This window comes from Martinezella lusitana, from assembly GCF_010668395.1.
GTDB lineage: Bacteria > Pseudomonadota > Alphaproteobacteria > Rhizobiales > Rhizobiaceae > Rhizobium > Rhizobium lusitanum_A.
The window spans coordinates 1-57,671 of record NZ_WUEY01000029.1 but is presented as its reverse complement, the minus strand read 5'-3'; the positions used below and the strand labels follow the sequence as shown (position 1 = coordinate 57,671).

Annotated in this window: 52 protein-coding genes and 3 pseudogenes (1 of these 55 running past the window's edge); 29 read left to right on the top strand and 26 right to left on the bottom strand. The window is 60.0% G+C overall.

The genetic code is table 11. From position 1 onward, the window contains the following. The 9 genes from GR212_RS32985 to GR212_RS32945 form a co-directional block, all read right to left on the bottom strand. On the bottom strand, window positions 1-374 hold the beginning of the coding sequence (locus GR212_RS32985; RefSeq protein WP_163993554.1) for a Na/Pi cotransporter family protein. The gene continues 1,273 nt to the left of window position 1, outside the view; 374 of the gene's 1,647 nt are visible here — the first part of the coding sequence; the start codon lies at window positions 372-374; its stop codon lies off the left edge, out of view. An 88-nt stretch (window positions 375-462) separates the two neighbouring features. Continuing rightward, complete coding sequence (locus tag GR212_RS32980) at window positions 463-1,230, bottom strand: inositol monophosphatase family protein (protein ID WP_246726165.1); 768 nt, start codon at window positions 1,228-1,230, stop codon at window positions 463-465. Window positions 1,231-1,242: 12 nt separating this feature from the next. Continuing rightward, the gene (locus tag GR212_RS32975) at window positions 1,243-2,028 is read right to left on the bottom strand and encodes a metallophosphoesterase (protein ID WP_163993552.1); all 786 of its coding nucleotides are present in this window, start codon (window positions 2,026-2,028) and stop codon (window positions 1,243-1,245) included. Window positions 2,029-2,064: 36 nt separating this feature from the next. Next, window positions 2,065-2,886, bottom strand: coding sequence for a carbohydrate ABC transporter permease (locus GR212_RS32970; protein WP_163993550.1), 822 nt, complete (start codon window positions 2,884-2,886; stop codon window positions 2,065-2,067). Beyond that, the gene (locus GR212_RS32965) at window positions 2,883-3,758 is read right to left on the bottom strand and encodes a carbohydrate ABC transporter permease (RefSeq protein ID WP_163993548.1); all 876 of its coding nucleotides are present in this window, start codon (window positions 3,756-3,758) and stop codon (window positions 2,883-2,885) included. The genes GR212_RS32970 and GR212_RS32965 overlap by 4 nt, the downstream gene beginning before the upstream one ends. 81 nt (window positions 3,759-3,839) lie before the next feature. After that, window positions 3,840-5,141 (bottom strand): ABC transporter substrate-binding protein, encoded by a 1,302-nt coding sequence (locus GR212_RS32960; protein WP_163993546.1) that lies wholly within the window; start codon window positions 5,139-5,141, stop codon window positions 3,840-3,842. A gap of 12 nt (window positions 5,142-5,153) precedes the next feature. Continuing rightward, entirely contained in the window at window positions 5,154-6,218 is a 1,065-nt protein-coding gene (locus GR212_RS32955) for an ABC transporter ATP-binding protein (RefSeq protein ID WP_163993544.1), read from the bottom strand. Between the two features lie 34 nt (window positions 6,219-6,252). After that, window positions 6,253-7,047, bottom strand: coding sequence for a DeoR/GlpR family DNA-binding transcription regulator (locus GR212_RS32950; RefSeq protein WP_163993542.1), 795 nt, complete (start codon window positions 7,045-7,047; stop codon window positions 6,253-6,255). 519 nt (window positions 7,048-7,566) lie between these two features. Continuing rightward, window positions 7,567-8,142: a tyrosine-type recombinase/integrase gene (locus GR212_RS32945; protein ID WP_163993540.1), complete on the bottom strand. Its 576-nt coding sequence runs from the start codon at window positions 8,140-8,142 to the stop codon at window positions 7,567-7,569. A 195-nt stretch (window positions 8,143-8,337) separates the two neighbouring features. Between GR212_RS32945 and GR212_RS37360 the strand changes: the two genes are divergently transcribed. Then, window positions 8,338-8,628 (top strand): transposase family protein, encoded by a 291-nt coding sequence (locus GR212_RS37360; RefSeq protein ID WP_246726163.1) that lies wholly within the window; start codon window positions 8,338-8,340, stop codon window positions 8,626-8,628. Between the two features lie 54 nt (window positions 8,629-8,682). Here GR212_RS37360 and GR212_RS32935 read toward each other — a convergent pair. Further along, a pseudogene (locus GR212_RS32935) lies at window positions 8,683-8,811 on the bottom strand (RNA-binding protein); the annotation flags it as partial. A gap of 107 nt (window positions 8,812-8,918) precedes the next feature. Between GR212_RS32935 and GR212_RS37880 the strand changes: the two are divergent. Both GR212_RS37880 and GR212_RS32930 read left to right on the top strand, forming a co-directional pair. Next, window positions 8,919-9,023 (top strand): annotated as a pseudogene (locus tag GR212_RS37880) (hypothetical protein); the annotation flags it as partial. Window positions 9,024-9,032: 9 nt separating this feature from the next. Then, complete coding sequence (locus GR212_RS32930; RefSeq protein ID WP_246726161.1) at window positions 9,033-9,386, top strand: TetR/AcrR family transcriptional regulator; 354 nt, start codon at window positions 9,033-9,035, stop codon at window positions 9,384-9,386. Between the two features lie 328 nt (window positions 9,387-9,714). On the opposite strand, the gene GR212_RS32925 is transcribed toward GR212_RS32930, so the two are convergent. Next, window positions 9,715-9,861, bottom strand: coding sequence for a hypothetical protein (locus GR212_RS32925; RefSeq protein ID WP_163993537.1), 147 nt, complete (start codon window positions 9,859-9,861; stop codon window positions 9,715-9,717). A 318-nt stretch (window positions 9,862-10,179) separates the two neighbouring features. On the opposite strand from GR212_RS32925, the gene hflK (GR212_RS32920) reads away from it, so the two are divergent. From hflK (GR212_RS32920) to GR212_RS32855, 14 genes are all read left to right on the top strand, one after another. Beyond that, window positions 10,180-12,204 (top strand): protease modulator HflK, encoded by a 2,025-nt coding sequence (hflK, locus tag GR212_RS32920; RefSeq protein ID WP_163993535.1) that lies wholly within the window; start codon window positions 10,180-10,182, stop codon window positions 12,202-12,204. Further along, on the top strand, window positions 12,201-13,211 hold the full coding sequence (hflC, locus tag GR212_RS32915) for a protease modulator HflC (protein WP_163993533.1): 1,011 nt from the start codon (window positions 12,201-12,203) through the stop codon (window positions 13,209-13,211). Before hflK (GR212_RS32920) ends, hflC begins: the two co-directional genes overlap by 4 nt. 2 nt (window positions 13,212-13,213) lie before the next feature. Continuing rightward, window positions 13,214-14,254, top strand: a complete 1,041-nt coding sequence (hflK, locus tag GR212_RS32910; protein ID WP_163993531.1) for a protease modulator HflK — start codon at window positions 13,214-13,216, stop codon at window positions 14,252-14,254. After that, entirely contained in the window at window positions 14,251-16,194 is a 1,944-nt protein-coding gene (locus tag GR212_RS32905) for a heavy metal translocating P-type ATPase (protein ID WP_163993529.1), read from the top strand. The genes hflK (GR212_RS32910) and GR212_RS32905 overlap by 4 nt, the downstream gene beginning before the upstream one ends. A 1,171-nt stretch (window positions 16,195-17,365) precedes the next feature. After that, window positions 17,366-18,724 (top strand): hypothetical protein, encoded by a 1,359-nt coding sequence (locus GR212_RS32900; RefSeq protein ID WP_163993527.1) that lies wholly within the window; start codon window positions 17,366-17,368, stop codon window positions 18,722-18,724. A 393-nt stretch (window positions 18,725-19,117) separates the two neighbouring features. Further along, the gene (locus GR212_RS32895) at window positions 19,118-20,560 is read left to right on the top strand and encodes a M81 family metallopeptidase (RefSeq protein ID WP_163993525.1); all 1,443 of its coding nucleotides are present in this window, start codon (window positions 19,118-19,120) and stop codon (window positions 20,558-20,560) included. Window positions 20,561-20,751: 191 nt separating this feature from the next. Further along, window positions 20,752-21,489, top strand: coding sequence for a FadR/GntR family transcriptional regulator (locus GR212_RS32890; protein ID WP_163993523.1), 738 nt, complete (start codon window positions 20,752-20,754; stop codon window positions 21,487-21,489). Between the two features lie 88 nt (window positions 21,490-21,577). Then, window positions 21,578-23,086 carry an ABC transporter substrate-binding protein gene (locus GR212_RS32885; RefSeq protein WP_163993521.1) on the top strand — a complete coding sequence of 503 codons (1,509 nt, stop codon included), beginning with the start codon at window positions 21,578-21,580 and terminating at the stop codon, window positions 23,084-23,086. Window positions 23,087-23,157: 71 nt separating this feature from the next. Then, window positions 23,158-24,105 (top strand): ABC transporter permease, encoded by a 948-nt coding sequence (locus tag GR212_RS32880; RefSeq protein ID WP_163993519.1) that lies wholly within the window; start codon window positions 23,158-23,160, stop codon window positions 24,103-24,105. Beyond that, window positions 24,102-24,980, top strand: a complete 879-nt coding sequence (locus GR212_RS32875) for an ABC transporter permease (protein WP_204326861.1) — start codon at window positions 24,102-24,104, stop codon at window positions 24,978-24,980. The genes GR212_RS32880 and GR212_RS32875 overlap by 4 nt, the downstream gene beginning before the upstream one ends. Before the next feature lie 22 nt (window positions 24,981-25,002). Then, window positions 25,003-26,790, top strand: coding sequence for a gamma-glutamyltransferase family protein (locus GR212_RS32870; RefSeq protein ID WP_163993517.1), 1,788 nt, complete (start codon window positions 25,003-25,005; stop codon window positions 26,788-26,790). Window positions 26,791-26,860: 70 nt separating this feature from the next. After that, a complete protein-coding gene (locus tag GR212_RS32865; RefSeq protein WP_163993515.1) occupies window positions 26,861-28,711 on the top strand; it encodes an ABC transporter ATP-binding protein in 1,851 nt (616 codons plus the stop codon). 79 nt (window positions 28,712-28,790) lie between these two features. After that, window positions 28,791-29,342 (top strand): glutathione peroxidase, encoded by a 552-nt coding sequence (locus GR212_RS32860; RefSeq protein ID WP_163993609.1) that lies wholly within the window; start codon window positions 28,791-28,793, stop codon window positions 29,340-29,342. Window positions 29,343-29,527: 185 nt separating this feature from the next. Beyond that, complete coding sequence (locus GR212_RS32855; protein ID WP_163993513.1) at window positions 29,528-30,589, top strand: class I SAM-dependent methyltransferase; 1,062 nt, start codon at window positions 29,528-29,530, stop codon at window positions 30,587-30,589. A gap of 41 nt (window positions 30,590-30,630) precedes the next feature. Here the strand turns inward: GR212_RS32855 and GR212_RS32850 are convergent, their stop codons facing one another. The 7 genes from GR212_RS32850 to GR212_RS32820 all read right to left on the bottom strand — a co-directional run bounded on the left by GR212_RS32850 (window position 30,631) and on the right by GR212_RS32820 (window position 38,463). Next, window positions 30,631-31,716 carry an ABC transporter ATP-binding protein gene (locus GR212_RS32850; RefSeq protein WP_163993511.1) on the bottom strand — a complete coding sequence of 362 codons (1,086 nt, stop codon included), beginning with the start codon at window positions 31,714-31,716 and terminating at the stop codon, window positions 30,631-30,633. Between the two features lie 3 nt (window positions 31,717-31,719). Next, on the bottom strand, window positions 31,720-32,628 hold the full coding sequence (locus GR212_RS32845) for a carbohydrate ABC transporter permease (protein WP_163993509.1): 909 nt from the start codon (window positions 32,626-32,628) through the stop codon (window positions 31,720-31,722). Beyond that, the gene (locus GR212_RS32840; RefSeq protein ID WP_163993508.1) at window positions 32,628-33,566 is read right to left on the bottom strand and encodes a carbohydrate ABC transporter permease; all 939 of its coding nucleotides are present in this window, start codon (window positions 33,564-33,566) and stop codon (window positions 32,628-32,630) included. Before GR212_RS32840 ends, GR212_RS32845 begins: the two co-directional genes overlap by 1 nt. A 73-nt stretch (window positions 33,567-33,639) precedes the next feature. Continuing rightward, window positions 33,640-34,887 carry an ABC transporter substrate-binding protein gene (locus tag GR212_RS32835; RefSeq protein WP_246726160.1) on the bottom strand — a complete coding sequence of 416 codons (1,248 nt, stop codon included), beginning with the start codon at window positions 34,885-34,887 and terminating at the stop codon, window positions 33,640-33,642. Between the two features lie 209 nt (window positions 34,888-35,096). Beyond that, the gene (locus GR212_RS32830; protein WP_163993506.1) at window positions 35,097-36,218 is read right to left on the bottom strand and encodes a Gfo/Idh/MocA family protein; all 1,122 of its coding nucleotides are present in this window, start codon (window positions 36,216-36,218) and stop codon (window positions 35,097-35,099) included. Window positions 36,219-36,228: 10 nt separating this feature from the next. Beyond that, window positions 36,229-37,197, bottom strand: a complete 969-nt coding sequence (locus GR212_RS32825; RefSeq protein ID WP_163993504.1) for a sugar phosphate isomerase/epimerase family protein — start codon at window positions 37,195-37,197, stop codon at window positions 36,229-36,231. Window positions 37,198-37,401: 204 nt separating this feature from the next. Next, entirely contained in the window at window positions 37,402-38,463 is a 1,062-nt protein-coding gene (locus tag GR212_RS32820) for a LacI family transcriptional regulator (protein ID WP_348643587.1), read from the bottom strand. 232 nt (window positions 38,464-38,695) lie between these two features. Between GR212_RS32820 and GR212_RS36990 the strand changes: the two genes are divergently transcribed. Continuing rightward, a complete protein-coding gene (locus GR212_RS36990) occupies window positions 38,696-38,842 on the top strand; it encodes a hypothetical protein (RefSeq protein ID WP_204326860.1) in 147 nt (48 codons plus the stop codon). Window positions 38,843-38,981: 139 nt separating this feature from the next. Here the strand turns inward: GR212_RS36990 and GR212_RS32815 are convergent, their stop codons facing one another. Both GR212_RS32815 and GR212_RS32810 read right to left on the bottom strand, forming a co-directional pair. Then, window positions 38,982-39,779: an HpcH/HpaI aldolase family protein gene (locus tag GR212_RS32815; protein WP_163993500.1), complete on the bottom strand. Its 798-nt coding sequence runs from the start codon at window positions 39,777-39,779 to the stop codon at window positions 38,982-38,984. A gap of 445 nt (window positions 39,780-40,224) precedes the next feature. Further along, a complete protein-coding gene (locus GR212_RS32810; protein ID WP_163993498.1) occupies window positions 40,225-40,623 on the bottom strand; it encodes a VOC family protein in 399 nt (132 codons plus the stop codon). Window positions 40,624-40,725: 102 nt separating this feature from the next. Here GR212_RS32810 and GR212_RS32805 point away from each other — a divergent pair, with 102 nt between their 5' ends. Further along, window positions 40,726-41,442, top strand: a complete 717-nt coding sequence (locus tag GR212_RS32805; protein ID WP_163993496.1) for a helix-turn-helix transcriptional regulator — start codon at window positions 40,726-40,728, stop codon at window positions 41,440-41,442. A 122-nt stretch (window positions 41,443-41,564) separates the two neighbouring features. After that, window positions 41,565-42,002 (top strand): VOC family protein, encoded by a 438-nt coding sequence (locus GR212_RS32800; RefSeq protein WP_163993494.1) that lies wholly within the window; start codon window positions 41,565-41,567, stop codon window positions 42,000-42,002. Between the two features lie 74 nt (window positions 42,003-42,076). On the opposite strand, the gene rhaI is transcribed toward GR212_RS32800, so the two are convergent. Together rhaI and GR212_RS32790 are read right to left on the bottom strand one after the other, a co-directional pair. After that, the gene (rhaI, locus tag GR212_RS32795) at window positions 42,077-43,369 is read right to left on the bottom strand and encodes an L-rhamnose catabolism isomerase (RefSeq protein ID WP_163993492.1); all 1,293 of its coding nucleotides are present in this window, start codon (window positions 43,367-43,369) and stop codon (window positions 42,077-42,079) included. A gap of 220 nt (window positions 43,370-43,589) precedes the next feature. Further along, a complete protein-coding gene (locus GR212_RS32790; RefSeq protein WP_163993490.1) occupies window positions 43,590-45,686 on the bottom strand; it encodes a bifunctional rhamnulose-1-phosphate aldolase/short-chain dehydrogenase in 2,097 nt (698 codons plus the stop codon). Between the two features lie 208 nt (window positions 45,687-45,894). Between GR212_RS32790 and GR212_RS32785 the strand changes: the two genes are divergently transcribed. The 7 genes from GR212_RS32785 to GR212_RS32755 all read left to right on the top strand — a co-directional run bounded on the left by GR212_RS32785 (window position 45,895) and on the right by GR212_RS32755 (window position 53,095). Further along, window positions 45,895-46,707 carry a DeoR/GlpR family DNA-binding transcription regulator gene (locus tag GR212_RS32785; RefSeq protein ID WP_163993488.1) on the top strand — a complete coding sequence of 271 codons (813 nt, stop codon included), beginning with the start codon at window positions 45,895-45,897 and terminating at the stop codon, window positions 46,705-46,707. Between the two features lie 53 nt (window positions 46,708-46,760). Further along, on the top strand, window positions 46,761-47,756 hold the full coding sequence (gene rhaS / locus GR212_RS32780) for a rhamnose ABC transporter substrate-binding protein (RefSeq protein ID WP_163993486.1): 996 nt from the start codon (window positions 46,761-46,763) through the stop codon (window positions 47,754-47,756). A gap of 73 nt (window positions 47,757-47,829) precedes the next feature. Continuing rightward, window positions 47,830-49,365: a sugar ABC transporter ATP-binding protein gene (locus tag GR212_RS32775; RefSeq protein WP_163993484.1), complete on the top strand. Its 1,536-nt coding sequence runs from the start codon at window positions 47,830-47,832 to the stop codon at window positions 49,363-49,365. A 10-nt stretch (window positions 49,366-49,375) separates the two neighbouring features. Continuing rightward, window positions 49,376-50,380 (top strand): ABC transporter permease, encoded by a 1,005-nt coding sequence (locus GR212_RS32770; protein ID WP_163993482.1) that lies wholly within the window; start codon window positions 49,376-49,378, stop codon window positions 50,378-50,380. Further along, on the top strand, window positions 50,377-51,390 hold the full coding sequence (locus GR212_RS32765) for an ABC transporter permease (RefSeq protein ID WP_163993480.1): 1,014 nt from the start codon (window positions 50,377-50,379) through the stop codon (window positions 51,388-51,390). Before GR212_RS32770 ends, GR212_RS32765 begins: the two co-directional genes overlap by 4 nt. After that, window positions 51,387-51,713 (top strand): L-rhamnose mutarotase, encoded by a 327-nt coding sequence (gene rhaM / locus GR212_RS32760; RefSeq protein ID WP_163993478.1) that lies wholly within the window; start codon window positions 51,387-51,389, stop codon window positions 51,711-51,713. The genes GR212_RS32765 and rhaM overlap by 4 nt, the downstream gene beginning before the upstream one ends. Further along, window positions 51,710-53,095: an FGGY-family carbohydrate kinase gene (locus GR212_RS32755; protein WP_163993476.1), complete on the top strand. Its 1,386-nt coding sequence runs from the start codon at window positions 51,710-51,712 to the stop codon at window positions 53,093-53,095. Before rhaM ends, GR212_RS32755 begins: the two co-directional genes overlap by 4 nt. Here the strand turns inward: GR212_RS32755 and GR212_RS32750 are convergent. Then, entirely contained in the window at window positions 53,092-53,916 is an 825-nt protein-coding gene (locus tag GR212_RS32750; RefSeq protein WP_163993474.1) for an aminoglycoside phosphotransferase family protein, read from the bottom strand. The genes GR212_RS32755 and GR212_RS32750 overlap by 4 nt on opposite strands. A gap of 32 nt (window positions 53,917-53,948) precedes the next feature. On the opposite strand from GR212_RS32750, the gene GR212_RS32745 reads away from it, so the two are divergent. Together GR212_RS32745 and GR212_RS32740 are read left to right on the top strand one after the other, a co-directional pair. Next, on the top strand, window positions 53,949-54,314 hold the full coding sequence (locus GR212_RS32745) for a hypothetical protein (protein ID WP_163993472.1): 366 nt from the start codon (window positions 53,949-53,951) through the stop codon (window positions 54,312-54,314). Window position 54,315: 1 nt separating this feature from the next. Further along, window positions 54,316-55,422, top strand: a complete 1,107-nt coding sequence (locus GR212_RS32740) for a branched-chain amino acid ABC transporter substrate-binding protein (RefSeq protein ID WP_163993470.1) — start codon at window positions 54,316-54,318, stop codon at window positions 55,420-55,422. An 85-nt stretch (window positions 55,423-55,507) separates the two neighbouring features. On the opposite strand, the gene GR212_RS32735 is transcribed toward GR212_RS32740, so the two are convergent. The 3 genes and pseudogenes from GR212_RS32735 to GR212_RS32725 all read right to left on the bottom strand — a co-directional run. Further along, the gene (locus GR212_RS32735; protein WP_163993468.1) at window positions 55,508-56,332 is read right to left on the bottom strand and encodes a sugar phosphate isomerase/epimerase family protein; all 825 of its coding nucleotides are present in this window, start codon (window positions 56,330-56,332) and stop codon (window positions 55,508-55,510) included. Between the two features lie 31 nt (window positions 56,333-56,363). Continuing rightward, window positions 56,364-57,539 carry a dihydrodipicolinate synthase family protein gene (locus GR212_RS32730; RefSeq protein WP_163993466.1) on the bottom strand — a complete coding sequence of 392 codons (1,176 nt, stop codon included), beginning with the start codon at window positions 57,537-57,539 and terminating at the stop codon, window positions 56,364-56,366. Between the two features lie 12 nt (window positions 57,540-57,551). After that, window positions 57,552-57,671, bottom strand: a pseudogene (locus tag GR212_RS32725) (Gfo/Idh/MocA family protein); the annotation flags it as partial.

Sequence of the window (57,671 nt, the reverse complement as noted above, 5' to 3'; positions counted from 1 at the left end):
CCTCCCTTGTAGAGCACGATACCGATGAGGATCACCAGTGGCGACAACCAATCGATGCCCGTTGCAACGATCCATGCGGTTACCGCGGTTCCCACATTGGCGCCAAGCAACACGATCTGGGCCATGCGCGGCTCGATCAGTTGACGTTCCACGAAGGAGGACGTCATCAGAGCGGTGGCTGTCGAACTCTGGAGGGCGACCGTAGCCACGAAACCGGACGCAAAGGAACGCGGACCGCTGCGGGTCCCGGTTGCAAGGCCGGTTCGCAACTTTGCTCCGAAAGCCCGCGATGCTCCTTCCTTGACCTGAGTAAGCCCGAACAGCAGCAAAGCGATCGCGCCAAAGAGATTGATCATGACGATCGTGGAGGCCATCTTCTTTCCTTAATCTCACTACCCCTCCTCGCACGGAGAGAAGACAGGAGACGTCGCCATCCACGAACAGAGATGAACCACGCGCCGATCAATCCAGTGCTTTCGCCATCTCTATGATCTCTGGCGTCCCGCAAACGAAGTCGAGCTCCGTCGCGAGCCCCTCTGCCTGCCAGTTGATCGTGGTCTGGATGCCGAGTTGATGGAGACAGGGCAGCATCCCAAGAATGTCCCAACTTGGAATTCCGCGGCCGATGTAGCCATCAACGGAGCCTTTGGCGATGTCGATCAGAGAAATGACGGATGAGCCCGTAACGCGGAAGGCGATCTTGAGGTCGCTTGTGACCTGCCGCAGCAAATCCAGCCCTTCTTCGGTCGGAACCTTGGGATGAATGCCGAGGCCGACGGCGGCGCAGCCGCGGTTGAACGGGCGCAGCGCGGCCAAAGCGTTGCCGTTCAGGGAGGGCGGATGCCCCTGTCCGCCGGCGAAGAGCTCGCGTCTTGCCGGCGTGTTCACCACACCGAACGTCGGGACGCCCTGCTCAAGGAGACCAATCGATATACCCCAGCCGTCGCTGCCGCGCACGAAGTTGAACGTCCCGTCGATCGGGTCGATGACCCACACGCGACCGGACTTGCTCTTTATCGTGCTGCCTTCCTCCCCGAATACGCCGTCTTCCGGAAAAGCCAGGGACAACTGATCGCAAATGAAGCGCTCGACGTCCCGATCCGCGGCTGTGACGAGATCGAGTGGACCCTTGGCTTCCACATCGAACAGCGACAGGCCCTTGAAATGCCCCATCGCGACTTCACCCGCCTCGATGGCAATTGTTTTTACGCGTTCATAGTCTTTATTCAATGCTTCAATCCTTTAGCGATCAAGAGAGACAAAACGGGTGTGAACAGCGAACTCGCCCTCTCGGTCGATGCGATAAACGTAATAGGCATAGGGTTGGGAGATGCAGGGGGGCTCATGGCGATCCGCTTCCAGGTCAAGTTCGACCTGGAAGGCCGGACTGCCGCCGACCGAGCAATAGGCACCATTCCAGATCGACTGGTAGGGCCGGTGGATATGACCAGCCAGGATGATCAGCCGTTCGGGATATTCCCGCACCATCGCTGCTAACTCGTCACGCCCTTCCGTGAGCGCGGCATTGTCGAGCGATGCCATGCCCGACGGAAATGGCGGATGATGGAGCAAAACCAGCGTCGGCTCGGGTGTGGCTCGCGTGAGCCGTCCGGCGAGCCACGCAAGGCTTTCCGGCGCGAGAGCCCCCTCGCCCCGCCCCTCGATCAGCGTGTCGAGCGCCAGCACTCTCAGACCTGCGGTCCGCGTCTCGTAGTTGAGAAACGGCCCGTCTTCGAACGGAAGCGTGTCGGCGAAGGCTGCGCGCAGCGTCCGGCGCTTGTCGTGATTGCCGGGCACCATGAAGACTGGAACCTGCAGCCGCGACAATATCTCCTTCAACAGCGCGTAGTCTTCCTGCGAGCCGCCATCCGTCAGATCTCCGGTAAAGGCGATTGCATCGAGCGCGGGCGTGAAGTTTGCGAGGTCCTGGACCACACGGCGCGCGACGTCGGCTATATCCAGCCTGACCTGACGGGTTTCAGGCTGACTGGAGAAGACGTGGAAATCGGAAATGTGAGCTATCAGCATGATGTAAATCTCCTTCTGCGGCCTCGCCACCTCTGCTCAACGGATGCCGGCACGCATGAAGCTCTGGACGAACTGCCTTTGGAAGATGATGAAGGCGACCAGAAGCGGCGCGACGGACACGAGGGTGGCAGCGCTCACACGACTCCAGTCCACGCCCTGTTCGACCGTTGCGAAGACCTGCAAGCCCACGGTGATCGGCCGCGTCTCCACAGAATTCGTCACTACGAGGGGCCAAAGGAAATTGTTCCAGTGATAACTGACCGTCACCAGGCCGAAGGCGACATAGGTCGGCTTGGCAAGCGGCACAAAGACACGCAGCAGCACCTGCAACGCATTCGCGCCTTCAAGGAGGGCAGCTTCTTCCAGCTCTTTCGGCACGCTCTTGAAAGTCTGCCGAAACAGAAAGATGCCAAATGCGGACGCAAGATAGGGCATCCCCATGCCGAGAATGGTATCCCGCAGGCCAAGGCTTGCGAGCGTGCGATAATTTTCAACTAGAAGGATCTCAGGCATAATCATAAGTTGAATCAGCACCAGCATGAACAGCACGCCAGACCCGCGGAACGGAAAACACACAAACGCGTAGGCCGCTAATGTGCACACTACAATCTGGCAGGCGAGAATGAGTGTCACGAGCAGAAACGTATTCAGGAAATAGCGCGGAAACGGTGCAGCGGAGAGGACCCGGCTGAAGTTGTCCAAGGTCAACGGTGCAGTCAGATCGAAGCTGCTGGAGCCTGTGGAGGAATGAAAGGCTGCCCAAAGCGCGAATATCATCGGAGATATCCAGACAATGGCAAGCAGCCAAGCGCCGAACGTCGTCACATGGGAAGCGTGGGTGGGTGTGGTGTCGTTCATCGATAATGAACCTTCTTGTCGAGATAGCCGAATTGGAAGAGCGCAATAATCGTAAGAAGGAAAAGCAGGAACGCCGTGAGCGCAGCCGCATAACCGGTATCCCAATACTGAAACCCGACCTCATAGATGTAATAGAGGAGCAGCGTCGTCGCATTGTCCGGTCCACCCTTGGTGAGGGCAATCACATGATCGACCAGACGGAATGCGCCGATCATCGCATTGACGAGCACGAAGAGCGTCGTCGGCATGATCAGAGGCACAGTCACGCGACGAAAGATCTGCGATGCCGATGCGCCTTCCAACCGGGCCGCCTCGATAAGCGTCGGTGATATCTGCTGTAGAGCTGCCAGGTAGAAAATCATGAAGAAGCCAGCCTCCTTCCAGATCGTAATGACGATTAGCGCCCATAGGGCGGTGCCCGGCATGCCCAGCAGATTGTTATGACCGAAGCCGAAGAACCCGAGCAGTTGGTCGATCGGTCCATAGCCCGGTGCATAAAAGAATAGCCAGATATTGGCGACGGCGACCATGGGGAGCACCGTCGGCGTGAAGTAAGCCATCCGGACAGCGCCTTGGCCGGCTATGCGGCTGTTGACGAAGAGAGACATGGCAAGCGCCAGCGCCATCGACACAGGGATCGTTACCGCTGCGTAGATGAGATTGTTCAGTAGGGCCTGCCAGAATACCGGGTCCTGGAACATCCGTGCGTACTGATCGGTTCCAACGAAGATGGCGGCCCGTCTGCCTTTCGGTGTCGAAAAGAAGCTATGATAGAGCGTCGCCAAAATCGGCTGGTACGTAAATACCCACAGAAGAACCGCGGCCGGCAACAGCAGCAAGCTCCCAAAGAGGACATTGCGAGATTTATTCATCGTGAATCCTGTCGGCCTTGTCTTCGCCATAGCTGAAGGAGGACGGCACGCAGCGCGATAGCTGCGTGCCCTCTCCACGGATCAGCGATAGGGTTTGAGGATGAGGTCGATTTCCTTCTGAGCGTCGGCCATTGCGGCCTCCGCCGTCTTGCTGCCTGTCAATGCGGCGGCCAGCGCATCATTCAGGATCTTGGTCGTTCGCGCGTTCTCATGTGTGGAGAACTCCGGCACGGAGGCCGGGATCTGCTTGAGCGCGACCAGAGCCTGGGGCGTCTCGGCAACGTACTTCTTCATCGTGTCGGTTTCCCAGGAGCCATCCCTTGGAGCGACATAGCCCGTCTGGACAGCCCAATCGGCAAGAATCTCGTCCGAGGTCAGGAACTTGACCAATTTGAACGCGGCTGCCTTTTGTTCGTCGGACGCGTCCTTGAAGATGTAAAGGTTGCCGCCACCCAGCACCGAGGCCGGGGTCGGATGACCCGGGAAAGGAGCGACGCCGAAATCGAAGGTGGCGTTCTTGCGGATATTGGTGAGATTGCCGGTGGTATGCCAGATCATAGCCACGCGACCAGCAAGGAAATCGGCAGGAGCAGTGCCCCATTCGAAGATGCCCGGGGGATGGATGGCATCCTTCTTCGACAGGTCGACCCAGAACTGCAGCGCTTCAACGACCTTCGGATCCGTCAGATAGGTTTCCGTCCCCTCCTCATTGACGAGTTTGGCGCCGTTTTCGGCGACGAGGGCACCGAACAGCCACTGCGCGGAACCGATGTTGCCGGCTATGCCGACGCCCCAGCGGTTGACCTGACCGGACGAATCCGTGGTGGTGACGGCCTTGCCCGCAGCGACCATGTCTTCCCAGGTGGCAGGGTATTTCTGCGGATCAAGCCCGGCGTCCTTGAAGGCCTGCTTGTTGTAGTACATGACGGCCGTGGAGCGCTGGAACGGTATCGACCAGAGATGACCCTCGGTTTGGGCGCTCTTCAGAAACGCGGGCATGAAGCCTTTCACCCAGGCTTTGTCGTCGTCGGATTTGACCAAGTCGTCGATCGGCTCGATGACGTCTTCGTCGATGAGAGTGAAGACGTCGGTGGCAAGCAGCACGGCAACCGCCGGCGGCGTGCCGGCCTTGGCGGCGGTCAGCGCCTTGGTGGTCGTGTCATTGTAGTTGCCGGCATAGATGGGGGCTACGACGATATCCGGGTTTTCAGCCATGAACTTCTGCACATAGCCGTCGATGATCTTGGTGACAGGACCGCCGACCTGGACCGGATAATAGAAATCGAGTTTTGTCTGCGCCAGCGCAATTCCAGTACCGAGAGCAAGATAGGAAAGCCCGGCAGCCGCCAGCTTGAAGGCATTTCGTTTGTTGAGATGTATCATTTCCATCCTCCACTAAAAGTTGCTTGCGGGGGTAACGTCTTCGCGCCTTAGCCCGCTTGATTTGTCAAAGAAATGCATGGCGTCCGGATCCCAGCCGAGTTCCACCACAGTTCCTTCCGGAAGCCCGGGCCTGCCGGTCACCCTCATCTGGAGCGCCTGGCTGCCGATACGGCAGGCCAGGATCGTATCCGCGCCGAAATATTCGCTGGACAGCACCGTCGCCGGCTCCCCCTTGTCCACAACGCGCAGATGCTCCGGCCGTATTCCGAAGCACAAACCGCCCGCAGCCGCATGCGTCAGGGGTCGCGAACCGCCGGCAATGACCGAACCGTTCGCCCCGGTCGCCATATCGAGAATGTTCATGGGCGGCGTGCCGATGAACTGCGCGACGAAGACGGAGGCCGGCTTTTCGTAAAGCTCAGCCGGGGGGCCGGCATGTTCGACATGCCCCTTGTTGAGCAGGATGACACGATCCGCCATGCTCATGGCTTCGGTCTGATCATGCGTCACATAAAGCATCGTAATACCGAGCCGCTTTTGCAAAGCCCGGATTTCACTGCGCATGCCCGCTCGCAGCTTGGCATCGAGGTTGGAAAGCGGCTCATCGAGCAGGCAAACTGGAGTTTCCGAAATCAGGGCACGCCCCAGGGCGACGCGCTGCTGCTGACCGCCGGACATCTGGCTCGGTCGGCGGTCGAGAAGATGTCCGAGCCCGAGAAGATCGACGATCCGCTTGAGACGCTCCTGCTGCTGAGCCTTCGATACGCCGCGCACGGACAGGCCGAACAGGATATTGTCGGCAACGTTGAGATGCGGGAACAACGCGTAGGATTGGAAGACCATGGAGAGGTTACGCTTTGCGGGCGCAAGGCCGGTTACATCGCGATCCGCAATCGCAATACTGCCCGACGTCACGCTATCAAGGCCGGCAATGAGCCTGAGCGTCGTCGACTTGCCGCAGCCGGACGGGCCGAGGAGCGCGACAAACTCAGCCCTTTCCGTTTGAAAACTCACATCGTCGACGGCTTTGAAACCACCCCAATGCTTCACCAGATTAGTGACTGATATTCCTACCAAGACTTCCTCCCGTCCGGCAAACCTGACCGCACGGTCAGACAAAGATGAATTTTGAACGCAGATCACCCGGCAGCGAGCGCGTAAGAGGACGCGTCTCTTCATTGGTGACGATGTGATCGATGTCGCGCAGCGGCGCGATGACCGAAAGGGCGCTGCGCTGGAATTTGGAGTGATCGGCAACGACGATAACGGTCCTTGCGACTTCGATCATAGCTTGCTGCACAGCACCAATCTGCGGACTCAACGTCGCGATCAGGCCGCGGTCGAGATCGACGGCCGTAACGCTGAGAATCGCTTTGTCAACGCTAAAGCGCCGCACCGCGTCGACAGCCATAGGACCGCCCAGCGAATGGTTGAGATCGATATATTCGCCGCCGATGAAATGGAGGCTGCGAGCTCCGCCAGCGACCAACTGGGCAAGCGTGTCGGTTCCGTTCGTGACGAACGTCAGCGATTGGCGCCCGGCGAGACGTTTGGCAGCCTGCAGGGAGGTCGTGCCGCTATCGATCATGACGGCATCGCCCTCGACGACAAGCTCGGACGCAGCAGCACCAATGAGAGCTTTCTCCTCCGCATTGGTCACCTCGCGAATGGGCGTGGTGTAATCGCGGGTCGTTTGATTGATGAGCGCCGCGCCGCCATGCATGCGCTTCAGCAGACCACGGGTCTCCAGTTCGTTGAGGTCGCGCCTGACGGTGGCGATCGACACACCGAGCACATCCTTGAGTTTTTGCGCATCCGCGAAAACTTCGTCACGCAGGTGGTCGAGCAGGCGGGCCTGGCGGACAGCAGCGGACTTGAATTCATTTTCGGACAAGATCTCGCTCATCGGGAGGCCTCCTCCAGCCCCAAGGTTTGATCGAATTCGATCTTTCTATGATCTTTTACGATCTTGTCAAGATAAGATTCAGCTAATGCGCTTCATCTTTTTAGACCTCTATAGTTAGAATCTGAGGCGATGGCAGGAATCTTACTCGTCACATCCGATTCGAACGAGATTTTGATCGCTTTCGATCAAATAGATTTTGCGGAATTATTTTATGCTGATGCGACCCCATCAGATCGGGCGGTACGTTTACCCCGGGGCGCGTTGCACGGAACCTCGCTACCAATTCGATCAGCCAGATGGTCTGTTGATCGTGCTAATGACGGGTTGGGGCTCTTCTCGCCGGCATCGCATTGGGCCAAGATGGTGATGCGCTACGTCGCCAACACAGGAGGCGGCATCCACGGAGGAAATTAGCATCATCGGCTGAGGCAATGTCTTCTGTTGGCGCAAAGAAGCAAACTTCAAGCGTCCGGAGGGCGGGTGTAATAACGCCGCAGGAGAGCTTGCGGCGTTAAACTGCTACAGGGCGTCGAGAAACAACAACAGCTTATCGTCGGCTTTAAAACGACGGAATGGCTGCTCATTCAATGGTTCCACCTTCGCGAGCGCCGCCTCTTTTATCGCGAGATAGGCATGAAGATAGGCTTGGGTGGAGCGTGTGGATTCATGGCCCAGCCATAACGAAATGACGGTGCTGTCTACACCCCCAACCAGCAATTCCATTGCCGCACTGTGACGAAGAACGTGCGGTGAAATTCGCTTTGCTCGCAGAGAGCGGCATCGCTGTGCCGCCTGCTTCACATACTTCGCCACCAGATAATGAACCGCGTCCAGACTCATCCGACATCCATGCATGGTTGGGAAGAGGATATTGGAGTGACCCGGTCTTGGCTCATCCAGCCATCGTTTGAGTACAGCGCTTAGGATTTTGGTGAGCGGCGTGACACGCTCCTTCCGTCCCTTTCCGAAACATCGAATATCGATCTTCAGAAGCGCGCCAGGCAACGCGGAGAACAGAAAGTCGTGAAGGCGACAACGGCCATTCCCGGAGCGTTCGGGGTGTCGCGTCCCTTGGAGGTCGTCCAGATTGATCATACCAAGGCCGATGTCTTCGTTGTTGACAAGGAAACTCGGCAGCCGATCGGCCGCTGACCTTGGCGATGGACATCTGCGGCCGGATGGTGACCGGGTTCTATCTCACCATGGAGCCGCCATCCCGGTTATCGACCAGCCTGTGCCTGTTGCACTCCGTCTTCGACAAATCGGCGTGGTTGAGGGAGCGTCAGATGAATGAGCGAGCCGTGGCCTGTCGCCGGCCTGCCAGACATGGTGCACGTCGACAATGATGCCGATTTCCGCAGCCGGGCGTTCAAGAGAGGATGTGAGGACGCGGGAATCGCCATCGATTGGAGACCGCCGGGTGAGCCGCGCTTTGGCGGGCACATTGAGCACCTGATCGGCACACAAATGGGGAGATTGCATCTGCTGCCCGGCACAACGTTCAGCAATGAAAGGGAGCTTGGCGACTACAATTCCAATGCAATTAATTTGAGAATCTCGAAACCAATATTCTCAAATTAACTGCCAACCCCGAAACAAACTGCCGCATTCTTACAATTAACGGCCAAACGACAGCGGCTTCTCGTAGACCGAAGCCGAAGAGATGAAGATGTGCGGACCACAATTGCCCGCAAACACCTCGATGTCTCGTGCAATCTGATCCGGTGTGAACGCGATAAACTGGCATATGACGTTATAGCTGGCGGCGGTCGAGAAACTCGATAGAACGATCGGTCTATATTGTCCATATGGAAACCGTTAGACAAACGGATCTAACAATGCCTAATACGGGACTTAACTTGGCCTGAGATATCAATGAGCTCGAAAAAGAGCAGCTTATCAAAGTCGCAACCGACCTGTTTTCAAGGCACGGCTTTCATCCCGTCGGCGTCGACCGAATTCTTGTCGAAGCCGGTGTCGCCGGTATGACGCTCTACAACCATTTCCCGGGCAAGGACGATCTAATCAGCGCGGTGCTCGACCGTCGCTATCAAGATATCGTGGCCAGTCTTCGTGCATCCGTTAAGCCCGCGGCTTCGGCAAAGGAACAGTTGAGAGCTATTTTCGCCTGGCACGAGGCATGGTTTGCCACCCCCGAATTTTCCGGCTGCCTTTTCGAGTGCGCACTCGCGGAATTTGGAACCGAATATCCGAAGATTTCGACGATCGCCATTCAGTACAAGACGAACAATGACATCATGGATGGGCGACATACTGAAGACCGTTTTGCCGGACGGCCCTGCGGTACGGATTGCTTCGATCCTGATAATTCTGCTTGATGGCGCGACGATCGATGTTCGTGCTTTTCATGACCCGACAGTGGCGACAAAGGCGTGGCACGCGGCGGAAGTTCTGATTGAGCAGACAAACGCTCGACAAGCTTGACAAAACAACGAATGTGGTTGCTTGAAAGCAACCCAATCTTCGTTCTCTCGATGCTGATTGCGCAATGGGATTTCGTGATTGCTGATGGCTTTCCACGCCGTGCAACGACTTCAGACCTTAAGGCTTTAAGGCCATTGGATGTGCTGCACCTCGCTTTGGGTAGGTCTTGAAAGGGTATCGAACCTGCGACCCTTTTCGAATTATTATGACATTATCGTTGGATTATAGAACATTGAAATCGATCGTCAGGTTTTGGCCAGTAACCGCCTGATCCAGATGCTCTCCAAGCCCTTCCCCGGCTTTCAAAACGATAGCTTCAATAATGTAACCAGCGAGCCGGAGAATGTGGTGACGATCGATGCCGCTCACGACCTCCGTCGTACTTCAACATTCATAAATTATCTCAAGGGGCTAGATGCGAATGACCACGGGGCATCCCGTTGGCGCTGTTTAAAATGCGTGCATCGACTTCAGGACGGCGACTAAGCTCGGCCTCGCTAAACTGTATCTGTTTCCAAGGCTACGCGGCATAAATGATGCTGATCAGCCGGTTTTGCTTGATCAAGGCCAAGCCTTGCAGATAAGACAATGATACGTAATAACGTATCCTTCCAGCCAAATGATCGCGGTGCTGGCGAAATAGATAGAAAACCTTTCTCTAATGCGGCGCGGAAGAGCGCATGAAGTATGGGAATGCCGAAAACGAGTTCCGACGATACGCAGCAGCTTACCGAGATCAAAAACCGAGCAGACTTCCAGCTTGCCGCGGTCCAAGCCCATGATCTTGCAAGCCAGGGCTTCAGCGTTTCAATCTTTGCGGCCCTGCTTTTGCTCTTTGCCATGATTGCAAATACATTCGGCCTAAGCCCAATTTGGGTGGCTCTCTTTTGCAATAACGCCGCCGCACTGATCCTGTATGGCGCCGGGCTTCGATCTGCCTACGACGTTGCAGAGTGGCGTCGAAAGAAAGCCGGTCTCGCGGATATTCGGCTCGGGAAACCCGCGCAATCGCTCATTGCTTTCGTGACGTCGCCGTGGTCGCAGCAGCCGACGGAAGGGCCGGATCGGATCGATCGATGGACGGGAAGCGCTTTCTTCGCCGGGCGATCACTCCTGTTGCGGATCGGAGCTCGCCCGCTCTGGGTCGCCAGTCTATCCATGCTCGCATGCTTGATCGTCTACGCAGGCTGGACATTGAGGGCGGATAGCACAGTAATCGGAACGCCGTTCCTCCTCATCATTGCGGCCTGTCTGGCTTTCGCCTTTCTTTTGCTTGTGACGGAACGACGGCTGGCCGCGATTGATGCGGCGGAATGGCCCGAGGCAAAAGCGATTTCGCAATTGGCGCGCGTGCCGATTTTCGTGCTCGTCCTGTCTTGCTTCTGCCTGTTCCTGAGCACGCGCGGATCCGGGCTGTCCATCAAGCTCCTGGCGGCGCTCGGAGGCTTTGTCGCACTTGTCGGGCTTGAGTTCCTGTTGCGCGCGCTCGCCTCCATGTTTCGCCCGCAAAACGACGGGCGCGAGCCGGCGCTGATCGCCACAAGCCTTGTCGCCGGCGCTCTTCAGTGGCCGCCCCAGCCATTGGTCAGCATTCAATTGGAGCTGCGGACCAGGCATGGCATTGATCTCCGCCAGATCTGGGCCTTTTCGTTCATTCGAAAGACCGCTCCGGCCATCATTCTCGGAACGCTCTTTCTGGGCTGGCTGTTGAGTGGCGTGCGCGAAATTCCAATGACCGGCCGGGGCGTATACGAGCAGTTCGGCAGGGCCCAAGCTATTTTGCATTCCGGTCTGCACATCGGCCTTCCTTGGCCGTTTGGCCGCGTCATTCCCATTGAGAACGGCAGTGTGCACGAGCTGGCAACCGCCGTCAGCACAAACGACAGTGACGAACCGCTAGCCGATGCCGAGGGCCCCGCGCCCGAAAGTGCAAACCGACTGTGGGATGCCTCGCACATCAGCGAGAAATCACAGCTTATTGCCAGTGGCACCGGCGGTGGGCAGAGCTTTCAGATCGTCAACATGGACGTGCGCTTCGTCTACCGCATCGGCCTTTCGGACCAGGCGGCGATGAAGGCGGCCTATCGGGTCGCCGATCTGCCAGCCTTGATCGAAAGCACGGCAAACCGCGTCTTGGTGCATGATTTTGCCAGAAGAACACTGACTGATGTCTTGAGCGAAGGCCGTTTGTCGCTGGCGAACGATATCGCCTCGGCACTCCAGAAAAACATGGATGAGCAAAACAGCGGCGTCGAAATCCTGGCTGTCGTCGTCGAAGCCATCCACCCACCCGCCGGCGCGGCCAATGCCTTTCACGGGGTCCAGGCGGCACAGATCAACGCGGAGGCGCTGGTTGCGCGCGAGCGGGGAACGGCCGCCGAACAGACGAATGAGGCGCAATTGAATGCCAGCCTCGCACAGAACAATGCGACGGCAACCGCAAGGGAAGGTGTCGCAGCCTCGGAGGTCGCAGAGTTGCGTTTTCAGGCCGAGCAATCGGCCTTCCACGAAGCGGGGCAAGCGTTTCTGACCGAGGAATACTTCAGTAAGCTGATGATGGGGCTCTCCCACTCGAAGGCTCTCGTCCTCGATCACCGTATCGGCGGAAGCATCGCTCCGACCCTCGATCTCCGCAGCATGATGCCACTGGTGGATCCGGACACAAGTGCCAAGCCTAACACCCCATACCAAAGCGAAGAAACCGGCCCATGACTGACACGCACGCCCATTCAGGATCGGATCATCACGAGCACGATCATCATCATGATCACGACGATGATCACAAGGAAGCAATGCCCTTTCGGTGGTCCCGTCTGGTCGTTGCGATGATCGTCGTCGCTATCATTCTGGTCGCCGCCTGTCTCGTCCAGGTAAGGTCGGGGGCAGCGACCATCATCACCAGGTTTGGCAATCCGGCGCGCGTTCTGATCGACCCCGGTCTCGCCTTCCGGCTTCCCATTCCCCTGGAAAAGACCATCGACGTCGATCTGCGTGCCAAATCGACCTCCAGCGGCCTGCAGGATGTCGGAACCAAGGATGGGCTGCGGATCATCGCACAGGCCTACGCGATCTGGCAGGTTCCGCCGGATCCGGAGGCGATCAAGCGCTTCGTGCGGTCGGTTCAGAACCAGCCGGACCAGGCGGCAGCGCAAATCCGCACATTCCTCGGCTCGTCGCTGGAGACCACGGCCAGCAATTTCGACCTGTCGTCACTGATCAATCCCGATCCGACCAAACTGCAGATCGATGCCCTCGAAGCCCAGCTCAAAGTGCAGATCGCACAGCAATTGTTCGATACCTACGGCTTGCAGGTTGTTGATGTCGGCATCGAGCGCCTGACCCTGCCTTCGGTGACGCTGAACGCCACCGTCGACCGCATGCGGGCCGAGCGTGAGACGATCGCCACCGAACGTGCAGCGATCGGCAAACGCCAGGCGGCGGAAATCCGCTCGGCAGCGGAACGCGACGCGAGAGTGCTGCAGGCGGACGCGACCGTGAAGGCCGCCGATATAGAGGCGAAATCCCGCGTCGAGGCGGCGAAGATCTATGGAACGGCTTATAAAAGCGCGCCTGAGCTTTACGAACTGCTCCGCTCCCTCGACACGCTCGGCACCATCGTCAATTCCAACACGCGCCTCATCCTGCGCACCGATGCAGCACCTTTCCGGGCCTTGATCGATGGTCCGCCCAGCGCCGCGTCGGTAGGCGGAGCACACTAGAGATGGGTGCGGTCGGGGATAGGAATTCGACAGCGCAGCATCAGGCTGTTCGTCTGGTGTCCATGCTGCTGTCTGGGATCATGGTGTTTGCGGCCGTGGGCTGGGCAGCATCGAATATCAGGGAGATCGCACCGCAAAATCGGGCCGTCGTCTTTCGTCTGGGAGCCTTGAACCGAGTGCAGGAGTCCGGCCTGCTGTGGGCCCTACCCGCGCCTTTCGAAAAGGTCCTGCTTCTGCCCGCCGCCGCGACGGTTCTGGAACGCCGGATCGATGGATTGCTTCGCTCTCCAGCGGCTCAGAGCGGTGAGGTCAACGCGGCAACGGAGAGCGACACACTGGCGGGATCGGGATATCTGCTGACCGCCGACGCGAGTGTCGTTCAACTCGACATCCGTGTCTTCTACAGGGTGACCGATCCCCTCGCCTATGCCCTGCAAGAGGACCATGTTCTGCCGGCGCTCGACCGCCTCGTCACCCGCAACGCTGTTGTGATCTGCGCCTCGCGAGACCTGGACAGCATTCTGGTCGCCCGCCCGGAACTGGTTTCCGCCGACAGCGATGTCGCCGAGCGCCGCGAGCGATTGCGGGCCGACCTGGTAAACAGCATCAACACCAGCCTGATCTCGTTGAAATCGAAGGGCATGGGTCTCGGGGTCGAGATCGACCGTGCCGACGTTCAATCCGCACTTCCGACAGCAGCCGTTAGCGCTTTCGACGGAGTGCTGACGGCAAGCCAGCAGGCAGAGCAGGCGATTGCGTCAGCACAAAACGATGCGGAGAAGGACAAGCAAGCTGCCGATCAGGAAGCCGACCGGATCGTGCAGGTGGCGGAAGCTCAATCCAGCGAACGTCTGGCAAAGGCGCGCGCCGACACGGCCACCGTCACCGGCTTTGCAAGCGCACAAGGTCCCGATAACGACCCCGGCCTTCTCTGGCGCCTCTATCGCGATCGCGTTGCCAAAATCCTGTCGCAAGCAGGCTCGGTGGTCACGGTCGACCCCAGGGACGATGCACGCCTCATCCTGCAGGGAACCGACAAATGAGCGTCGCAACCGATCATTCCCACGGCTCCCAGGGCCACGCGCATCATCATGGCCATCTACTCAGTGCTGGCCTGCTGACGGCCAACGAAAAGCAGGCGGCGGCCGTTCAGCTGACCCTCGCCATGATCGCCTTGAGCCTGCTCGCGCTCGGCATTGCCTGGCGCTGGCTTGCGCCGGACGAAGAGGGTGTGAGCCAGCTTCTGCTGGCGGCGGCCTCGCTGATCGTTGCCATTCCGGTCATTCGCTCCGGTTGGCATAGCCTGCGCCATCCAAGCCTGCATGGCATCACCGATCAGTTGATCGCCCTGGCGATGTTAGCCGCCTGGGCGACGGGCGATCTGCTGACCGCCGCCCTCCTCCCGATCATCATGATTTTCGGCCATGTGCTGGAGGAGCGTAGCGTCATCGGATCGAAAGAAGCGATGGAGGCGCTGGCGCGTCTGACCCGTAGCCACGCACGGCTGATCACGCCGGATGGCGAGATCCATGAAGTCGACAATGTCACGCTGGAGCCAGGCGATCTGGTGGAGGTGAGAGCTGGAGACTGTATTCCCGCCGATGGTCGTGTCAGGCAGGGACAAGCAAGCCTCGACACCGCGCCGATCACTGGCGAATCCGTGCCTCTCGAAGTTACCGCCGGCATGGAGGTCTTCGGTGGCGCGATCAATCTGGACGGCCGTCTCGAGATCGAGGTGACCCGAACCGGCGAGGATTCGACGCTTGGAAAAGTCATCGCGCTGATGCAGCGTGCGGAAAACTCGAAGCCACCGATCACCCGGCTGCTGGAGCGCTACGCCCAACAATATCTGGGCTTCGTGCTGACGATCGCGGCCATCGCCTGGTTCCTCACCTACAATGACCAGATCATGCTTGCGATCCTGGTCGCGGCCTGCCCCTGCGCCCTGGTACTGTCCGCACCGGCAACGGCGATTGCCGGTATCGCGGTCGCCGCGCGCCACGGCATTCTCATCCGCAGCTCGGCATTTCTCGAGGAACTGGCTGATTTGAGCTCCCTGGTCATCGACAAGACCGGCACCCTCACCTTCGGCCGGCTTCGGCTGCAGGAAATCAGGCTGACGGGCTATACGGACCGGGAAATCGTTCTGGCCCTGGCGGCCTCCCTGGGCGCTGCCAGCAGCCATCCGGTCAGCCGGGCGCTGGCTTCGCTCGTCGCCCATGACGCTTATCATCCGCTGGCAAACGTCAGGGAACTGCAAGGACTGGGTGTCGTTGCCAGTGCGGCAACGGGCGAAGTGGCCCTTGGGCGCCCCGAACTGTTCGAACGCCTGTCGGTCGTCGCTCCCCCGGTTCCCTCGCATGACGGTCCGCTCGCAGGGCTTTCCATCGGCGAGGAGTTTGTCGCCTGGCTGCTCCTGTCGGACACGGTCAAGCCGGAGGCGGCGGTTGCGATGACGGAGCTGCGGACGCTCGGGCTCAACCGTCAGCTTCTGCTCACCGGCGACCGTCAATCGGTCGCGCAAGCCCTGGCGCGGGAGATCGGCATACCCGATGTCGCGGCCGAGGCCCTGCCCGCAGACAAGCTGAAACGCGTGCTGAGCGAAACGAAAAGCGGCTTCAAACCTCTGGTCGTCGGCGACGGGATCAACGACTCGCTCGCCCTCAAGGCAGGGGCCGTCGGGATTGCCATGGGCGCGGGCGGCGCCGATATCGCGCTCGCCTCCTCGGACATCATCCTGATCAGCAGCGATCTGCGGCGACTCGGCACATGCATCCGCCTCAGCAGGCTTTGCCGCCGGACATTGAAAACCAACATCATCATCGGCCTCGGCTGGACCGTGGCCATCGTCGTATTGGCGGGTTTCGGTTTTCTTGGAGCGGCGGGAGCCGTTGTCGCCGCCCTCCTTCATAATTTCAGCACCCTGCTGGTGCTGGCGAACGCCGGGCGGCTGATGCGATATGACGAACCATTGACGGCATAGGGCAAGATCAACTTACGCTATCGCCGAGCCAATGGATTATTTCGTATTCGCCTATCCGCGCCAAGACATTGATAGATATTGATTTACATCGGTATTGGTACGAGCGGTAGGATTTAGATCACGACCTCAAGAAAACATATTGAGCCGAAGAGGCGGTTAACGAGATAGTAAAGGCTAAGCCAGGGCTGGACTTTCGATCAAATCGGAAAAGACGCAAGAGACGTGTGCACCGTAGCGCGCACCATCATGATCCATCGTGACTGAACGCGATATACAATGATCCGTTAGGTCTTGAAGGGATCAGAACCCACGACCCCGTGGTCACAAAAAGGCCGTTGCCTCGAATTTTTAATAGCATACTCGGCTGGACCTCGATGGAATGACCGATTTGGGGTCGAGGACGGTCCCGCAGGTTTAGGTCGCCGGAAGGGAGAACCCGCCCTTCGCCCTTCTCCAGCATTGCTGATGTCAACGGCTTAAAAATCGGCTGGTCGGAGACCGCTACTCATTCATGATCCGGGTAAACTGTACCGATACTGGCATTCCGTCAAATTCGCGCGGAGGCATTCAAGTCAACAACGCCGGTCTCAGCTCATGAGGTTGCCATTTCCATCAATGGCAACGGTTTCGGTGAACTTGGCAGCGGTTCTGTATCGTCTGGAAGTTATGTCGATATTGAAGCCGGGGACACGCACTATCGTACTTCGGAGGGTGGCAACATGTATATGACGTCAGCCTACTACCCCAATTTCTCTTGGGTTTATGCCGACAGCGAAATTGCTAGACCTATAGCAGTCGGGTTCATCACGGCCATACGCGTCCTTGACCGCGATCAAATCAACGTCGCACCGGTGATGAACAAAGTCGGGACCTGACTCTATGTCACTTTCTCAACGCCTTTTGCCGGCAGAAAATTCGTTGTCGGCAATGGAATTGAAGGACACGTCATCTCCCAGCAAAATTACGACGACACCAGTCGCCAAATGACGTCATAAACCCCTTAGGCGACGCGAATATCGACGGTGAAATCGGCCTTCTGATTGACGAGGTCATCAAACGATAGCCTTGTTGTTTTCCACAATGTGGTTGTTACTTTAAGACGCACACCCTAGACTTGTTGATCTGACTGTGGTGTGAGGGAGCATAGCAACTACTTTAGGACGCAATGAGAATGAGAATCATCGCGCTATTGGTGAGCATTTCTGCCTTGTTTTGCGTGGGCTGCGACAGGAGTGATCAATCACCAGATGTGCACATCGTGGGCTTCTTCACCCCGCGCGGAACACCTCCCGAACTAGTTCGGCGTGTAGATTTCGCGATAGTTAACGCGGCAGATCCAAATCAAGTAGAATCCAGCTTGAAGACCGCCACGGGAACGTCCTTTAAAGTATCTTTCAATTTTACCGGAATAGCGACCGATCGCAAACCGTCTAATGCGATCTCGATGCAATACCAGGATCGCACCGGTTCCAAGCACACCAAACATTTTGACCCAATTTTACCGGCACCGAAACTGAAGCAGTTCCCCGACGACGCTACTATTCGGAAGCGCCTATCGCCGTACTTTGACCTACTCGCCAAATATTCCGAGAATGCCGGAACGATATATCTCGCGGATGAACCCTATCTAAATGGCTTAGCGAAATCAGAGATGGAACGCGCCGGCGCTGTCGCCCGCCAAGAACTAGATAAGCGTGGACTCCAGTCTGTGAAGCTCGGTGTCATCTTTTCCGGCGGAATGTTCGACCGGCGTTATGCATACGAGATGGACAAGGAATCCGGCGAATACGCGAAGAAATGGGACTGGTGGTATGAGCACGGCAACGCTGTGCTGCGCGGTTTGGAGACCGATCCCACCGTAGATCCGTCGGCTTTCAAGCAGTGGGTGACACATTTCAGTCGCGTAAGGCTAACAACCTACGACCTTGCGGGGAATATGTACATTGAGGGCGGCATTCCGGAGGGATACGATGTCGTCGGCTACGATTTGTATCTCGGCACCGTATTGCTAGACGCCACTTATGAAAACTCTCTGTCCTGGTTTGCCTCAAATTTCCCGAATACGGGATGCGCGCAGTTTGCAGGACAGAAGATGAGCCAAATCAGGGCCAAGTTGTCATTTTTTCAAGACGGCCCGCCGCTCGTTGGTCAAAAGTACATTGAGAGTGATAGAAAATTACTGGATTCCATCTTTGAATGTCGAATGAAAGCAACGACTACAATGCTACGCCGCACCCTTGCAGGCCGCAAAGCTGATATTCTTTTGATTTCAGGATCAAGTGCCAACGATGTGCGAGAATATGATTCAGCCGGAAATCCCGAGAAGCAGCAGCCCGAGGAGATCATCGAGCAAAGGGTTCTGGATGAGGTGAAACGCGCGCTTGCCTACTATCGAGAGGAGGACTTTGCCGCCGGAGTAGCCTTCCTTCCATATGAGCACGAATATGATGATTCGATAGATTTGTGGATCGGCGGTGTTTCAGACATGCCAAGCGTCATGGCAGAAATATACAAGATCACACTCCCGTAAGCCGCTAAGCGCGGCTGCCATCCCAGGCATACGCGAGACGAGCTTTGGGCGGTTTGCGCAATAAAATACTGACCTTACATGGTCGACCGTTCCTGCTATAAGGCACGATATCTTGACTTTAGAGGGAATTGGTGACTCAAGGGCTTCCGTTGGATATTCTCGCAAAGGGTGCAGCAGATCTCATATCTGAGGCTTTCTCGATACCGCCGTCGTCGCTCCGGCCTTCGTGATCATCTAAGGGTGCGAAAGGAATTCCCGAGGCCGCAAACCGCGCTTTACAACTATAAACGACGACCCACGGTATCGAACTGCGATACTAAAATTGAAAAAATAGAAATTATGATTTAAAATCAACATACTGAGAGATCAGTATGATTCCCTATTGAGGTTCCCATGCGCATCGCAGTCGGAGGCATTCACATCGAATGCAGCACCTATAATCCCGTCCTGAATGAAGAGAAGGACTTTCGTGTCTTGCGCGGCGCGGATTTGACCGCCGCACCCTACTTCGCCTTCCTCGGGGATTACGATGGTGAGTTCCTGCCGACCATTCATGCCAGAGCCATCGCCGGCGGCCCGGTCGCCCGCCATACATATGAGGCCTTCAAGGCTGAATTCCTGGAGCGTCTGAAGCCGTTGCTGCCGCTGGACGGGCTCTATCTCGCCATGCACGGCGCGATGTATGTCGAAGGCATGGAGGACGCCGAAGGCGACTGGATCAGCGCTGCGCGCGCCATGGTCGGCGAAAACTGCATGGTCTCGGCCAGCTACGACCTGCACGGCAACGTCACCCAACGCATCATCGATGCGCTCGACATGTACTCCACCTATCGCACCGCGCCGCATATCGACGTCGAGGAGACCATGCGCCGCGCCGTCAGGATGCTGACGGAAAGCCTGAAGACCGGCGTGAAACCGATCCTGCTCTGGGCGCCGATCCCGGTGGTCCTGCCGGGCGAGCGCACCAGCACCGTCGACGAGCCGGCCAAGAGCCTCTACGATATGCTACCTGGAATGGATGCCATCGACGGCGTCTGGGATGCGTCGCTCATGGTCGGTTACGTCTGGGCCGACGAGCCCCGCACCACGGCAGCCGCCATCATGACCGGCACGGATCGCGCCGTGCTCGAGCGTGAGGCAAAGCGTCTGGCACGAGCTTATTGGGATGTGCGCAAGGATTTCGTTTTCGGCTGCGAGACCGGCTCGATCGGGGAATGCGTCGCAAGAGCAATTGCGAGCGAGACCGCGCCCGTGGTGCTGGCCGAATCCGGCGACAACCCGACGGGTGGCGGCGTCGGCGACCGCGCCGATGTGCTGGCGGAACTGATTGCCAAGGGCGCCGCAGGCGTCATCTTCGCCGGTATCGCCGACAGGGCTGCGACGGAAGCCTGCTATGCGGCAGGCGTCGGCGCCACACTCGATCTCTCCGTCGGCGCATCGCTCGACACGAAAGGAAGCCAGCCGGTCAAGGGCAATTTTACCGTCAAGTATCTGCTCGATGTCACCGAACCGAGCGATGCGCAGGCCGTGGTTTCGATCGGCGGTATCGACCTGGTGCTGTCGGCCAAGCGCCGCCCCTATCACAATATCGCCGATTTCAGCCGTCTCGGGCTCGATCCACGCAAGGCCCGGATCGTCGTCGTCAAGTCCGGCTACCTCTCGCCGGAACTGGCGCCGATCGCCAATCCGAACCTGATGGCGCTGTCGCCCGGTGTCGTCGACCAGTTCGTCGAGCGGCTGCCGCGTCTGCGCAAGACGAAGCCGACCTATCCCTTTGACAAGGATTTCGATTTCACGCCCATAACGGCACTTTCGGCGCGCGCTATCGGTCGCTGACCGTCCCGGCAAGCACCGAAAAGCCCGAACATAATCGTTCCGTCATATTACACAGGCGACCCGTTTCCGCAGGTCGCCTTTCGCATTACGCACAAACATTGTGCATTGCTCGAATTGCTCAAAAAAGAGCTTGACGATGAAGTTGAGTTGAATTTCTATTGAACCAATTCCAAATTGGTTCATCCCTCGCCATGGCAACCAGCAGCCTTCCGGAGAATTCGGTTCATGCCCTGGAAAGGCTTCGGGGGCTTCTGAACTCCGCCGATCTGCCGGCGGACGGAAAGCTTCCGACAGAACGAGCCCTCTCGGAGACGCTGGGCGTCAGCCGACGCGCGATCCGACGCGCGCTGGAGGTGCTGGAAGCGGAAGGCCGCGTCTGGCGGCGTCAGGGCTCCGGAACCTATGTCGGACAGCGGCCGGACGAGTGGAGCCAGCATGTCAGCACCCTTGTCGCCGATACGGATCTGATGGAGGTCATGGAGGTCCGGCTGCGTATCGAACCGCAACTGGCGCAGCTCGCCGCCATGCGCGCCAAGCCCGACGACATCGACCGCATGTATGAGCTGGCGAAGAAGATCACCGCCAGCGACGATGCCGACAGCCGCGAACTTTGGGACGGCGCGCTGCACCGGCTGATTGCGCAGAGCGCCGGCAACCAGTTCTTTCTGACCATTTTCGACGTGATCAATCATGTCCGTCAGGACGAAGCATGGCAAACCATTCGCGAATTGGCCCGCAGCATCAACAAGACGCGCCCCGTCTCTTACGCCCAGCATATGGCGATCATCGATGCGATTGCTGCGCGCAATCCCATGAAGGCGGCCGAAGCCATGCGCGAACACCTTCTGATGCTTCAGGAAAGCCTGGTCCGCATCACGTCCCTCGACGCGCAAAACCCGCAGCTGCGATTGACCGGGGAGGCGGGCTGAGCATCGGCACGACACCGCGACGGATAACGACCGGAGAGGAAGACGGTCGAAGACGCGGGTGAACGACAACCATAAACAGGAGAACGAAATGAAGATCGCCCGATTCCTGACATCGCTTGCCGCCGGCGCCGTGATCGCGCTGCCGGCTTTTGCCGTCGAACTCAAGATCGGCCTGCAGGACGATGCCGACGCGCTGGATCCGGCGCAATCACGCACCTTCGTCGGTCGCATCGTCTATACCGCGCTCTGCGACAAGCTCGTCGACGTGACGCCGGACCTGCAGTTCGTGCCTCAGCTTGCCACATCCTGGAAATGGTCCTCTGACGGCAAGCAGCTCATCATGGAACTGCGCCAGGGCGTGAAATTCCAGGACGAGACGCCGTTCAACGCGCAAGCGGTCGTCGACAACATCCAGCGCTATCAGACCCTGCCGGAATCGCGCCGCAAGAGCGAGCTTTCCTCCGTCGAGAAGGTCGAGGCATCAGGCGAATATCAGGTGACGTTTACCTTGAAGGCACCAGACGTCACGCTGCTTGCCCAGCTTTCCGACCGCTCCGGCATGATGGTTTCGCCGACCGCGGCAAAGGCTGCCGGCGCGAAATTCGGCGATCATCCCGTCTGCTCCGGTCCGTTCAAATTCGTCGAGCGCGTGCAGCAGGACCGCATCGTGCTGGAGAAATTCCAGGATTACTGGAACAAGGACAACATCTTCATCGACAAGGTCACCTACCTGCCGATTCCCGATACGACGGTTCGCCTGGCAAATCTGCGCTCCGGCGACCTCGACATGATCGAGCGCGTGGCCGCATCCGATGCGGGCACGGTCAAGAGCGATTCCAATCTCGTCTACGCGGATGCCGTCGGCACCGGCTGGCTCGGCGTCTATGCCAATATCGGCAACGGTCCGCGCGCCGACAATCCGATGGGCAAGGACAAGCGTCTGCGTCAGGCATTCTCGCTAGCGATCGACCGTGAGGCCGCCATGCAAATCGTCTTCGACGGCACCGGACTTGCCGGCAACCAGCCGTTTGCGCCCAACAGCCCCTGGTTCGACAAGGATGTTCCCGTGCCGGCCCGCGACGTCGACAAGGCCAAGGCGCTGATCAAGGAAGCCGGATTCGATCGCATTCCGGTCGAGCTTGCCGTCGCCAACAATCCCGTTTCCATGCAGATGATGCAGATCATCCAGTCGATGGTCGCCGAAGCCGGCTTTGACGTGACGCTGAAAACAACCGAGTTCGCGACGCTGCTCGACGCGCAGTCGAGCGGCAACTACCAGCTCAGCCGCTCCGACTGGTCCGGACGTTCCGATCCCGACGGCAATATCCAGCAGTTCGTCACGACCGGCGCCGGCCTCAACGATTCCAAATATAGCAATCCCGACGTCGACAAGTTGCTGCTCGAGGCCCGCCAGTCGCAGGACAATGCCGTGCGCAAGCAGAAATACGATGCCGCCGAGACGATCCTGAACGAGGACCTGCCGATCATCTTTCTCGGGCACCAGGCCTGGATCTGGGCCTACAACAAGAAAGTCTCCGGCTTCGTGCCCTCGCCTGACGGCATGATCCGTCTTGTCGGCGTGAAGAAGAGCGGCTGAGCTAGCAACGCCATGCGGGCTCCCTCCCGCATGGCTCTTCCGGTATTCGACACCGCGCCGAGGATCTGCCCATGTATAGCTATATCGGAAAGAGGCTACTGGTCGCCATACCGACGCTGCTGATCATTTCGATCTTCGTTTTCTCGCTGCAAAAGCTTCTGCCCGGCGACCCTGTTCTGGCCATGGCCGGCGAGGAGCGCGACCCGCAGGTTCTCGAGCTGCTTCGCGAGAAATATCGCCTGAACGATCCCGTCATCTATCAATATGGCTACTGGCTGCAGGGAGTCGCCAAGGGTGATCTCGGCGTCTCGCTGCGCACCAATCAGCCTGTTCTTACGCTCGTTGCCGAAAAGCTGCCGGTGACGATCCAGTTGGCCGTCATGTCGATGATCTTCGCTTTCGCGATCGGCATTCCCATGGGCATATTGGCGGCGGTAAAGAAGAACACCATCATCGATTTTCTGGCCAACATCGTCGCCCTGTGCGGCCTGTCCGTGCCGAACTTCTGGCTCGGCATCATGCTGATCCTGCTGGTCTCGGTGAAGCTGCACTGGTTGCCGGCCTCCGGATACCAGCCGTTCTTCGAGGACCCCTGGCGCTCGATCCAGACCATGCTGATGCCGTCCTTCGTCCTCGGCAACGCGCTTGCCGCGACGCTGATGCGTCATACCCGCTCTTCCATGCTGAGCGTGCTCAGTGCCGATTACATCCGCACGGCCCGCGCCAAGGGCCTTCCGGAAACAGCCGTCGTCCTGCAGCATAGCTTTCGCAACGCCATCCTGCCCGTCGTCACCGTCAGTGCCCTGCTCTTCGGCGAGCTTCTGGCCGGCGCGGTGCTGACCGAGCAGATCTTTACCATTCCGGGCTTTGGCAAGCTCATCGTCGATGCGGTCTTCAACCGGGATTATGCGGTGGTCCAGGGGGTCGTGCTCTGCACGGCTATCGGCTTCATCGCCATGAACCTCATTGCCGATATTCTTTACGTCCTCCTCAATCCGCGCATGAGGGCAGCCCTATGAGCATGATCGTCCAGGCGACCGCAGCAGGCACTTCGGCCAAACGCGCGCCCAGTCGCGCCTGGCGGAAGCTCAGGGCCAACAAGGGGGCATTGGTCGGGCTCGCCATCATCCTCTTCTTTACGGCTCTCGCCGCACTGGCGCCGCTCCTGCCGATCCCGGATCCGGTCGCCACGAGCTGGTCGGCGATCCGCAAGGCGCCATCAGCCGCGCATTGGCTCGGCACCGATGATCTCGGCAGGGACATCCTGTCTCGCATGATCTGGGGGGCGCAGGCATCGCTGATGGCCGGCATCTTCTCGGTCGCCATCGCGGTCGCGATCGGCGTGCCGTTTGGCCTGATTTCCGGCTATTACGGCGGCTGGATCGACCAGATCATCTCGCGCATTACCGAAGCCTTCCTGGCGATGCCGTTCCTGATCACCGCCATTGCCCTTGCCGCCTTCCTCGGGCCGAGCCTCACGAATGCCATGATCGCCATCGGGCTTTCGGCGACGCCGGTCTTCGTGCGGCTGACGCGCGGCCAGGTGCTGGCGGTCAAGACAGAAGAGTATGTGGAAGGTGCCCGGTCGATCGGGCTGCGCCACTTCAGCATCATCACCCGCTACATCCTGCCGAACGTCTTTGCACCCATCCTGGTACAGGCCACGCTCACCATCGCAACCGCGATCATTGCGGAAGCGAGCCTCTCCTTCCTCGGCCTCGGACAGCAGCCTCCCGCCCCGAGCTGGGGCTCGATGCTCAATGTCGCCAAGAATTATCTCGAACAGGCGCCCTGGATGGCCATGTGGCCAGGTGCCGCCATTTTTCTCGTCGTGATCGGCTTCAACCTCCTCGGCGATGGCCTGCGCGATGCGCTCGACCCGCGCGAAGCATGAATAAACTGAAAGGATGCCCGCAATGACCGCATTCACCACCCGCCCCGAAATCCTCGGCACCTTCGGCGTCGTCACCTCGACGCACTGGATCGCGTCGGCCGTCGGCATGAGCATCCTTGAAAAAGGCGGCAATGCCTTCGACGCGGCCGTGGCGACCGGCTTCGTGCTGCAGATCGTCGAGCCGCATCTCTGCGGCCCCGGCGGCGATATGCCGGCCATCCTCTATTCGAAGAAGAAGAACAAGGTCGAGGTCATCTGCGCCCAGGGACCGGCGCCGGCCGGTGCGACGATCGAGCACTATACGAACGAAGGGCTGAAGCTGATCCCCGGCGACGGCCTGCTGGCCACCGTCATCCCCGGAGCCTTCGACGGATGGATGCTGATGCTGCGCGACTACGGCCGGCTGACCGTCCGCGACGTTCTCGAACCGGCGATCCACTATGCCGAAAGCGGGCACCCCGTCCTGCCGCGCGTCTCGGCCACCATCGCCGGGCTTGCCGATTTCTACCGCAAGGAATGGCCGACCTCCTACGAGACCTGGCTTCCCGGCGGGACCGTCCCGGAACCCTGGTCCAACTTCAGGAACCCCGTGCTCGCCGAAACCTGGAAGCGTGTCGTCGCCGAGGCGGAAAGCAAGAGCGACCGCGAAGCGCAGATCGAAGCTGCGCGAGATGCCTACTATCGCGGCTTTGTGGCGGAAGCGATCGACAGCTATGCCAGCAAGACAGCCGTCATGGATGCGAGCGGCGAGCGCCACAAGGGGGTGCTGACTGCCGATGACATGGCCAACTGGCAGGCCACTATCGAGGCGCCTCAGACCTATGATTATCACGACTGGACCGTCGCCAAGATCGGCCCGTGGGGTCAGGGACCCGTGTTCCTGCAGACGCTGTCGCTGCTCAAGGGCTTCGATCTCGCCGGCATGGATCCGGCCGGGACCGACTTCGTCCATACCGTCACCGAAGCCATGAAACTCGCCTTCGCCGATCGCGAGGTCTATTATGGCGATCCGAATTTTACGACCGTGCCGCTCGACACCTTGCTCTCGGACGCCTACGCCGCCGAACGCCGCAGGCTGATATCGCTGGAAGCCTCCCTCGCTCTGCGCCCAGGCAAAGTGCCCGGCTTCGAGGACCAGTACGATCTCACCATGAAGATGCTCGAGGCGCCGGAAGCCAAGAGCGGAGCGGTCTATGAGCCGACAATGTCGCATCTCACCGAGAAGCGCGGCGATACCGTGCATATCGACGTCATCGACCGCGAGGGCAACATGGTGTCGGTGACGCCTTCCGGCGGCTGGCTTCAATCCTCCCCCATCGTGCCCGGCCTCGGTTTCTGCCTGAATTCCCGCGCCCAGATGTTCTGGCTGCAACCCGGACTGCCTTCCTCGCTTGCGCCCGGCAAGCGACCGCGCACGACGCTTACCCCGACGCTGGCGCTGCATGAAGGGCGCCCGACGCTCGCTTTCGGCACGCCCGGCGGCGATCAGCAGGAGCAATGGCAGCTTTCCTTCTTCCTGCGCTATGTCCATCACGGCCTCAACCTGCAGGAAGCGATCGACAAGCCGTTGTTCCACAGCACGCATTTCCCGAGCTCGTTCTATCCGCGCACCCGCGAGCCCGGCGGCCTGACGGCGGAGGCGAATTTCGGCGAAGATGTGCTCGAAGCGCTCCGCAGGAAGGGCCATCAGCTGACCGTCGCGCCGGAATGGACCGTCGGCCGGCTGACCGCCGCGCGGCACGATGCATCGGGCCTTTTGCGCGCCGCTGCAACCCCGCGTCTGATGCAGGCCTATGCCATAGGGAGGTAGAGCCCCCCAGCAACCATCAAAGGCGCTCAGCGATGTCCGAGCAATGCGCAAAATCATGTAAAGGGAACCGATGACGACCAACGCCGCGCAGACGATCGACCCGAACAGGCAGCCTGTCCTTTCCGTTTCCCATCTGACCACCTCGTTTCTCGTCGATGGTGAGTGGCGCTCGGTCGTCAAGGACATCTCCTTCGACGTCATGCCGGGGGAAACGGTCGCCATCGTCGGCGAGAGCGGCTCCGGAAAAAGCGTAACATCGCTGTCGATCATGCGGCTGCTTGCGAGAGCCAGCAGCCGCATCGAGGGTTCGATCGGGCTCAACGGCCGCGACCTCCTCTCCTTGCCGGAGGCTGAAATGCGCAGGGTACGCGGCAAGGATATCGCGATGATCTTCCAGGAGCCGATGACATCACTCAATCCGATCTTCACCATCGGCCGGCAGATTTCCGAGGCGTTGACCTGCCATGGCAATCTTTCCAGGGTCGACGCGAAGGCGGAAACGATCCGCCTGCTGGAAAAGGTGCGCATCCCCAACGCATCCTCGCGCTTCGACGAATATCCGCACCAGTTTTCCGGCGGCATGCGCCAGCGCGTGATGATCGCCATGGCGCTTGCCAGCCGCCCGAAACTGCTGATCGCCGACGAGCCGACGACCGCGCTCGATGTGACCATCCAGGGACAGATCCTCGATCTCATCAAGGTGTTGCAGGAAGAGGAAGGCATGTCCGTCCTCTTCATCACCCATGACATGGGCGTTGTCGCGGAAATTTCCGATCGCACCATCGTCATGTATCGCGGCGAGGCCGTGGAGACCGGCAGGACCGACGATATTTTTCATCGCGGCCGGCACCCCTATACCCGTGCGCTGCTGTCGGCGGTGCCACGGCTCGGTTCGATGAAGGATCAGCCGCAGCCGCTACGCTTTCCGAGCGTCGATATCCATACCGGCGAACGCAGTGAACCGAAACCGCTGGCGGATACCGTCGATCACGGCAAGACGCCGGTGCTGGAGGTTAAAAATCTTGTCGCTCGCTTCGATCTTCGCGGCGGGCTGCTCGGTCGGCCGACCGGCGCCATCCATGCGGTCGAAAACGTTTCCTTTGCTCTGTCTCAGGGGGAAACCTTGTCGCTGGTCGGCGAATCCGGTTGCGGCAAGTCGACGACGGGCCGGTCCATCATGCGGCTGATCGACCCCCGGTCGGGCGAAATCCGCCTCGATGGCTATGACGTCATGAAGCTCAATGCGGTCGAGTTGCGCCGGATGCGCCGCAGCATCCAGATGATCTTCCAGGACCCGTTTGCCAGCCTCAATCCGCGCATGACGATCGGGGCGGCCGTGGCAGAACCCTTCATCGAGCATCGTCTCGGCTCGCGCGGCGAGGCACGCGAGAAAGCCGCGGACCTCTTGGAGCGCGTTGGCCTGAAGGCGGATATGATGAGCCGCTATCCGCACGAATTCTCGGGCGGCCAGCGCCAGCGTATCTGCATTGCCCGTGCGCTCGCGCTTGATCCGAAGGTGATCGTCGCCGACGAGAGCGTCTCTGCGCTCGATGTGTCCATCAAGGCTCAGGTCTGCAATCTCCTCATGGATCTGCAGCAAAGCCTCAATCTCTCCTACCTCTTCATCTCGCATGACATGGCCGTGGTCGAGCGCGTCAGCCATCGCGTCGCGGTGATGTATCTCGGCGAAATCGTCGAAATCGGCCCGCGCGCGTCGGTGTTCGAAAATCCGCAGCATCCCTATACCAGGAAGCTGATGGCAGCCGTGCCGGTGCCTGACCCGTCCCGGCGCGGCATCAGACGCAACCTTGCCGTCGACGAGTTGAAGAGCGCGGTACGGCCCGTCGGCTACATCACGCCGCGCCGACAGTATCGCGAAGTGTCCAATGGCCATCTGGTCCGGATGGAAGAAGTCGCCTGAGCCGGTTTCCGGCCTTGACGATATCGAAATCCAGGCAAATATCGGCATCCTGTTTCCACCTCATCTGGAGTTGAATGAAATGACCGACAGCGTTCTCGATATTCCGGTCAATAGGATCGACGGCAGCGAGACGACGCTTGCCGACTACAGCGGCAAGGTCATCATGGTCGTTAACGTCGCGTCCAAATGCGGCCTGACGGTGCAGTACGAGGGGCTGGAAAAGCTCTATGAGGACAAGCGCGACGATGGTCTCGTCATTGCCGGCTTCCCCGCCAACGATTTCAAGGGGCAGGAGCCGGGCACCGATGAAGAGATATTGAGCTTCTGCACGCTTACCTACGATGTGCAGTTCCCGATGTTTTCCAAGATCGCCGTCACCGGAGAAGAGCGCCATCCGCTCTATGACGGCCTTATCGCCTCCGGCGTCGAGACAATCGGAGACGGCCCGATGCGCGAACGGCTCGCAAAACATGGCCTTGAAACCGGACAGGACGGCGGCATCGTCTGGAATTTCGAGAAGTTCCTGATCGGCCGCGACGGCAAGGTTGCCGCCCGTTTTGCGCCTGATGTAACGGCCGACGATCCACGCCTGCTGTCGGTTTTGGAAAAGGAGCTGGCACGCGCCGGCTAAGGCGCCCAGCACTCAGCAAACTTCCAAAACAGCAAATTGCGTCAATAGGTTGCACTCATTTTCACGGCACGGCTGGGTATGCTCAGCCGGATGACGTAATTGCCCGCCTTCCGGCCCGGGAGTATCCTTCCCCCATCCGAATACATCGCGACGGAACGCCGCATCAATTCTGATGGGAGGATGTCATGCGCGAACCTGATATGCAGAAACTCGATGCCTTGGTCGGGCGCCTGGTGGGCGATCTCGGTGCGGCGGTCTCGGGCGTGTTGGTAACACTCGGGGATCATCTTGGCCTATTCAGGGCCATGGCGGACGGAACACCGATGACGTCGGCCGAACTGGCCGACAAAGTCGGTGTGAAAGAGCGCTATGTGCGCGAATGGCTGTCGGCTCAGGCGGCGGCCGATTATGTGAGCTATGACGACGGGACGGAGCGTTTCCATCTGACGCCCGAACAGGCAATGGTGTTTGCGGAGGAAAACGGCCCGGCCTTCTTCACCGGAGCCTTCGAAGTCGTCCAATCCATGTGGCTCGACGAGCCGAAGATCACCAACGCCTTCAAGACCGGCAGCGGCCTTGGCTGGCATGAGCACAGCGCCTGCCTGTTCCGCGGCACGGAGCGGTTTTTCCGTCCGGGCTACAACAGCCATCTCGTTACGGAATGGATACCCGCGCTGGACGGTGTGCATGAAAAGCTTGAAGCGGGCGCCACCGTCGCCGATGTCGGCTGTGGTCACGGAGCATCGACCATCCTGTTGGCGCAGGCCTATCCAAACTCGGCCTTCTTCGGCTTCGACTATCATCTGCCCTCGATCGAGCGCGCGAAAGCGGCCGCGAAGGAGGCGGGTGTGGCCGGCCGCATCACGTTCGAGCAGGCAAGTGCCAAGGATTTCCCGGCTGCCGGCTACGATCTTGTCGCAATGTTCGATTGCCTCCACGACATGGGCGATCCGGTCGGTGCGGGTAAACATGTCAAGGAAAGCCTCACCGACGACGGGACCTGGATGATCGTCGAGCCCTTTGCGCATGACTGCCTGAAGGATAATCTCAATCCGGTCGGCCGCGTCTTTTACGGCGCATCGACGATGATCTGCACGCCGGCCTCGCTTTCGCAGGAAGTCGGCCTGGGCTTGGGCGCACAGGCAGGCGAGATGAAGTTGCGGAAGGTTGCCATGGATGCTGGTTATTCGCATTTCCGCAAGGCGACCGAAACGCCGTTCAACATGGTCTTCGAGGTCAGGGCTTGAAAATTGCGCCGCGCTCCATCGAACGCGGCGCAAGTGACGTTTTACAGACGCTGCCCGTCTTCGCCGAACAACGACGCCAACGCCGGCTGGAAATAGACCGGCTGCTCCCGATCGAGCGCGACATCCTCGTCGGCATCGATCCGCACGGACATCGTCTCCTTGCCGACCTGGCCCCAGATCAGATTGTCCGAGCCCATGGGCTCGACGATGGTAAAGGTCGCGGGCAGGTTCGAAACGCGGCTGCCCGCGGGCTGGAACTGCATCTGCTCGGGACGAACGCCGAGCGTCGCCTTGCGGCCGTCGCCGGGCGTGCCTGAAAATTCGTAGCCGTTGAGATCGATCTTGCGGCCGTCGGGCAATGCGAAGGCCGGCACGCCACCATCGCTCGTCAACTGCCCGGACAGGAAGTTCATCGAGGGCGAGCCGACGAAGCCTGCGACGAAGCGATTGACGGGGCGCCGGTAGATTTCCTTCGGCGAGGCGAATTGCTGGATGACGCCACCGCTCATGACCGCGATACGATCGGCGAGCGTCAGCGCCTCGATCTGGTCGTGCGTCACATAGATCATGGTGGAGCCGAGGCCGCTGTGCAGACGCTTGAGCTCGACGCGCAATTCGGTCCTGAGCTTGGCGTCAAGGTTGGAAAGCGGCTCGTCGAACAGGAAGACGTCGACGTCACGCACCAGGGCGCGGCCGATGGCGACGCGCTGGCGCTGCCCCCCGGACAATTCACCCGGTCGCCGTTTGCGCAAAGGGTCGATCTGCAGGATCTGCACGGCGCGGTCGACGCGCTGGGCAATCTCGTCCTTCGCCATGCCGGCGATGCGCAGCCCGAAGGAGAGGTTCCCCTCCACCGTCATCGTCGGATAGAGCGCGTAGGATTGAAACACCATGCCGATGCCGCGATCCTTCGGCTCTTCCCAGGTGACATTCTTGTCGCCGATCCAGATCTGGCCATCGGTGATGTCGGTAAGCCCGGCGATCGCATTGAGCAAGGTCGACTTGCCGCAGCCGGAGGGGCCGAGCAACACGATGAATTCGCCGGACTGTATTTCCAGATTGAGCGACTTCAGGACGTTGACGCTGCCGAAATCGATTGCAAGTTCGCGAATGGAGACATTGGCCATGAGCTATCCCTTGACTGCACCGGCGGTAATGCCGCGCACGAACCAGCGACCCGAGCCGAAGTAAACGATCAGCGGCACCAGGGCGGTGAGAATGGTTGCCGCCATGTTGACGTTGTAGAGCTTTTCGCCCTGGGTGGAGTTGACGATGTTGTTGAGCTGCACGGTCATGGGGAAGTTTTCCCGGCCGGCGAAAACGACGCCGAAGAGGAAGTCGTTCCAGATGCCGGTCACCTGCAGGATCGCCGCCACCACCAGGATCGGGATCGACATCGGGATCATCAGCAGGAAAAAGATCTGCCAAAGCCCGGCGCCGTCGATGCGCGCCGCCTTGAACAGCTCCATCGGCAGGCTCGAGTAATAGTTGCGGAACAGCAGCGTCAGAACCGGCAGGCCGAACACCGTATGGGTGATGATGATGCAGGGCAGCGTCGAATAGATGCCGATATCGCGATAAATCAGGACCAGCGGATAGATGAATACCTGATAGGGAATGAAGGCGCCGAGCAACAGGATGGCAAAGAGCACGTTTGCCCCCTTCACCCGCCAGAAGGACAGCGCATAGCCGGTCAGCGACGAGATCAGGATCGACAGGATCATGCTCGGAATGAGGATCTTCACCGAATTCCAGAAGCCGACGCTGATGCCGCCGCATTCAAGCCCGGTGCAAGCCGTACTCCACGCCTGCACCCAGGGGTCCACCGTCCACATCTGCGGAAAGGCGAAGATATTGCCCTGCCGGATCTCCGGCATGGATTTGAACGAGGTGACAAGCATCACATAGAGCGGCAGCAGGAAGAAGAGTGCCGCGACGACGAGAAAAAGGTAAAGGCCGATGCGTCCTGGGGTCAGATGCTGCGGCTTGCGCCCGGTCGGACCCTGCATGGCACCAGTGACGGAAGATGGCGTCGTCATCAGTTCCCCCTCGGCTTTTCGCGGAAATATTCATAATAGAGCCACGGCGTCACCAGGATGACCACCGTGATGAACATCACCGTCGATGCTCCCGTCGCAAGCGCGATATTGCCGCGCCCGAAAAGGTAATCCATGATGAATTTCCCGGGCACTTCGGTCGATATGCCAGGGCCGCCGCCTGTCGTCGCCAGAACCAGCTCGTAGACCCTGACGACCGCGATCGCCAGAAGCACGCTGGCGGTGATGATGGTCGGCCGCAGGATCGGGATGACGATATGGAGATAGACCCGCCAGCTCGGTATGCCGTCGATGCGCGTCGCCTTCCACAATTCGCGATCGACGCCGCGCAGCCCCGCCAGCATGATTGCCATGACCAGGCCCGTCGATTGCCAGATGCCGGCAAGCACGATGACGTAGAGGGCGAGATCGCTCTGGACGATCCAGTCGAAGCGGAACCACGTAAAACCGATGCTGTCTGCAACCTTCTGCAGGCCGAGCGTCGGATTCATGATCCACTGCCAGACCAGGCCGGTAACGATGAACGACATCGCGAAAGGATAGAGAAAGATCGTGCGGAAGGTATTTTCGAAGCGGACCTTCTGGTCGAGCGCAACGGCGAGCAGAAAGCCGAGGATCAGACAACCGGCAATGAACAGCACGCCGAAGACCACGACATTCTGTAGTGATATCAGCCAGCGCGCTGTCGCAAACAGTCGCTCATACTGTTTCGTGCCGACGAAGATGTTGACCGGCAGCACCTTGCTGTCCGTAAACGATATCCAGATGTTCCAGACGACGGTGACGACATAGGCCAGAAGCACGATGGCGAAAGCCGGGAACAGGGCCAGATAGGGCGAAAGATGGATCCTCCTGCGGCTTGCGCTCGCAGGCGCGACAACCGTCTTTACGGCGGCGGCGCTCGTGTCTGAGGTGCTCATGGCGCGCTCCTTCTCAGCATTCATGGAAGCCGGCGGCAGGAGTGCCTGCCGCCGCATGGATGTCGATCGAAGCTTACTTCGCCTGTTCAATCACCTGTGCGAACTGATCGGCGAACTGGTCTGCCGTCATGCTGGGCGTCGTCCAGTATTGAGCGATAAGGTCGCCTTCGGTCTGGACGATGTCCTGCGGGGTCAGCACATCCGGTGCAAGGATCTGGCGGCTCGGATCCTTGAGCGCGTTCAGACCCTTCTGAGCGCAGGCGTCGAGCTTCGACGTATCGACATCAAGACGCACGGGCACGGAACCCTTCTTGGAGTTGAAGGCAAGCTGGCCCTCCTTCGACATGATGACCGTTGCCAGCAGGGTCTGTGCGTCGATCGCCGTCTTGTCCTTCAGGACCGGGAAGACGAAGATATCGCCGCCCATCATGAAGTTGGATTCGCCCGGTCCGAGAATGCAGCCGAAATCCTTGTCGGCGACGAGGCCGGCATGAATGAATTCACCCTTTGCCCAGTCACCCATGAACTGGATACCCGCCTTGCCGTCCACCAGCATACCGGTCGCTACGTTCCAGTCGCGGTTCGGGCTGCCAGGATCCTGATAGTTGCGCAGCTTGGCGAAGACTTCGGCCACATGCTTGAACTTGTCGGACTTCACGGCATCCGTGTCGAGATCCTTCCACACCTTGCCGTAGAGTTCCTTGCCGCCTTCCCCAAGCAGGATGGCGTTGAACATCGACTGCAGCTGCCAGGGCTGACCGCCGACGGCGACCGGGATCAGGCCGGCGGCCTTGATCTTGTCGAGCGCCGCAAACATTTCATCCCAGGTCTTCGGCTCTTCCGTCACGCCCGCCTTCGTGAAGACGGCCTTGGAATAAAAGACCCAGTTCTGGCCATGGTCATTGATCGGAGCGCCGTAGATATGACCCTGAAATTGGATGGCCTGATAGAAGGCCGGCGTCAGAACCGATTTCCAATCCTGTTCCTTGGCAAGATCATCGAGCGACCGCAGCAGGCCTTGCTGGGCCAATTCATTCATCTGCGTGCCGGTGTTGAACTGCATGGCCGTCGGCGGATTACCGCCGATGATGCGGTTGATGCCGATCGGACGAGCCGTCGAGCCGGATCCTGCAATCGCAGTATCCACCCATTCGCCGCCGGCGTCATTGAAGGCCTTGGCCAGTTCCTTCACGGCGGCGGCTTCGCCGCCGGAAGTCCACCAATGCAGAACTTCGGCTTTCTTGCCATCGGCAAGCGCGCCGGTCACGCTCGTAGCGACCAGCGCCGTGGCGCCAACCAATGCCATCATCAATTTACGCATACGTTCCTCCTCCTTTTTGATTGCGTTCTCCAACGCCTGTGTTCAGCCGCCGCCGTCCCCAGACATCGGATGCCGAATTCAACGATCCTCCAAAACCGTGCCGTCGGGCCTCCATTCCCTTCGGCAAGCAGGCAATGCTTTCTCAGGCATGCCCCTTCGTCAAGCCCACAGTCCGAAAGGACTGCATTTTCCCAACTTTATAGCGCAGCCTATACGAAACGTCCCTCTTTAATTGCAGGCGATATCGGGTCGGGACGACCGCAGCTGCTGTGAATTGCAACCACCCTGCGCGACTGGGCCGAGCGTTCGAACGCGGTCATGACCTCCAGTGCATGGAATGCCAGTTCCGACGATACGCGATGCTGCCGTCCGGAGCGAAGGGAATCCACCATTTCCGCGGCTCCCAGTCCGCGCAGTCCGAGATGTCCGGGCACGCCTTCCGTATAGGGGTGATCGACGGGGATCTCTTCCCAGTCCTCGCCGCCATCGCGGAATATCTCGACCTTTCCGGTAAAGTTGTTCGGATCCGGCGTCACCATCGTCCCTTCGGAGCCGTAGAGCTCGATCTGATTATGCTTGTGCTTGATGACATCGAAGCTGGTGGCGATGGTGACGGTCGCGCCGCTGTGGAATTCCATCACCCCTGTCAGATGCGTCGGCACCAGCACCTTGATCGTTTCGCCGCGATGAGGGTCGGTTTTTACCGTGCGTTCGATGCGGGTGATCTTGGCGGTTCCGAAAATCTCGCGCACGGGGCCGAGCAGAGCAATCAGGTTGGTGACGTAATAGGGACCGACATCGAGCATCGGGCCGCCGCCGCGACCGTAGAAGAAGGCAGGGTTGGGATGCCAGTGCTCATGGCCGGGCAGGAGCAGCATGGCGGTGGCGGAGATCGTCTTGCCGATGCGCCCCTCGTCCAGAAGCCGGCGGGTCAGCTGGTGGCCGCCGCCGAGGAAAGTGTCGGGAGCGCAGCCGAGCCGCAAATCTCCTGCCCGGGCGATCGACATCAGCTCCTCGGCCTCGGCCATGGAGACGCCAAGCGGCTTTTCCGAATAGACATGCTTGCCGGCGAGAAGCGCCTTCTTGCTGATGGCATAATGCGAGACCGGCGTCGTCAGATTGATGATCAGGCCGATTTCCGGGTCGGAAAGCATCGCATCGAGCGCGACGGCTTCGATGCCGAACTGATCGGCGAGCTTCCGCGCCGACGTGTCGTAGAGATCGTAGACCGACTTCACGCGAATGAAATCGAACATATGCAGGGTCGCGACATAGGTGGCGCTGATATTGCCGGCGCCGACGATGCCGACTTTCATGGGCTGAGTGCTCATTGAATTGCCTCTAGGAAATGATGATATCAAGCTCGGCGGCAGCGGCGCGCAGATAACTCATGCCGCGCCGCATCTCGTCGTCGAATTCCGGTGTCGCTTCCCGGAAATGCGTCCAGTGCGAGGCCCCCGGCGCATCTTCCAGCTCGAGCGTGATCGGACCGGAATAACCGATGGCCCGCAGCGCTGCAAAGATCGCCTTCCAGTCGATCTTGCCCCGCCCTGGCCGCCAGTGGGCGTTCGTATGGCCCTCATTATCGGAAAAATGCGTGTTGAAGATGCGCTTGCCGAGCGCCAGCACGACATAATGCGGCATGTCGCCGGCGGGAAAGAGATGGCTGGGATCGAAATTGAGGCCCAGATTGGCAGCGCCGGTGCGCTCGATCAGGCGCAGCATCCCCTGGCCGGAACTGACCCAGCGATAAGGGTGCGGCTCGATCGCGACCCGCAGGCCGACGGCAGCAGCAATCTCGCAACCCCGGGCGAACCCCTCGACCACGGCATCATATTCGCCTGTCCAGTCCCACTGCGGCTCGACGGCAGCGCTCCATTCCTGCGAAATCGGACGTTGCAGGATCGGCTTGACGTCGGACTGGAACGGATAGGGCGTCATGCTGGTGACGATCGGCGCGCCGATTGCAGCCGCCACATCCATTCCGCGCTTGTAGCCATCCAGATCGACCGTCGAAACGGCGGCATCCGCGGCGCGGCTGAACGGCAGATTGAAGAAGAAATTGGTGAGCACCAACCCTTCTCCGTCGGCAATCCCCTTCAATTCGCGAATGGTCTCGGGCGTATAATAGGCCAGCATATCCACCGACCATGCGGTCAGCTCAAAACCCTTGCAGCCCGTGCGGGCAAGCCGCCTGAGCGGCGCCTGGTAGGGCGGGTTCCAATTGAAGGTCCAAATTGGCGATCCGAAAAAAAGCGAGCCGTCGCTCACGTCATCCTCCCTTGGAATGCGGCGCGATGCCTGAGGCATGGCCTCCGCTCTTACATCGATATCCCTTGCCGGTGGTCTCCTCACCCGTATCCGGCAATTCGTAACGTTACGATTATAGAAAAGAAGGCCGCTGTCAATGCGATATTTTTCGCCTTCCTGCATGATATACAGACGGAATTTCATAATCCGTAACGTTACGAATAACTTCCGGGCATCTCCTCACATTGCAAGTCGCAGCGCTGCTTATCCGTGACGTATCTGACTCTGATGATCCACGAATGCGGCGCTGACGATTTCACGCAACTCAGCGGGGTCCTCGCCGGCGATCGCCCGATGCAGGAAGGCGGCCAACCGCTCGCCTATGGCATGGTTCGAGTAATAGAAGGTGCTGAGAGGCGGATTGAAGAAATCCGGCAATGCCGTGCCGCCATAGGTGATCAGGGCGAAATTGCTGCCGGCCTGCCGCCCCGCATCGCGCAAGCCCGCGAGGAAGCCGAGCGCGGCCTCTTCGCTCGCCACGAAAGCAGCGGTCGCTTCCGGGTTCTGGGCCGCTATGCGCCTTGCCATCTCGCGACCATTGTCCGGCGTTGCCGCGGTGAAATGAATGCAATTGTCCGGGACGTGCAGATGGCGTTCGGCAAAGGTCCTGCGCCAGCCGCGCACGAATTGCAGGCTGTAGGTGAATTGATCGCTGGGCGCGATCAGCAACGGCATCGGATGACCCGCATCGAGAAGCAGGCGAGCCGCCTGCGCGCCGATTTCCTCATGATCGAGATCGATGCTCGGATGAACGCTCAAAAGCTCGGTTCGGCCGAAGGTGACGAAGGGCATACCGGTTTCAAGCAGATATTTGACGCGATCGTCCTGCGGGGTCGTGTGCGTGATGACGATGCCGTCGACCGATCCCTCCTCGACGATATCGCGCACGGTCGCCAACGGATCATCCGCCTGCAGCTGCGGTACGATCGTCGTGCGGTAGCCTCGTGCCTTCATGTAGCGCGAAGCGCCCTCGATCAGCGAGGCGACGACGATATTCATTTCCCCTTCTCGCCCGAACGGCAGCACGATGCCGATGGCGTGGGTCTTGCCGGTACGAAGATTGATGCCGCCGAGATTGGGGCGGTAGCCGAGCTCGCCCGCTACGCGCTTGACGAGTTCGATCGTCTCGCGATTGACCTCGGGACCTTCCTTCAACGCGCGGCTAACGGTTGTGACCGAAAGGCCAAGAGCCGTCGCAACCGTTCGCAAGGTCACGCGCTGACCTGCTTCGCGCCGCAAGCCGCGTCCTACCGCCAATCCCTGCACCTTCGACAAATCATTCCGCTCCGCCATATCGGCGCGAGAATGCCCGCAGGCGGGTGATGATGCAAGCGCAGGCTGCGATCAAAGTAGAAGAGGAAGAGCTGCGTGCCTGGGCTGTCGATCTGATGTCGGCAGGCCATACAGGACACAACCTTAAGCATCAATATTCAGCCAGCATTCAGAAAAGCAATTTTAAAGTGCACATTGTTAGTCATTCCATCATCGGGGGGAACTCATGGATAAGTACACCAAGACCGTATTGACCGTCATTGCCGTCGCGCTCGTGCTGATCGCCACGCAGAATACAATCACGCCGGCAAAAGCCCGCGGCGGATGCGGCGAAGAGTCGTATAATCCCTGCTTCGTAAAACTCGTAAACTGACGGGGCTAAACGCCCGTCGCTCGATACCATAAACGTTTGGACCTGCCGCTGCTTGATAGCGGCAGGTCCAAAACTATTGTTCGGGATCGCAGGGTGCGTATCAGCCTGTCCAGAAATTCCTTGGACAAGCCTGTAAGGGTTAGCTTTGGTCCGCGATCTTGCGAGCCGCCTGAATGGCCGTGCGCGCGCCGGCGCGCAGCTGTGCCGTTTCAGTGCCGGCAATGACGAGATCGAGGCCAAGTTTCAGATATTGCCCGGCGCGGTCTCCATCGCTGCCGAAAGCGCAGATGACCTTGCCGTGGGCGCGGCAACGCGCGAGCGCGGTGGCAAGCGCCTGATCGATTGCAGCACTGTCGGGCGCAAGCCGCGCGCCATTCGAAAGCGCGATCGACAGATCGGACGGGCCGACGAAGATGCCGTCGATGCCGTCAACGGCAAGAATCTCGTCGATCGCATCGAGCGCCGTGCGGGTTTCCACCATGGCGATGGTCACGGTCAGGCTGTTGGCGCTCTGCAGATAGTCTTCGGCAGGAATGCCAAAATGATTGAGAGCAAGCGAAGGCCCCCAGCTGCGCTCACCGAGCGGCGGATATTTCGTCGCCTTCACCAGGGCGCGCGCATCGTCGGCGGAATTGATCATCGGCGCGATGATGGCGGAAGCGCCGGCATCCAGAAGGCGCGAGGCGGAAGCAAAATCGCCGACCGGGATGCGGGCAATCGCCGGCTTGCCTGCAAGCCTCACATGGGCAACGCCGCTGGCGGCGGACGCCATGTCCCACATGCCATGCTGCATGTCGAGCACGACGGTATTGAAATCTTCCTGCGCGAGATGATTGACCAACATCGGATCGGGCGTACCGACCCAGGCCGCAATCATGCCGCCATTCTCGCGGCGCTTCAGGCGTCCGGCAAAACCGTTAATGTCAGTCGTTGTCATGTTTCCTCGCTTATCAATAACAGGCCCTATTTTTGAAGGCAGCCTCAACCGCCAGATCAAGGGCGGGCCGTTGCAATCGACAATACTCAATTCTCATGGCCGAACCACTCGAAAGTGAACAGGAGCCGCATTCAAATCGCAAAAGAGCAGCTTCGATAAGCTCGGTTATCCAGTCGACAGCTAATTTCCAATCTGCCGGACAAACATGACAAATAAGCAGATATCATCGTTGCTTGGCCAATTAGCCACACCGGCAATACGACGAAGACATCACCGGGGACAAACGATGCCGTCGATCGGCCGGCATCATCGATCCGCAAGTCGCTTCATGCACAGGCGCGCCGCGGAACATGGCGGAAGCCTCTTGCAAGCAGCTCAAGAAGGGCGCCCAGCGAGCCATTGACCGCGCACGGGATGTCCCCACCCTTCGCAAGGCCAGGGACGATCACCGCCCCGCAAAACGCTGTTTCGCAAAGTCGGTGACGGGTGTGTAGAGGCTGACGAGCGTCCCCTCGGGATCGCGAATCTGTCCTGCCCGGTTGCCCCATGGCATCAGCTTCGGTTCGTGTACAACCTCCACCTTGTCCTTCAGCCGGGCGAATTCTGCATCGACATCGTCGACCTGGAATTCGATGATAACGGAGCGATTGGCACAGGGTTCGGCGCTCCCTTCGCGGAACAGGGCGACCGTCTCGGCGCTTCCGATCGCGAGCGCCGCCGCCGGGGTAACGATCTCGGCAAAGACCGGCGCCAGCCACTCTGCCGCCTGGCCCGTAATCATCTCATAAAAGCTGACGACCTTTTTGATGTCGGCGGCGATCAGGCGCGTGGATGCTAATTTCATCGGATACTCCTTCAAAAGGCCGGCACACTCTCTCTTTGTCGGCTCGAAGGCTCTTGTCGCATGTCCCTGCTGCCAGCATACTGGCAGCAGGAGTCAGTATGAATGCGCCGCGCCGACCGTTTGTTTCAGATCATACAAATTTTGCGCCGGTCGAGCCGACCGGTAACCGCCGCCGCGCTGGCGGACGAGCTCGAAGTATCGAAGCGGACGGTTTATCGCGACGTCGCCGACCTGATGGGCCAGCGGGTGCCGATCGAGGGCGAGGCGGGCTTCGGATACCTGCTTTCGCCTGACTATTCGATGCCGCCGCTGATGCTGACCCCCGAAGAGATCGAGGCGGTGGTCCTCGGAGCGCAGTGGGTTGCGGGCCGTTCCGACAAGATCCTCGCCAATGCCGCACGCGATGTCGTCGCCAAGATCACCGCGATTGTTCCGGCACATCTGCGTCCCTTCATCGCCGAGCCGAGCGTTGGCGCCAGACCGGTCGTCCAGCGAGCGGAAGAAGAGACCATCGACCCCGCGATGCTCCGCGTAGCGGTCCGCGAAGGGCGAAAGCTTCGGCTGCGCTATCGGACGGACGCAGGCGAGGAAACCGAACGGACCGTGTGGCCCGTCATCCTCGGTTATTCCGATACCAGCCGAATCCTGGTGGCATGGTGCGAGCTACGCCAAGACTTCCGACATTTCCGCACGGACAGGATTCTCGAGGCCGATGTGCTCGGCGAAAGTTATGGCCTACGGCCAGGCGAACTGCGTCGTCGCTGGTCTACCTGGCGAGAGGCTCAACTCCATCCATCAGGGCCGCCCGCTCTGCGCTGAACAACGGTGGCACGCCAGCTTCAGCGAATGCTGGCTTGGCCGCCGGTATTGGAGCCTCAAGCATCCATTGTTAGACTGGGCGACACCTCGTAGATCAAAACGACATCTTGGAGACAGGAAACATGGCGCTCAAGCGGATGGACAACGTCGGAATCGTCGTCGAAGACCTCACAGGGGCGATTGATTTCTTTCTCGAACTTGGCCTTGAGCTCGAAGGGCGGGCGACGGTCGAAGGAGAATGGGCCGGACGCATCACTGGACTGGGTGATCAGCGTGTCGAGATTGCCATGATGCGCACACCGGAAGGCCACAGCCGGCTCGAACTCTCCCGCTTCCTCACGCCACCTGTCGTCGCGGATCATCGGAATGCCCCGGTCAACGCCCTGGGTTACCTCCGCGTCATGTTCGCCGTGGACGACATCGACGAAACCCTTGCAAGGCTTCGCGCACGCGGCGCGCAGCTCGTGGGCGAAGTCGTCCAGTATGAAAACGCGTACCGGCTCTGCTACATCCGCGGGCCTGAAGGGCTTCTCATCGGGCTCGCCCAGGAGCTCGGCTGAGTGCGGTACGAAGGCAAATATGGCAACGACGAGCATCGGGTGCCGACGCTGTCTTGCGTCGGCACCCTGTCACGTCAGATGATGCCACCACCACCGGCAACGGAGGCCGGGCGTTCGGCGGCGACCTTGCGGCGGTAGCCGCTTGCCCTATAGGTCGCGACCGGATCGATGGCGCCGCCAGCGCGGCGTCGGGCTTCCGCAAGGATCGGCTCGACATCGGCGCGATAGGCGCGCTTCAGCGTTTCCGACGCCATCAGCGCGTCATTGGCATCCTGATAGTCGGCCAGCGCATTGCGGTCGACGATCAGGGCCTGCGCATAGGCCCGGCGGATTTCGTTGGCGCTGGAAATCAGGCTTTCGATCGGGTCGGTGACATTGTGCGACTGGTCGATCATATGCGCCGGATTGAAATCATTGACGCCGCGCCGCTCGGCATCGACCAGTTCGTTGAAGACGAGGAACAGGCGGTAGGGCTCGATGGCGCCGGCATCGAGATCGTCATCGCCATATTTGGAATCGTTGAAGTGGAAGCCGCCGAGCTTCCCGAACTGGATAAGCCGCGCGACGATCATTTCGATATTGGTGTTCGGCGCGTGATGTCCGAGGTCGACGAGGCAATGTGCCTTTGGCCCGAGCGTCTGCGCGATCAGGTAGTTGGTGCCCCAATCCTGAACCACGGTCGAATAGAAGGCAGGCTCGTACATCTTGTGCTCGGAAAACAGCCGCCAGTCATCCGGAAGCGCCTTGTAGATATCGACCATGGCGGCAAGATAGCGCTCGAACGCCTTGGTGAAATTGGTCTGGCCCGGGAAATTGGAGCCATCGCCGATCCACACGGTCAGCGCTTTGGAGCCGATGGCCTTGCCGATCTCGATACATTCGATGTTGTGCTCGACGGCCTGCGCACGCGTTGCCGCGTCGACGTGGCTGAGCGAACCGAACTTGTAGGAATGTGCCTGGCCGGGTGCGTCGGAGAACGTATTGGAGTTCATGGCGTCGAAGCCGAGGCCGAGCGCATCGCCCTTTGCCCGCAATTCCTTTACGTCGGCCTTGTCCCAGGGAATATGCAGCGAAACCTTGGGCGTTGCGCGCGTCAATTGCTGGATGACGGCGCAATCGTCGAGCTTGTCGAAAATGCCGCGCGGCTCACCGCTTCCCGGGAAGCGGGCAAAGCGTGTGCCGCCGGTGCCGACGCCCCAGGAGGGTACGGCGACGAAGAATTCGGAGACCTTCTTCGTGACGGCTTCAATGTCGACGCCGCGGCGGGCAAGCGTGGCGCCCAGCGCCTCATAGTCGGATTTCAGCGCGGCAACGCGCTTATCGTTTTCTGCTGCGACCAGATCGGGTGCAATCCTGTATTCGGCCATTCTTTCCTCCCAAGTGCGTCATTCGAAATGTAGCAACGTTTCGATCGTACAGCTTCCTCTTCTCCCCAGCGGGGAGAAGATGCCCAACGGGCAGATGAGGGGGATGAGGAGCACAGCGACGAATAGCTTGAGCGCAAGCGAAAGGCAGACTGTGCCACGTACCCCTCATCCGACCCTTCGGGCCACCTTCTCCCCGCTGGGGAGAAGGAAACGTGGCTAACTAGCGCGTAAAGCTCTGCGCGTTGCCGGCATCGACGTTGATGATATTGCCGGTCGACTTGGCGGAAAGATCAGAAGCCAGGAAGTAGATTGCCTCGGCAATATCCTCGGGGAAAACGTTGAGCTTCAGCATAGAGCGCTTGCGGTAATGCTCCTCCAGATCGTCCACCTCGATCTTCGAGGAGGCGGCACGCTGCTCCCGCCACTCGCCGTTCCAGATCTTCGAGCCGCGAAGAACGGCATCGGGATTGACCGTATTCACGCGGATGCCGGCGTCTGCGCCTTCCAGTGCAAGGCATCGGGCCAGATGGATCTCGGCTGCCTTGGCCGTGCAATAAGCCGCAGCATTCGGCGAGGACGCAAGACCGTTCTTGGACGCGACAAAGATGACGTTGCCGCCGAGGTTCTGGCGGCGGAACAGCCGGAAGGCCTCGCGGGATACGAGGAAATAGCCGGTCGCGAGAATGTCGATATTGCGGTTCCACATCGAAAGTTCGGTGCTTTCGATCGGCGCCGACGAGGCGATGCCGGCATTGGACACCAGAATATCGATGCCGCCAAATTCGACGCAAGCCTCGGCGAAGGTGGAAATGACGGCATCTTCCTTGGTGACGTCGAGCCTGACGCTGCGCACAGCATCGGCGCCGTATCTCTTGACGAAATCCTCGTGCGTGCCCTTGAGCGCTGCCTCGTCGATATCCGCCAGTACCACGCAGGCACCTTCGCCGACCAGGCGCGCTGCCGTGGCACGACCGATGCCGCCGGCGCCGCCGGTAACGAAGGCGACCTTGCCGGCAAGGCTCTTCGGCTTCGGCATGCGCTGCAGCTTTGCCTCCTCCAGCAGCCAGTATTCGATATCGAAAGCCTCCTGCTCCGGCAGGCCCTGATATTCGGAGACCGTGGATGCGCCGCGCATGACGTTGATGGCGTTGACATAGAACTCGCCGGCGATGCGGGCGGTCGCCTTGTCGCGGGCAAAGGAGAGCAGTCCGACGCCCGGAACCAGGAAGATCACCGGATTCGGATCACGCATGGCAGGCGAATTGTCATGCTTGCAGTCGTTGTAGTAGCGGGCGTAATCGGCACGATAATCTTCCAGCGCCTTGTCGAGACCGGCGATGACGGCATCGACATCGGGCTTGGCCGGATCGAAATCGACGATCAGCGGCCGGATCTTGGTGCGCAGGAAATGGTCCGGGCAACTGGTGCCGAGCGCGCCGAGCGGGCGGAGATTCTTCGAATTGACGAATTCGAGCACCGCGTCCTGATCGTCGAAATCACCAAGCTTGCGCTCCGCCTTGCCGATCCGGCCCCGGATTTCAGGCATCAGGCGGGCGGCGATTGCCCGGCGTTCCGTCTGCGGCAGGCTCTGAACGGCTGCGCCGCCGAAAATGGTCTTGCCTTCCGTCTTGGCGGCGAACCATTCGATCGCCTTGTTGATGATCTGAAGCGTCAGCTCGTAGCATTCCTTGGCATCATTGGCCCAGGTGAAGAGGCCATGGCTTTCCAGCACAACGCCCTTGGCATTCGGATGCGCCTTGACGAAGGCTTCGAGATCGAGGCCAAGCTGGAAGCCCGGTCGGCGCCAGGGCAGCCAGCCGATGTCGTCGCCGAAGATTTCGCGCGTCAGTTCGCGCGAGTTCTTCGAGGCGGCAATGGCGATGATGGCATCGGGGTGCATGTGGTCGACATGGGTGAACGGCACGAAGCCATGCAGCGGCGTGTCGATGGAGGCGGCGCGGGCATTCAGATTGAAGGTGCAATGCGGCAGGAAGCCAACCATCCGGTCTTCGTCAGCAACGCCGCGATAGATGGTCTTCAGGCTGTCGAGCTTATCCTGATAGAGCGTGGCGAACCCGTCGAGTTTGATAGTGCCGACATCGCCGCCAGAGCCCTTGACCCACAGAACCTTGACTTTCTCTCCGGTCAGCGGATCGGTTTCCATGACTTTGGCCGACGTATTGCCGCCGCCATAGTTGGTGATACGCTTGTCGGCACCCAGCAGATTCGACCGGTAGAGCAGTTTGCCCGGCTCATCGAGACCAGCCGCATATGCGTCATCCCAACGGTTCTTCAAAAGCTGAACGTCAGCCGCCATGTCATCCTCCCTTGAAAATCAAGTCTTGCGAGCGGACCGGAACATGATGGCACCACTCTTTGTGAGCAGGATATCGCTCACACACAGTCACTTTGTCAATCGAAAACGATCATTTTCGACAATGCTGCGATGCAATATGAAAGTTTATGATCGTTTATGATTGACACCTTGTCATATTTGAGAAATAACCGCCAACAAGGAGGAGCCGATGCACGAACGTGAACGCCATCGCATTATTCTGAGCGCCGTACAGGAAAAGCCTGTGGTGACGATTCAGGATATTTCCGAGCTGACAGAGGCTTCGGAAGCGACGATACGCCGTGATATCGCCGCCCTGCACGTACAGGGAAAGATCCGCCGCGTCCGTGGGGGCGCCGAATCCATTCACCCCCCGCAGCTCGGCAACTTGGCCGGCCGCCCCTTCCGCGTTTCAGAATCGGTCAATATCGACAAGAAACGCGCAATTGCGCGCAAGGCCGCCGAACTGTGCAACCCCGGTGATGCCATCATCATCAACGGCGGCACAACCACATTCCAGCTCGTGCATTACATCTCGGCCTTCCGGCTGCAGGTGATGACCAATTCCTTCGCCATTGCCGAACATCTGGTCAAGCACTCGAAAAATACGGTGACGGTTCCGGGTGGCGCGATCTATCGCGAGCAGAGCCTGATCCTGTCGCCCTTCGACAATGATACGACCCGCAATTTCTACGCACGGCGCATGTTCCTCGGCGCGCAGGGCGTCGGCCCCCTCGGCATCATGGAAGCCGATGGGTTGCTGATCCAGAGCGAGCAGAAGCTGATGCGCCAGGCCGATGAACTCATCGTCATGGTCGATTCCAGCAAGTTCCGCCAGCGCTCCAGTCTGATCCTTTGCCCGCTTGAACAGGTGACGACGATCATCACCGATGACGGCATTTCGGCAGAGACGGTGCGGATGATCGAGGGCGCCGGCGTATCGCTGATTATCGCAAATGTTTCGGCTGAGGCCGAGGAGGAAGATTCCCCGTCGGTCGCATAAGGGACGTGGCCGCGATGGGGTGAGCATAGCCTATCAACTTGGGAGGAAGAGACATGAATATAGCAAAGAAACTGGCGATCGGCGTCGCGCTCGCAGCGACACTGATGGCCGGCACGGCCAGCGCCAAGGACATCAAGATCGGCCTCGTGGTAAAGTCGCTGGGCAACGGCTTCTTCGAAGCGGCCAACAAGGGTGCCCAGGAAGCGGCCAAGGATCTCGGCGGCGTGCAGGTGATCTACACCGGCCCGACCTCGACCACGGCCGAAGGCCAGATCGAAGTGATCAACTCGCTGATCGCACAGGGTGTCGATGCCATCGCCATTTCCGCCAATGATCCGGATGCCGTCGTACCGGCCCTCAAGAAGGCCAAGCAACGCGGCATCAAGGTCATCTCCTGGGATTCCGGCGTGGCGCCGGCTGGCCGCATCCTGCAGCTGAACCCCTCCTCGAACGAGCTGATCGGCAAGATGTGCCTGACGCTCGCCAAGGATCATCTCGACGGCGGCAAGGGCGATTTCGCCATCCTGTCGGCTACGACCACCTCGACCAACCAGAACATCTGGATCGGCGAGATGAAGAAGCAGCTGAAGGACTTCCCGGGCCTCAACCTGGTGACGACGGTCTACGGTGACGACCTTTCCGACAAGAGCTATCGTGAAGCCCAGGGCCTCCTGACCTCGCATCCGGAAGTCAAGGTCATCGTCGCCCCGACGACCGTCGGCGTGCTGGCCGCTTCGCAGGCTGTCAAGGATGCCGGCAAGATCGGCCAGGTCTATGTGACCGGCCTCGGCCTGCCGTCCGAAATGGCTGGCGCCATCAAGTCCGGCGCGACGAAGGAATTCGCCATCTGGAACCCGATCGATCTCGGCTACTCGGCAACGCAGATCGCCTATCGCCTCGTCAAGGGCGAGACCGACGGCAAGCCGGGCAGCGAAATCAATGCCGGCCGCATGGGCAAGATCAAGGTCGACAAGAACGGCGAAGCCGCCATGGCCGATCCGTTCGTCTACAACGCCTCGAACATCGATCAGTTCTCCAAGGTTTTCTGATCGAAAATCTTATCCGCAGCTCTCCGGCGGCGTCAGCCGCCGGACCTGGTTTCACTGATCCGGTACATTGCTGATGACCACAGTCCTTCAACGATCCCTGGCGGGTACACCAGCCGCGAACAATCAGGCCATTCTGGAAATGCGCGGCATTTCCCAGATCTTTCCAGGCGTCAAGGCGCTGGATGGCGTCAGCATTTCGCTTTACCCCGGCAAGGTCACCGCCCTGATCGGCGAAAACGGCGCCGGCAAATCGACCCTCGTCAAGATCCTGACCGGCATCTATCGCCCGAACGAAGGCGAGATTCTCGTCGACGGCAAGCCGGCGGCCTTTGCCAATGCGCAGGCCGCCATCGATGCCGGCGTCACGGCCATTCACCAGGAAACCGTGCTCTTCGACGAGCTGACCGTGGCCGAAAACATCTTCCTCGGTCATGCGCCGCGCACGTCCTGGCGCACCATCGACTGGAAGACGATGAACAGCCGGTCGAAGCAGCTTCTTCAATCGCTCGAAAGCGCGATCGATCCCACCACCCGCCTGAAGGACCTCTCCATTGCGCAGCGTCACCTTGTGGCGATCGCACGCGCTTTGTCTATCGAGGCCCGCATCGTCATCATGGACGAGCCGACCGCCGCCCTTTCGCGCAAGGAGATCGACGATCTTTTCCGCATCGTTCAGGGGTTGAAGGCAAAGGGCAAGGCCATATTGTTCATCAGCCACAAGTTCGATGAACTCTATGAAATCGCCGACAATTTCGTCGTCTTCCGCGACGGCAAGGCCGTCGGGCACGGGGCGCTCAAGGAAACGCCACAGGATGAAATCGTCCGCATGATGGTGGGGCGCGATGTCAAGGACGCTTTCCCGAAAGTGTCCGTCACCATCGGCGACACCGTTCTCGAGGTGGACAAATACTGTCACCGCACGGAATTCCGCGACATTTCCTTCAAGCTGCGGCGCGGCGAGATCCTTGGCGTTTACGGGCTGATCGGCGCTGGGCGCTCGGAGCTCTGCCAATCGCTTTTCGGCATAACCAGGCCGCTGTCCGGACGCCTGACGCTCGACGGACAGGAAATCCATGTCCGCACGCCGCAGGATGCCATTCGCGCCGGTATCGTCTATGTGCCGGAAGAGCGCGGCCGCCATGGTCTTGCCCTGCCCATGCCGATCTATCAGAACATGTCGCTGCCCTCGCTGGGGCGCACCTCGCGCAAGGGCTTTCTGAAGGCAGCCAATGAGTTCGCGCTTGCCCGTAAATACGCCGAGCGCCTCGATCTACGCGCGGCCGCCCTTTCCGTGCCGGTCGGTACGCTGTCCGGCGGCAACCAGCAAAAGGTGGTCATCGGCAAATGGCTCGCGACGCAACCGAAGATCATCATTCTCGATGAACCCACCAAGGGCATCGATATCGGTTCGAAGGCAGCCGTTCACGGTTTCATCAGCGAACTGGCAGCCGAGGGCCTCAGCATCATCATGATCTCTTCCGAACTGCCCGAGATCATCGGCATGGCGGATCGCGTGCTGGTCATGAAGGAAGGCCTGTCTGCTGGCCTTTTCGAGCGTGAGGGACTGACGCCGGAAACGTTGGTGCGCGCCGCCACCGGCAACGCATAGGGAGGACGGGATGCCACGCATCCTTAAAAAACGCGAAACATTGCTCGCCGTCATCATCGTCGTGATGATAGCCGGTTTCGCGACACGCGCGGCCGGCTTTGCCGAACCCGCCAATCTTGCCAATATCTTCAACGACACCTCGATCCTCATCATCCTGGCTCTTGCCCAGATGACGGTCATCCTGACGAAGTCGATCGATCTTTCCGTCGCGGCCAATCTCGCCTTCACCGGCATGGCGGTGGCGATGCTGAATGCGGCCTATCCCGACATTCCGCTGATCGCCCTCATCGTCACCGCAATCCTGATGGGGGCGTTTCTCGGCGCCATCAACGGCTATCTCGTCTGGGCGCTCGAAATCCCGCCCATCGTCGTCACGCTCGGCACCTTGACGATTTATCGCGGCATGGCCTTCGTGCTGTCGGGCGGCGCCTGGGTCAACGCTCACCAGTTCACCCCGGTCTTTCTGAACGTGCCGCGCACGCCGCTTCTCGGCCTGCCTGTGCTTGCCTGGATCGGCATCGCCATCGTGCTGATGATGTATCTGCTGCTACGCTATACGCAGTTCGGGCGCTCCGCCTATGCCAGCGGCGGCAATCCGGTCGCGGCCGTGTATGCGGGCATCGACGTCGGCTGGACGCGGTTTCTCGCCTTCGTTCTATCCGGCGCCCTGGCCGGCCTCAGCGGCTATCTCTGGGTATCGCGCTACGCCGTCGCCTATGTCGATATCGCCAACGGCTTCGAGCTGGATAGCGTGGCGGCCTGTGTCATCGGCGGCATCTCGATTGCTGGCGGCGTCGGTTCGGTTGCCGGCGCCGTGCTGGGCGCGCTTTTCCTCGGCGTCATCAAGAACGCCCTTCCGGTCATCGGCATTTCCCCGTTCACGCAGATGGCAATATCAGGCACCGTCATCATTCTTGCCGTCGTCTTCAATGCCCGGCGCGAACGCAATCGCGGCCGCATCATCCTTCGGGATCAGGCTGCAAAGGATGTCGCCAGCCTGGGAGCAAGCACATGAGCAGCGTTTCGCAAGTACCGACGGAAAAACGCGCCATTCCGGACCGCCTCGGCACGCCCTTCAAGCGGATCCTGGCCAGTTGGGAGACCCTGCTCTTCGGCGTTGCGGTCGCGATCTTCATCTTCAACTCGCTAGCGTCACCCTATTTCCTCGACCCCTACAATCTCTCCGACGCGACGTTCAATTTCACTGAAAAGGCGATGATCGCCTTTGCGATGGCGTTGCTGGTGATAGCAGGCGAAATCGACCTCTCGGTCGCGGCCATCATCGCCCTTGCCTCGACGGCGATGGGTGCTGCCGCGCAAATGGGGGTAGATACGCCCGGCCTCGTCGTGATCGGCTTGGGCGTCGGCCTTGTCTGCGGGCTGTTCAACGGCTTCCTCGTTTCCGCGCTGAAGCTGCCCTCGATCGTCGTCACCATCGGCACGATGAGCCTGTTCCGCGGCATCTCCTATATCGTGCTGGGCGATCAGGCCTATGGCAACTATCCGGATAGCTTTGCTTATTTCGGTCAGGGTTATGTCGTCTGGGTCTTCTCGTTCGAATTCGTTCTCTTCATCGTTTTGGCGATTGTCTTCGCGATCCTGCTGCATGCGACGAATTTCGGGCGGCAGGTCTATACGATCGGCAACAATGATTTCGCGGCACGCTTTTCCGGCATTCCGGTCGAGCGGATCAAGTTCATCCTGTTCCTTCTGACCGGCCTCATGAGCGGTATTGCCGCCGTGTGCCTGACCTCGCGCCTCGGTTCCACCCGCCCTTCGATCGCCCTCGGCTGGGAGCTTGAGGTCGTGACCATGGTCGTGCTCGGCGGCGTGTCGATCCTCGGCGGCTCGGGGACGATCGGCGGCGTCGTCATCGCCGCTTTCGTGATGGGCCTCGTCACCTTCGGCCTCGGCCTGCTCAACGTTCCGGGCATCGTCATGTCGATCTTCATCGGCTTGCTTCTCATCATCACCATCGCGCTGCCCATCGTCGCCAGGCGCCTCAGGACCATGAGCTCCAAATGACATCAGCTCTCGAACGCCACGCCTTCAAGATGACGCTCAACCCTGGCATGGAGGCGGAATACAAAAGGCGCCATGACGAAATCTGGCCCGAGCTGGTGGAGCTGCTGCACCAGGCGGGCGTGAGCGATTATTCCATTCATCTCGATCGCGAGACGAGCACATTGTTCGGCGTGCTGACGCGGTCGAAGGATCACGCCATGGCGAGCCTGCCGGAGCACCCCGTCATGAAGAAGTGGTGGGCGCATATGGCCGACATCATGGCGACCAATTCCGATAGCTCGCCTGTTCAGAGCGATCTCGTCACGGTCTTTCATCTGCCATGAGCAACGCGACAGCCTACCGCCGTATCGCCGTGGTCGACATCGGCAAGACGAACGCCAAGGTCGTTGTGCTCGATGCCGGGATGGGTGCCGAAATTGCCGCCGTCAAGACCTCGAACGGCGTCCTGAAGTCAGGCCCCTATCCACATTACGATATTGCGGGGCTGTGGGACTTCATCATCTCGGCCCTCGGAGGCTTCGCCCGAACGCCGGGATTCGATGCCATATCGATCACCACGCATGGCGCCTCTGCGGCGATGCTCGCCGCCGATGGCAGCCTTGCCATGCCTGTTCTCGACTACGAACACGTCTACCCCCAGGCCGTTCAGGACGACTATGACGGGTTGCGACCGAAATTTGCCGAGACATTTTCGCCGCGCCTGGCGATGGGGCTCAATGTCGGCGCCCAGATTCATTACCTGAAAAGCACCTTTCCCGACGATTTCGCCCGTGTCGCCACGATCCTGACCTATCCGCAATATTGGGCATTCCGCCTGAGCGGCGTCGCGGCCAACGAAGTGACCTCGCTCGGCTGTCACACCGATCTCTGGAATCCGACCACGCGAAGCTATTCGTCTCTCGTCGACACGCTTGGCGTCCGCGCGCTGATGGCGCCGGTACGCCCGGCTTTCGATGCGCTCGGCCCGGTCTTGCCGGCGCTTGCCGCCGACATGGGGCTGGCAAAGGGAGTGCCCGTCTATTGCGGCATCCATGACTCCAATGCCTCGCTTCTGCCGCATCTGGTGGAAAACGAGGCCCCCTTTGCGGTTGTCTCGACCGGAACCTGGGTGATCAGCTTCGGCGTCGGCGGCGATCTGGAACACCTCGATCCCGAACGCGACGCGCTTGCCAATGTCGACGCCTATGGCCGCGCCGTACCCTCGGCCCGTTTCATGGGTGGCCGCGAGTTCGAGATCCTGGCCGCCGAAATCGGCAATGCGCCTCCTGAGGCAACCGAAGCTGCGCTGGAGCAGGCAATCGCCAAAGGCCTGATGCTTCTGCCCAACGTCGTCGAAGGATCAGGGCCGTTTCCCGGCCGGACGCGGCGCTGGATCGCCGATGCCTCAGCAAGCAATGCCGAGCGCCTTACCGCCGTCAGCCTCTATCTTGCACTGATGACGGAAGCCTGCCTGGGCCTGATCGGCGCCAGGGGTCAGATTTTCGTAGAAGGACCCTTCGCGCGCAATCGCGCCTACCTCATCGCCCTGTCCGCCTTGACGAACACCGATGTCATTGCGCTCGAGGGCTCCACAGGCACGAGCCAGGGCGCCGCTCTGCTGACGGGGATACGACCTGCAGCTGCAGCCGACAGCCCGCCCCTTCGCGCCGAATTGCCAGGGTTGATCGATTATCGGCAGGCCTGGCGCGAGGCTATAGCCTCCTAGGTCCCCGCCATGGATAGTTCGGCAGCGGCGATTTCGGCAACGCGCAACGTTGGCTCGACATGTTCGTCCTCGCCATCTTCGATCAGCCAGCTTGCTGAAAGGCCGGCCCAGGCAACGATCCATCTGAGCAGGCGGCCGCGTTCCATCCGCGCCGCCCTCGCAACGATTGCCACCTGCCGCGCGAGGCGGCCGGGAGCCGTGGCGACGGCATTATCCGGATTGCAAAAGAGATTGGCGTAGTCGAAGCTGCGTTCACCCACGAGCCCCTTCGGATCGATCGCGAGCCAGCCGCGCTCCGCAAAATCCAGAATATTGCCGTGATGAATGTCGCCATGCAGGGCCACGACATCGCGAGGCTCCGACAATAGCTTGCGCGCAGTAATCGCCGACCGAACGAAAGCACCCCCTTCGCAGTGAGCCATAGCTTCGAGCGAGCGAAACCGATGGATGAGAGGAACCAATTGCGGCAAAGCGCGCCCGCGAGCAGCATGAAGCCCGGCGACGGCCTTACAGATGATGTGGCTTGCCTCGTCGTCCCGCCCACTCCTGGCCATCTCGGCAAGTGAGCGGCTGCCAGTCGCCCGTTCAAGCAGGATGGCATCGTCCCGGTGTTCGAGAACGCGCGCGGCACCGACGCCATTCCACCAGACCATGAGTTCGGCCCCCGCTCTCTCCTCGGGTGCGACGGCGATCTTCAGCATGGCTGGCTCGCCATCGCGGCGCACGGGGAAAAGCCGGCTCGAATGGGTCACGATCGGATCGCCGTCCGGGATCAGGCCCCAGAGGTCGAGATAGGCTTTCGAAACGTCATTCTCGTTCACGCGGCATTCACCCCCTTGGCACGCGTCAGGTCATGGCAGGCACCATAGCTTATGTGGATCAGCGGCATGGAGATTTCCACGTCCGGATCCATTTCGTTTTATCGCCATATCACTCGGCTCCCGGCAGCAAGCCTGCAACAACCATCCCTCGTCGAAACTTCGCGAAAATCGTCAAAATTGTCCTCGCGACGGTTATTTTCTTGCGGAATCGTCGCAATATTCCTACAGAAAATACCCTCATGGGCGCTTTCGAGATCAAAAAATGTCCGAAAGCGATCATCGGCTTCGATATCAGCCCTGTCTTCTTCAAAAGACCCGCTCACGGCAGTTTGCGCGTCGAGACAGGTGATTGCGAGCGGGTTCAAAGGGCGCTGCCGCGCCCATCCAAGGAGAGATAAAATGAGTCTGAAGACATTGACGGCCGCGACCTTCGTCGCTTCGCTGGCCTTCGCACCTCTCGCGCATGCGGACATCACCATCGGCCTCATCGCGCCGCTGACCGGCCCGGTCGCAGCCTATGGCGAGCAGGTGAAGAACGGCGCGCAGACCGCCATCGACGAAATCAACAAGAGCGGCGGTGTTCTCGGCCAGAAGCTCGTCCTGAAGCTTGGCGATGACGCCGGCGACCCGAAGCAGGGCGTATCCGTGGCGAACGGCTTCGTCGGCGACAGCATCCGCTTCGTCGTCGGCCCGGTAACGTCGGGCGTCGCCATTCCGGTCTCCGACGCGCTTGCCGAAAACGGCATCCTGATGGTCACGCCGACCGCGACCGCGCCGGACCTGACCAATCGCGGCCTGACCAACATCCTGCGCACCTGCGGCCGCGACGACCAGCAGGCAACCGTTGCCGCCGATTATGTCCTGAACCACTTCAAGGACAAGAAGATCGCGATCCTCAACGACAAGGGCGCCTACGGAAAGGGCCTAGCGGACGCCTTCAAGGCGACCCTCAACAAGGGCGGCGTCACCGAGGTCGTCAACGACTCGCTGACCCCCGGTGAAAAGGACTACAGCGCCCTGACGGCGAAGCTGAAGCAGGCAGGCGTCGAAGTGATCTACTTCGGCGGCTATCATCCGGAAGCGGGCCTGCTTGCCCGCCAGCTGCACGACATCTCCGTCAAGGCGCAGATCATCGGCGGCGACGGGCTTTCCAACACCGAATATTGGGCGATCGCCAACGATTCGGCTGCCGGCACGCTCTTCACCAACGCCTCCGACGCGCTGAAGAACCCGGATTCCCAGAGCGCCGTCGCAGCCCTGAAGGCACGCAATATCCCGGCAGAAGCCTTCACGCTGAACGCCTATGCTGCCGTTCAGGTGCTAAAGGCCGGCATCGAAAAGGCCGGCAAGGCAGATGATGCCGAAGCCGTCGGCACCGCCCTGAAGAAGGGCGAACCTGTCGACACCGCCATCGGCAAGGTCACCTACGGCGAAACCGGCGACCTGACCTCGCAGAGCTTCTCGCTCTATAAGTGGGAAGGCGGCAAGATCGTTTCGGCCGAATAAGCCGTCGCATCAATGCTGTGAAATAGCGCCGGGCCACTCGCTGGCCCGGCTTTTTATTGCCAATCTGTGGCCGAGCGGCGCCGATTCAGCAAACGGTGCGGAAGCGCTCGACGCAGGTCGCGAGAACCTCCTCGCCCGGCCGCTTCCACCAGTTGTTCTGAGAGAATATCTCGACTTCCTGCAGGCCGAAAAAGCCCGCCTTCTCGATCTCGGCGCGAATGCGCTTGAGGTCGATGACGCCGTCACCCATCATACCACGATCGAGCAGCAGGTCCGTGGTCGGCACGAGCCAGTCGCAAATATGATGCGCAAGGATCCGGCCACCGGCACCCGCCCTGGCGATCTGCTCATGAAGCTTCGGATCCCACCAGACATGGTAGACATCGATGGCGACACCGATGCCGTCCCCCAGCAGATCGCAGATGTCGAGCGCCTGCTCCAGCGTGTTCACGCAGGCGCGATCCGCCGCATACATCGGATGCAGAGGCTCGATCGCCAGTGGAATTCCGGCGCTGCGGGCATGCGGCAGGATTGCGGCAATACCGTCGGCGACCATTTCGCGGGCATGCACGATATCCCTCGATCCCTGCGGCAATCCGCCGACGACCAGAACAAGGCAATCGGCGTTGAGCGCAGCCGCTTCATCGATCGCGCGCTTGTTGTCGTCGATAGCGGCCGCCCTGCCCTCTGCATCCGCGGCAGGAAACATGCCGCCGCGGCAAAGGCCCGTCACCTGGAGCTTGTTGTCCGCAACGATGCGCGCGGCTTCCGCCAGCCCGATCTTATGCACCTGGTCGCGCCATGGCGCGATTGCGACGATATCCTGCTTGAGGCAGGCTTCGACCGCTTGGCGCATGTCGTATTGCTGGCGCACCGTCGCCAGATTGATGGACAGACCGTCTATGGCCATCGTGATGATCCTCCCCCGATCCCTTTATCCGCTAATCGATGCCGACCGTGGCAAGGATTGCCTTCATCCGATAGGTCGCCAAGTCAGGATCCCGCAGGATCCGCGCCGTATCCGCCAGACGGAACAGCTCCGAAAGGTGCTGGATCGAGCGGGCGCTCTGCTGGCCGCCAAGCATCTGGAAATGATCCTGGAAGCCGTTGAGATAGGCGAGGAAGACGACCCCGGTCTTGTAGAAGCGCGTCGGCGCCTTGAAGATATGGCGCGATAGCGGAACGGTCGGCGCCAGGATTGCATGGAAGGCGTCGAGATCGTTCTGCGCGAGCTTTGTGAGAGCAGCGCTCGCAGCCGGCGCGATGGCATCGAAGATGCCGAGCAATGCGTGCGAATAGCCTTGTTCGTCGCCGGCAATCAGCTCGGCATAGTTGAAATCGTCGCCGGTATACATTTTGACGGCAGGATCGAGCCGCCGGCGCATGACGATTTCCTTCTCCGCCGAAAGCAGCGATATCTTCACGCCATCGACCTTGGCCGCATTCTGGTTGATGATCGCGACCGCCGTTTCCATGGCCTGCATATCGTCGGCTGATCCCCAATAGCCCGCCAGGGCCGGATCGAACATCGAACCGAGCCAGTGAATCATGACGGGCTCTTTGACCTGACCGAGGATGCGGTCGTAGACGCGGACATAGTCGTCCGGGCTTCTGGCGGCCGCGGCAAGTGCCCGGCTCGCCATGAGAATGATCCGGCCGCCCTGCCCTTCCACATAGCCGATCTGCTCCTCGTAGGCGGCAATGACGTCGTCGATCGTGACATCGGGACCGGGCTGCAGATGATCGGTGCCGGCGCCATAGGCAATCACGGCATCCGGACGGCCTCGGGCTGCCGACTGCGCATGGGCTATCAGCTCCTTCGCACCTGCCCAGTCCAGGCCCATGCCGCGCTGTGCGGTATCCATCGCCTCCGCCACACCGAGGCCGAGACCCCAAAGATATTCGCGGAAGGCAATCGTGCGTTCCCAATCGATGTTCCGGTCAAGCCAGGGATCGTTGTCGGCAAGCGCATCGACCACGATGTGGGCGGCGGCATAAGCCACGCGATTGAAATGATGACCGCCCGCCGGCTTTGCCGGCGCAATCAGCGGCTCGTTGGCGGCGGTAAATGGAACGATGGCGCCGTTGGCTGTCGGCAATCGAAGATTTTTCGTCATGGGATCGTCTCCTTATCTTGCGGCGAGCGATGGGACGTCGATCCATCGGCGTTCTGCCCAGCTCTTCTGCGCCAGCTCGGCCAGCTGCACGCCCTTGGCGCCCTCGCGCAGGCTGTACCGCCACGGCGCGTC

Coding starts and splice junctions, on each gene's coding strand:
- GR212_RS32840 (WP_163993508.1), bottom strand. CDS start 33,566: ATGAGCACCTCAGACACGAGCGCCGCCGCCGTAAAGACGGTTGTCGCG.
- GR212_RS32860 (WP_163993609.1), top strand. CDS start 28,791: ATGACCGACAGCGTTCTCGATATTCCGGTCAATAGGATCGACGGCAGC.
- GR212_RS32890 (WP_163993523.1), top strand. CDS start 20,752: ATGGCAACCAGCAGCCTTCCGGAGAATTCGGTTCATGCCCTGGAAAGG.
- rhaS (WP_163993486.1), top strand. CDS start 46,761: ATGAATATAGCAAAGAAACTGGCGATCGGCGTCGCGCTCGCAGCGACA.
- GR212_RS32765 (WP_163993480.1), top strand. CDS start 50,377: ATGAGCAGCGTTTCGCAAGTACCGACGGAAAAACGCGCCATTCCGGAC.
- GR212_RS32740 (WP_163993470.1), top strand. CDS start 54,316: ATGAGTCTGAAGACATTGACGGCCGCGACCTTCGTCGCTTCGCTGGCC.
- GR212_RS32770 (WP_163993482.1), top strand. CDS start 49,376: ATGCCACGCATCCTTAAAAAACGCGAAACATTGCTCGCCGTCATCATC.
- GR212_RS32730 (WP_163993466.1), bottom strand. CDS start 57,539: ATGACGAAAAATCTTCGATTGCCGACAGCCAACGGCGCCATCGTTCCA.
- GR212_RS32735 (WP_163993468.1), bottom strand. CDS start 56,332: ATGGCCATAGACGGTCTGTCCATCAATCTGGCGACGGTGCGCCAGCAA.
- rhaM (WP_163993478.1), top strand. CDS start 51,387: ATGACATCAGCTCTCGAACGCCACGCCTTCAAGATGACGCTCAACCCT.
- hflC (WP_163993533.1), top strand. CDS start 12,201: ATGACTGACACGCACGCCCATTCAGGATCGGATCATCACGAGCACGAT.
- GR212_RS32830 (WP_163993506.1), bottom strand. CDS start 36,218: ATGAGCACTCAGCCCATGAAAGTCGGCATCGTCGGCGCCGGCAATATC.
- GR212_RS32755 (WP_163993476.1), top strand. CDS start 51,710: ATGAGCAACGCGACAGCCTACCGCCGTATCGCCGTGGTCGACATCGGC.
- GR212_RS32855 (WP_163993513.1), top strand. CDS start 29,528: ATGCGCGAACCTGATATGCAGAAACTCGATGCCTTGGTCGGGCGCCTG.
- GR212_RS32870 (WP_163993517.1), top strand. CDS start 25,003: ATGACCGCATTCACCACCCGCCCCGAAATCCTCGGCACCTTCGGCGTC.
- hflK (WP_163993531.1), top strand. CDS start 13,214: ATGGGTGCGGTCGGGGATAGGAATTCGACAGCGCAGCATCAGGCTGTT.
- GR212_RS36990 (WP_204326860.1), top strand. CDS start 38,696: ATGGATAAGTACACCAAGACCGTATTGACCGTCATTGCCGTCGCGCTC.
- GR212_RS32950 (WP_163993542.1), bottom strand. CDS start 7,047: ATGAGCGAGATCTTGTCCGAAAATGAATTCAAGTCCGCTGCTGTCCGC.
- GR212_RS32785 (WP_163993488.1), top strand. CDS start 45,895: ATGCACGAACGTGAACGCCATCGCATTATTCTGAGCGCCGTACAGGAA.
- GR212_RS32745 (WP_163993472.1), top strand. CDS start 53,949: ATGGCAGGCACCATAGCTTATGTGGATCAGCGGCATGGAGATTTCCAC.
- rhaI (WP_163993492.1), bottom strand. CDS start 43,369: ATGGCCGAATACAGGATTGCACCCGATCTGGTCGCAGCAGAAAACGAT.
- GR212_RS32885 (WP_163993521.1), top strand. CDS start 21,578: ATGAAGATCGCCCGATTCCTGACATCGCTTGCCGCCGGCGCCGTGATC.
- GR212_RS32810 (WP_163993498.1), bottom strand. CDS start 40,623: ATGAAATTAGCATCCACGCGCCTGATCGCCGCCGACATCAAAAAGGTC.
- GR212_RS32895 (WP_163993525.1), top strand. CDS start 19,118: ATGCGCATCGCAGTCGGAGGCATTCACATCGAATGCAGCACCTATAAT.
- hflK (WP_163993535.1), top strand. CDS start 10,180: ATGGGAATGCCGAAAACGAGTTCCGACGATACGCAGCAGCTTACCGAG.
- GR212_RS32865 (WP_163993515.1), top strand. CDS start 26,861: ATGACGACCAACGCCGCGCAGACGATCGACCCGAACAGGCAGCCTGTC.
- GR212_RS32880 (WP_163993519.1), top strand. CDS start 23,158: ATGTATAGCTATATCGGAAAGAGGCTACTGGTCGCCATACCGACGCTG.
- GR212_RS32900 (WP_163993527.1), top strand. CDS start 17,366: ATGAGAATCATCGCGCTATTGGTGAGCATTTCTGCCTTGTTTTGCGTG.
- GR212_RS32975 (WP_163993552.1), bottom strand. CDS start 2,028: ATGCTGATAGCTCACATTTCCGATTTCCACGTCTTCTCCAGTCAGCCT.
- GR212_RS32875 (WP_204326861.1), top strand. CDS start 24,102: ATGAGCATGATCGTCCAGGCGACCGCAGCAGGCACTTCGGCCAAACGC.
- GR212_RS37360 (WP_246726163.1), top strand. CDS start 8,338: ATGAGCGAGCCGTGGCCTGTCGCCGGCCTGCCAGACATGGTGCACGTC.
- GR212_RS32930 (WP_246726161.1), top strand. CDS start 9,033: ATGACGCTCTACAACCATTTCCCGGGCAAGGACGATCTAATCAGCGCG.
- GR212_RS32775 (WP_163993484.1), top strand. CDS start 47,830: ATGACCACAGTCCTTCAACGATCCCTGGCGGGTACACCAGCCGCGAAC.
- GR212_RS32965 (WP_163993548.1), bottom strand. CDS start 3,758: ATGAATAAATCTCGCAATGTCCTCTTTGGGAGCTTGCTGCTGTTGCCG.
- GR212_RS32845 (WP_163993509.1), bottom strand. CDS start 32,628: ATGACGACGCCATCTTCCGTCACTGGTGCCATGCAGGGTCCGACCGGG.
- GR212_RS32835 (WP_246726160.1), bottom strand. CDS start 34,887: ATGCGTAAATTGATGATGGCATTGGTTGGCGCCACGGCGCTGGTCGCT.
- GR212_RS32960 (WP_163993546.1), bottom strand. CDS start 5,141: ATGATACATCTCAACAAACGAAATGCCTTCAAGCTGGCGGCTGCCGGG.
- GR212_RS32905 (WP_163993529.1), top strand. CDS start 14,251: ATGAGCGTCGCAACCGATCATTCCCACGGCTCCCAGGGCCACGCGCAT.
- GR212_RS32805 (WP_163993496.1), top strand. CDS start 40,726: ATGCGCCGCGCCGACCGTTTGTTTCAGATCATACAAATTTTGCGCCGG.
- GR212_RS32790 (WP_163993490.1), bottom strand. CDS start 45,686: ATGGCGGCTGACGTTCAGCTTTTGAAGAACCGTTGGGATGACGCATAT.
- GR212_RS32945 (WP_163993540.1), bottom strand. CDS start 8,142: ATGATCAATCTGGACGACCTCCAAGGGACGCGACACCCCGAACGCTCC.
- GR212_RS32825 (WP_163993504.1), bottom strand. CDS start 37,197: ATGCCTCAGGCATCGCGCCGCATTCCAAGGGAGGATGACGTGAGCGAC.
- GR212_RS32815 (WP_163993500.1), bottom strand. CDS start 39,779: ATGACAACGACTGACATTAACGGTTTTGCCGGACGCCTGAAGCGCCGC.
- GR212_RS32970 (WP_163993550.1), bottom strand. CDS start 2,886: ATGAACGACACCACACCCACCCACGCTTCCCATGTGACGACGTTCGGC.
- GR212_RS32800 (WP_163993494.1), top strand. CDS start 41,565: ATGGCGCTCAAGCGGATGGACAACGTCGGAATCGTCGTCGAAGACCTC.
- GR212_RS32850 (WP_163993511.1), bottom strand. CDS start 31,716: ATGGCCAATGTCTCCATTCGCGAACTTGCAATCGATTTCGGCAGCGTC.